The sequence below is a fragment of the Clostridium sp. DL1XJH146 genome (assembly GCF_054819755.1).
Map to the genome: position 1 here is coordinate 1 of NZ_JBTVVN010000026.1, position 50,267 is coordinate 50,267.

Annotated in this window: 38 protein-coding genes, 1 riboswitch and 1 other annotated feature; of the genes, 30 read left to right on the forward strand and 8 right to left on the reverse strand. The window is 29.1% G+C overall.

The features are described 5' to 3' along the window. The first annotated feature begins 258 nt into the window (after window positions 1-258). The 7 genes from ACVHXK_RS12560 to ACVHXK_RS12590 all read left to right on the forward strand — a co-directional run bounded on the left by ACVHXK_RS12560 (window position 259) and on the right by ACVHXK_RS12590 (window position 6,965). Window positions 259-1,107 (forward strand): DUF4097 family beta strand repeat-containing protein, encoded by an 849-nt coding sequence (locus tag ACVHXK_RS12560; protein WP_461206746.1) that lies wholly within the window; start codon window positions 259-261, stop codon window positions 1,105-1,107. Window positions 1,108-1,223: 116 nt separating this feature from the next. Further along, complete coding sequence (locus ACVHXK_RS12565; RefSeq protein ID WP_461206747.1) at window positions 1,224-2,054, forward strand: transporter substrate-binding domain-containing protein; 831 nt, start codon at window positions 1,224-1,226, stop codon at window positions 2,052-2,054. Window positions 2,055-2,175: 121 nt separating this feature from the next. Continuing rightward, the gene (locus tag ACVHXK_RS12570) at window positions 2,176-2,850 is read left to right on the forward strand and encodes an amino acid ABC transporter permease (RefSeq protein WP_461206748.1); all 675 of its coding nucleotides are present in this window, start codon (window positions 2,176-2,178) and stop codon (window positions 2,848-2,850) included. Then, window positions 2,843-3,565 (forward strand): amino acid ABC transporter ATP-binding protein, encoded by a 723-nt coding sequence (locus ACVHXK_RS12575; RefSeq protein WP_461206749.1) that lies wholly within the window; start codon window positions 2,843-2,845, stop codon window positions 3,563-3,565. The genes ACVHXK_RS12570 and ACVHXK_RS12575 overlap by 8 nt, the downstream gene beginning before the upstream one ends. A 756-nt stretch (window positions 3,566-4,321) precedes the next feature. Next, window positions 4,322-5,386, forward strand: coding sequence for an ABC transporter substrate-binding protein (locus ACVHXK_RS12580; protein ID WP_461206750.1), 1,065 nt, complete (start codon window positions 4,322-4,324; stop codon window positions 5,384-5,386). Then, a complete protein-coding gene (locus ACVHXK_RS12585; RefSeq protein ID WP_461206751.1) occupies window positions 5,361-6,101 on the forward strand; it encodes an ABC transporter permease in 741 nt (246 codons plus the stop codon). The genes ACVHXK_RS12580 and ACVHXK_RS12585 overlap by 26 nt, the downstream gene beginning before the upstream one ends. Window positions 6,102-6,239: 138 nt before the next feature. Further along, window positions 6,240-6,965 carry an ABC transporter ATP-binding protein gene (locus ACVHXK_RS12590; protein WP_461206752.1) on the forward strand — a complete coding sequence of 242 codons (726 nt, stop codon included), beginning with the start codon at window positions 6,240-6,242 and terminating at the stop codon, window positions 6,963-6,965. A gap of 12 nt (window positions 6,966-6,977) precedes the next feature. Here ACVHXK_RS12590 and ACVHXK_RS12595 read toward each other — a convergent pair whose 3' ends face one another. Next, window positions 6,978-8,165, reverse strand: coding sequence for an alanyl-tRNA editing protein (locus tag ACVHXK_RS12595; RefSeq protein ID WP_461206753.1), 1,188 nt, complete (start codon window positions 8,163-8,165; stop codon window positions 6,978-6,980). A 308-nt stretch (window positions 8,166-8,473) separates the two neighbouring features. Between ACVHXK_RS12595 and ACVHXK_RS12600 the strand changes: the two genes are divergently transcribed. The 5 genes from ACVHXK_RS12600 to ACVHXK_RS12620 all read left to right on the forward strand — a co-directional run bounded on the left by ACVHXK_RS12600 (window position 8,474) and on the right by ACVHXK_RS12620 (window position 14,885). Beyond that, window positions 8,474-9,634, forward strand: coding sequence for an MGDG synthase family glycosyltransferase (locus ACVHXK_RS12600; RefSeq protein WP_461206754.1), 1,161 nt, complete (start codon window positions 8,474-8,476; stop codon window positions 9,632-9,634). Between the two features lie 24 nt (window positions 9,635-9,658). Beyond that, window positions 9,659-10,777 (forward strand): MGDG synthase family glycosyltransferase, encoded by a 1,119-nt coding sequence (locus tag ACVHXK_RS12605; RefSeq protein WP_461206755.1) that lies wholly within the window; start codon window positions 9,659-9,661, stop codon window positions 10,775-10,777. A 42-nt stretch (window positions 10,778-10,819) separates the two neighbouring features. After that, window positions 10,820-11,698 carry a S66 peptidase family protein gene (locus ACVHXK_RS12610; RefSeq protein ID WP_461206756.1) on the forward strand — a complete coding sequence of 293 codons (879 nt, stop codon included), beginning with the start codon at window positions 10,820-10,822 and terminating at the stop codon, window positions 11,696-11,698. A 629-nt stretch (window positions 11,699-12,327) separates the two neighbouring features. Next, window positions 12,328-14,007: a glutamine--tRNA ligase/YqeY domain fusion protein gene (locus ACVHXK_RS12615; RefSeq protein WP_461206757.1), complete on the forward strand. Its 1,680-nt coding sequence runs from the start codon at window positions 12,328-12,330 to the stop codon at window positions 14,005-14,007. Window positions 14,008-14,243: 236 nt separating this feature from the next. Then, window positions 14,244-14,885 carry a CBS and ACT domain-containing protein gene (locus ACVHXK_RS12620; protein ID WP_461206758.1) on the forward strand — a complete coding sequence of 214 codons (642 nt, stop codon included), beginning with the start codon at window positions 14,244-14,246 and terminating at the stop codon, window positions 14,883-14,885. A gap of 91 nt (window positions 14,886-14,976) precedes the next feature. On the opposite strand, the gene ACVHXK_RS12625 is transcribed toward ACVHXK_RS12620, so the two are convergent. Both ACVHXK_RS12625 and ACVHXK_RS12630 read right to left on the reverse strand, forming a co-directional pair. Beyond that, window positions 14,977-15,192, reverse strand: a complete 216-nt coding sequence (locus ACVHXK_RS12625; protein WP_461206759.1) for a hypothetical protein — start codon at window positions 15,190-15,192, stop codon at window positions 14,977-14,979. A gap of 148 nt (window positions 15,193-15,340) precedes the next feature. After that, complete coding sequence (locus ACVHXK_RS12630; RefSeq protein WP_461206760.1) at window positions 15,341-15,817, reverse strand: ferritin family protein; 477 nt, start codon at window positions 15,815-15,817, stop codon at window positions 15,341-15,343. 230 nt (window positions 15,818-16,047) lie between these two features. Between ACVHXK_RS12630 and ACVHXK_RS12635 the strand changes: the two genes are divergently transcribed. Beyond that, a complete protein-coding gene (locus ACVHXK_RS12635; protein WP_461206761.1) occupies window positions 16,048-17,916 on the forward strand; it encodes a DUF3298 and DUF4163 domain-containing protein in 1,869 nt (622 codons plus the stop codon). A 74-nt stretch (window positions 17,917-17,990) separates the two neighbouring features. Here the strand turns inward: ACVHXK_RS12635 and ACVHXK_RS12640 are convergent, their stop codons facing one another. Then, window positions 17,991-18,431, reverse strand: coding sequence for a CBS domain-containing protein (locus ACVHXK_RS12640; protein ID WP_461206762.1), 441 nt, complete (start codon window positions 18,429-18,431; stop codon window positions 17,991-17,993). 278 nt (window positions 18,432-18,709) lie between these two features. On the opposite strand from ACVHXK_RS12640, the gene ACVHXK_RS12645 reads away from it, so the two are divergent. Beyond that, complete coding sequence (locus ACVHXK_RS12645; RefSeq protein WP_461206763.1) at window positions 18,710-19,150, forward strand: LURP-one-related/scramblase family protein; 441 nt, start codon at window positions 18,710-18,712, stop codon at window positions 19,148-19,150. A gap of 117 nt (window positions 19,151-19,267) precedes the next feature. Then, the gene (locus ACVHXK_RS12650) at window positions 19,268-21,487 is read left to right on the forward strand and encodes an EAL domain-containing protein (protein WP_461206764.1); all 2,220 of its coding nucleotides are present in this window, start codon (window positions 19,268-19,270) and stop codon (window positions 21,485-21,487) included. Window positions 21,488-21,504: 17 nt separating this feature from the next. Here ACVHXK_RS12650 and ACVHXK_RS12655 read toward each other — a convergent pair whose 3' ends face one another. Further along, window positions 21,505-21,975, reverse strand: a complete 471-nt coding sequence (locus ACVHXK_RS12655; RefSeq protein ID WP_461206765.1) for a 4Fe-4S binding protein — start codon at window positions 21,973-21,975, stop codon at window positions 21,505-21,507. Window positions 21,976-22,206: 231 nt separating this feature from the next. On the opposite strand from ACVHXK_RS12655, the gene ACVHXK_RS12660 reads away from it, so the two are divergent. The 4 genes from ACVHXK_RS12660 (at window position 22,207) to ACVHXK_RS12675 (ending at window position 26,636) form a co-directional block, all read left to right on the forward strand. Further along, complete coding sequence (locus tag ACVHXK_RS12660) at window positions 22,207-23,136, forward strand: DMT family transporter (protein ID WP_461206766.1); 930 nt, start codon at window positions 22,207-22,209, stop codon at window positions 23,134-23,136. 71 nt (window positions 23,137-23,207) lie between these two features. Further along, window positions 23,208-23,936: a lysoplasmalogenase family protein gene (locus tag ACVHXK_RS12665; RefSeq protein ID WP_461206767.1), complete on the forward strand. Its 729-nt coding sequence runs from the start codon at window positions 23,208-23,210 to the stop codon at window positions 23,934-23,936. Between the two features lie 16 nt (window positions 23,937-23,952). Beyond that, window positions 23,953-25,314 carry an MATE family efflux transporter gene (locus ACVHXK_RS12670; protein ID WP_461206768.1) on the forward strand — a complete coding sequence of 454 codons (1,362 nt, stop codon included), beginning with the start codon at window positions 23,953-23,955 and terminating at the stop codon, window positions 25,312-25,314. Window positions 25,315-25,334: 20 nt separating this feature from the next. After that, complete coding sequence (locus tag ACVHXK_RS12675; protein ID WP_461206769.1) at window positions 25,335-26,636, forward strand: M18 family aminopeptidase; 1,302 nt, start codon at window positions 25,335-25,337, stop codon at window positions 26,634-26,636. A gap of 608 nt (window positions 26,637-27,244) precedes the next feature. Here the strand turns inward: ACVHXK_RS12675 and ACVHXK_RS12680 are convergent. Beyond that, the gene (locus ACVHXK_RS12680) at window positions 27,245-27,817 is read right to left on the reverse strand and encodes a GNAT family N-acetyltransferase (RefSeq protein ID WP_461206770.1); all 573 of its coding nucleotides are present in this window, start codon (window positions 27,815-27,817) and stop codon (window positions 27,245-27,247) included. 423 nt (window positions 27,818-28,240) lie between these two features. Between ACVHXK_RS12680 and ACVHXK_RS12685 the strand changes: the two genes are divergently transcribed. The 9 genes from ACVHXK_RS12685 (at window position 28,241) to ACVHXK_RS12725 (ending at window position 45,748) form a co-directional block, all read left to right on the forward strand. Next, window positions 28,241-36,934 carry a GH36-type glycosyl hydrolase domain-containing protein gene (locus tag ACVHXK_RS12685; RefSeq protein ID WP_461206771.1) on the forward strand — a complete coding sequence of 2,898 codons (8,694 nt, stop codon included), beginning with the start codon at window positions 28,241-28,243 and terminating at the stop codon, window positions 36,932-36,934. Window positions 36,935-37,211: 277 nt separating this feature from the next. Beyond that, on the forward strand, window positions 37,212-38,504 hold the full coding sequence (locus ACVHXK_RS12690) for an alpha-amylase family glycosyl hydrolase (RefSeq protein ID WP_461206772.1): 1,293 nt from the start codon (window positions 37,212-37,214) through the stop codon (window positions 38,502-38,504). 212 nt (window positions 38,505-38,716) lie between these two features. Then, the gene (locus ACVHXK_RS12695) at window positions 38,717-38,941 is read left to right on the forward strand and encodes a MoaD/ThiS family protein (protein ID WP_461206773.1); all 225 of its coding nucleotides are present in this window, start codon (window positions 38,717-38,719) and stop codon (window positions 38,939-38,941) included. A 3-nt stretch (window positions 38,942-38,944) separates the two neighbouring features. Continuing rightward, window positions 38,945-39,634, forward strand: coding sequence for a HesA/MoeB/ThiF family protein (locus ACVHXK_RS12700; protein WP_461206774.1), 690 nt, complete (start codon window positions 38,945-38,947; stop codon window positions 39,632-39,634). A 331-nt stretch (window positions 39,635-39,965) separates the two neighbouring features. Then, window positions 39,966-40,076: riboswitch (molybdenum cofactor riboswitch) on the forward strand. Between the two features lie 35 nt (window positions 40,077-40,111). Next, window positions 40,112-40,624, forward strand: coding sequence for a 4Fe-4S dicluster domain-containing protein (locus tag ACVHXK_RS12705; RefSeq protein ID WP_461206775.1), 513 nt, complete (start codon window positions 40,112-40,114; stop codon window positions 40,622-40,624). Next, window positions 40,624-42,435 (forward strand): aldehyde ferredoxin oxidoreductase family protein, encoded by a 1,812-nt coding sequence (locus ACVHXK_RS12710; RefSeq protein ID WP_461206776.1) that lies wholly within the window; start codon window positions 40,624-40,626, stop codon window positions 42,433-42,435. The genes ACVHXK_RS12705 and ACVHXK_RS12710 overlap by 1 nt, the downstream gene beginning before the upstream one ends. 248 nt (window positions 42,436-42,683) lie before the next feature. Further along, complete coding sequence (gene nuoE, locus ACVHXK_RS12715; protein WP_461206777.1) at window positions 42,684-43,172, forward strand: NADH-quinone oxidoreductase subunit NuoE; 489 nt, start codon at window positions 42,684-42,686, stop codon at window positions 43,170-43,172. Beyond that, a complete protein-coding gene (locus ACVHXK_RS12720) occupies window positions 43,165-44,970 on the forward strand; it encodes an NADH-ubiquinone oxidoreductase-F iron-sulfur binding region domain-containing protein (RefSeq protein ID WP_461206778.1) in 1,806 nt (601 codons plus the stop codon). The genes nuoE and ACVHXK_RS12720 overlap by 8 nt, the downstream gene beginning before the upstream one ends. Before the next feature lie 10 nt (window positions 44,971-44,980). Next, window positions 44,981-45,748 carry a 2Fe-2S iron-sulfur cluster-binding protein gene (locus tag ACVHXK_RS12725; RefSeq protein ID WP_461206779.1) on the forward strand — a complete coding sequence of 256 codons (768 nt, stop codon included), beginning with the start codon at window positions 44,981-44,983 and terminating at the stop codon, window positions 45,746-45,748. Window positions 45,749-45,997: 249 nt separating this feature from the next. On the opposite strand, the gene ACVHXK_RS12730 is transcribed toward ACVHXK_RS12725, so the two are convergent. Further along, window positions 45,998-46,270 (reverse strand): hypothetical protein, encoded by a 273-nt coding sequence (locus tag ACVHXK_RS12730; protein ID WP_461206780.1) that lies wholly within the window; start codon window positions 46,268-46,270, stop codon window positions 45,998-46,000. A 154-nt stretch (window positions 46,271-46,424) separates the two neighbouring features. Continuing rightward, window positions 46,425-46,651 (forward strand) — a binding site (T-box leader). A 326-nt stretch (window positions 46,652-46,977) separates the two neighbouring features. Here ACVHXK_RS12730 and trpS point away from each other — a divergent pair. Next, window positions 46,978-47,988 (forward strand): tryptophan--tRNA ligase, encoded by a 1,011-nt coding sequence (gene trpS, locus ACVHXK_RS12735; protein ID WP_461206781.1) that lies wholly within the window; start codon window positions 46,978-46,980, stop codon window positions 47,986-47,988. A 326-nt stretch (window positions 47,989-48,314) separates the two neighbouring features. Here the strand turns inward: trpS and yidA are convergent, their stop codons facing one another. After that, a complete protein-coding gene (gene yidA, locus ACVHXK_RS12740; RefSeq protein WP_461206782.1) occupies window positions 48,315-49,121 on the reverse strand; it encodes a sugar-phosphatase in 807 nt (268 codons plus the stop codon). Between the two features lie 277 nt (window positions 49,122-49,398). Between yidA and ACVHXK_RS12745 the strand changes: the two genes are divergently transcribed. After that, a complete protein-coding gene (locus tag ACVHXK_RS12745) occupies window positions 49,399-50,151 on the forward strand; it encodes an IclR family transcriptional regulator (protein ID WP_461206783.1) in 753 nt (250 codons plus the stop codon). Window positions 50,152-50,267: the final 116 nt, after the last annotated feature.

A 50,267-nucleotide genomic window follows, 5' to 3' on the forward strand; every position in this document is an offset into this window, starting at 1 on the left:
GATACTCCGTATTTTAACAGGAGGATATTTATTTTTCAACACTTAAAAAGTCTTAATATAGGAATGCTGTGCATTGTGCATTGTGCATTATCTTTTTACTATAATTATACGATTGTATCATATAATTAAAAAAAGTGTAACTATTTATTTACTTATTTTTATTGATTAAGTATTAATATTTATTTATAATACAAAATTTTAGTTGAATGTGTAAATGATTTTTTAAAATAAGATTGAGTGCGAGGAGGCAGATAGAATTTGGATTCATTTGAAAACAAAAGATTTATAAGAATACTTATTATTGCGTTAGCACTTGTTTTGGGATGTATTTGGTTTTTTTTCATAGTATATAAGAGTATTATTAATGATCAGATATGGAAAGGTTCAGAAGAATATGATGAAGCTATTGATATAGATAATGATGATAATTATAAATTAGATTTAAATGATAAAGGTATACTTGATATTGGTGAAATAGAGACTATAGAAATTAATTGTGTTAGTACAGATATCAAAATTGAAACTGTGCCTGAAGAAAAATTAAAAGTCCAATTTAAAGGAACTTATTTTGGAAATGAAAAAGAAAAACCAACTCTAGAAGTTAGTAAAAGAGGTAAAACTGCGGTAATTCAAGTTAAATATTTAAATAGCACAAAATTTGATTCTATTACTTTAGCAACTGTTCTTGAAATTGAATTGCCAGAAAATTACAACGGGAAAATTGAAATAAATACAGTGTCATCAGATTTGGATATTGGAGAAATTAAAGTTGAAGAACTTAAAATAGGGGCTGTATCAGGTGATATTACAATTGAGTCTTTACAGGGAGAACTTTACGCTCAAACAATTTCTGGAGATGTGAAAGTAAATTTCGAAGAATTACTCAATGATATTAGTTTTAATACTACATCAGGAGAATTAAGTATTAAAGTTCCTGATGACAGCAATTTTACATTTAATTTAAATACTGTGTCTGGAGAAGTAGACTCTGATTTACCCATATCATTTAATAGTAATTCTAAAACTAACATACAAGGAAAGGTTGGTAATGGCCAGTATAATATAAAATGTAGTTCTGTTTCAGGGAATATCAATATAGATAATTAGTAGTTTATGTTTCAGTGTGTTTATTTCAAAGAATAATTCTAAAAAGCATTGCATAAATATACAATATAATGTATAATAGCAACGAGATGTAGATTGAAAATTAAGGGGGAAGTATAATGAAAAAGATAAAAGGATTAGTAGCAGTTTTGCTAGCTACTACAGTATTAGTTGGGTTAACAGCGTGTGGAACAAATTCAAATGCAAATTCAAATGCAAATGCTGAAGAAAATACTGCAGAAGAAAATACTGCAGAGGTAGAGAAAACTCTTTTAGAAGTAATACAAGAAAAAGGAGTTATGACAGTTGGTAATTCTCCAGATTATCCACCATTTGAAACAATTGACGATGATGGTGAAATAGTTGGTTTTGATATTGATTTAATAAAGGCTGTTGGTGAGAAATTAGGAGTAGAAATTGAAATTAAGGAAATGGCTTTTGACACTATAGTTGATGCAGTTAAAAGTGAGCAAGTTAATGTAGGATGTTCAGGATTTTCAATTACAGAAGAAAGATTAGAAAGTGTTGACTTCTCTGAACCTTATTTAGAAGGTGGTCAGGTAGTAGTAACTTATAAAGGCTCTGGAATTGAAACTATTGAAGATTTAAATGGAGAACAGGTTGCAGTTGGTATAGGTTCTACTTGTGAAGCAGCAGCTGAAACTATAGACGGCGCAAAAGTTACTAGTCTTGATGATTTTAATATAGGTTTTGTAATGCTTAAAAACCAAGCAATAAAAGCTACTGTTGCTGATATAACTGTAGCAGAAGAATATATTTCAAAAAATGATGAGTTTGTAATAGTTGGAGAACCTTTAACGGTAGAAAAAACAGCTGTAGCTATAAAAAAAGGAAATGATGATTTAACGGCTGCAATTAGTAAAGCTATAGTAGAATTAAAAGAAGATGGAACCATTGATGAGTTAAAACAAACATGGGGCATTGAATAATATAGTAATTGAAAATGAAGAATAAATAGTATATTATTTAAAGTGAAATACAAAATAATAAAATGTTTAAAATGGGGCAAATTTATTGCCCTATTTTTGAGGTTAAGAGGAGTTGTCATATTTGGAAGGATTAATTAAAGTATGGGAATATAGAAACTTTTTATTAAAAGGTGCAGTAGTAACAGTTGAAATGACAGCCGGAGCTTTGATATTAGGGTTAGTGTTAGGTGTCATTGTTGGTCTTTCAAGAATTTCAAAAAATAAAATTTTAAATATTTTCTCGGGTTTTTATCTAACTATTATTAGAGGAACACCTATGCTATTACAAATTTTATTTATTTTCTTAGGGGTACCACAATTATTCAGAATGATTTTTGGAATACCTTTATCTATGAATCCAATAATTGCAGGTACTGTTGGTATTGGAATTAATAGTGGTGCTTATGTTGCAGAAATAATTAGGTCTGGTATTCAATCTATTGAAAAAGGGCAAATGGAAGCAGCAAGGTCACTAGGCCTTACGCACAATCAAGCTATGAGATATATTATATTACCACAGGCTTTTAGAAATGTAATTCCACCACTTGGAAATGAAGCTATTGTTCTTTTGAAGGATACTTCTTTAGTAGCAGCAATTGGCGGAGGAGAACTTATGAATGCATCTAGAAAAATGGGAGCAAAATTTTATTATTATGCCGAGTTTTTAATAGGTGCTGCAATAATTTATTTGATTTTGACATTTATAATATCTAAACTAGTACAACTTCTAGAAAGGAGGTTGAGTAGAGTTGATTAAAGTTACTAATTTACATAAAAAATTTGATAAATTACATGTATTAAAAGGAATCGATGCGCATATTAAAAAAGGTGAAGTGGTTGTTGTTATTGGACCGTCAGGATCTGGGAAGAGTACTTTTTTAAGATGTCTTAATTTGCTTGAAGAACCCACAGAAGGTGAAATCATTTTTGAAGGAATTTCTATTACAAATAAAGATATAAATATTAATGATATAAGACAAAAAATGGGGATGGTTTTTCAGCAATTTAATCTTTTTCCTCATATGTCCGTATTAGATAATATTACTTTATCTCCTATGAAAGCTAAAAATTACAGCAAAGAAGATGCTATAAAAAAAGCTAATGAATTGTTAGAAAGAGTAAATTTAGCTGATAAAATAGATGGTTTTCCAAGACAACTCTCAGGTGGACAAAAACAAAGGATTGCAATAGTTAGAGCACTTGCTATGGAGCCAGATGTAATGCTTTTTGATGAGCCTACATCAGCACTAGATCCTGAAATGGTTGGAGAAGTTTTAGCTGTAATGAAGGAACTTGCAAAAGAGGGTATGACTATGGTAGTTGTAACCCATGAGATGGGTTTTGCTAAAGAAGTTGCGGATAGAGTTATTTTTATGGATGATGGAATGATTGCAGAGCAAGGAACTCCAGAGCAAATTTTTAATAATCCTCAGAATAGTAGAACAAAGGAGTTTTTGAGTAAAGTACTTTAATTTCAATGCACAATGCACAATGCATTTAAGAGATAATTTGCAATTTGCAATTTGCAATTTGCAATGCATTTAAGGGATAATTTGCAATGTGCAATTTGCAATGCATTTAAGAGATAATTTGCAATTTGCAATTTGCAATTAAGGTTAGGATTTTTTAGTGGAGCTAAAAAATCCTTTTTATTTTAATTAAAGATTTTCTGACGAAGGAAGAAAATTATCCATAACTATGAACTGTGCACTATACTTTTACATGTTGACAATAAAGGATAGTTTTGATAAAATTTAGAAGTATTCAGATGGAAATACAGTATTGTTTTTCCGTTTGTTAATAAAAAAACATTTACCTAACAGAGAAGTTGATCTGATCTGAAAGGAAGTTGGAAATAGCATTTTGGATATTAAGATATATTATAATACTAAACTAGTGACTATATTAGTCTAGTTATTACTATAGTTTGTATCTTAGTATTTAGCATATTTATGTACACTAACTTCCTATTTAAAAGGGAAGTTTTTTTATTGCCTATGTTTTAGTAAGTGCCGGGAGTGTCAATAATAAATGAAGTATAATTTTTATTATATAACATGAGAGTATATGCAAAGATAGAGTTGATATTTTCAATATCAAGTAGTAAAATCTTAAGGGATTTAAGGGTTTAAATCCCTTAAGATTTTAACTCCACTCTGCACTCTGCAAATTGCACTTTATGTTTTACAAAGCACTCTAGTTTCACAAAAAAAGAGGGGGAAATTTAAATGAAAAAGATAACATCAATATTATTATCAGTATTATTAATAATGGCAATTGTAGCTGGATGTGGTACAAATGCTAGTAATGAAGAAAACGCACAAAATAATACCCAAAACAATACCCAAAACAATACAGCAGTTAACGAGGAAGATTCAAAAGTTGAAGACGAAACAAGTGAGTCATTAGAAATAAAAGTGGTAACTCCAGCTGGAAGTCCTACATTAAGTATGTTAAAATTAATGAAAGAAGAACCAACAATTGGAGAGAATGTAACAACTGAATATGAGATGGTTTTAACAACTGATAATTTAGTTGAAAAGTTAACTTCAGGTGAAGCGGATATTGCTGTTGTTCCCACTAATTTAGCAGCTAAGCTATACAATAAAGATTTAGAATATAAATTAGCTTCAACAGTTATAGGTGGTAATTTATATATAGTTTCTGATGAAGAAGTAAATGGATGGGAAGATTTAAAAGGAAAAGAGATTACTACAATAGGGCAAGGGCTTACACCTGATATTTTACTTAGATATTTGATGAAAGAAAATGGAGTTAATCCAGACGAAGATGTTACAATAAATTATATGGCTGGGTCTACAGAATTAGCACCTGCGTATATTTCAGGAAGTATTAAAACTAGTATGATGCCAGAACCAATGCTTTCTACAGTGAAAATTAAAAAAGAAGATACAAAAGTAGTAATTGATCTTCAAGAAGAGTGGAATAAGATAAAAGGAACTGACAATGGATATCCACAAGCGTCAATATTAATAAAAAATGAACTTATTGAAAATAATCCAGAAGCTGTTGATAATTTCTTAAATGAATTAGAAAATAGTATTGCTTGGTTAAATGAGAATCCTGAAAAAGCAGGAGAATACGCAGAAGAATTAGAAATTGGGACTCCAAAAGCTGTAGTAGCTATGTCATTAATAGGCTCTAATATTTCATATACTAGTGCAGAAGATGCAGAAGAAGCTATAAATGAGTATCTACAAGTTTTAATGGATTTTTCAGCTGATTCAATAGGGGGAAAACTACCAGATGAAAACTTCTATTATAAAAAATAAGAAGCTTTTCAGTATTTACGTATTAATTGTAATCTTAATTTTATGGCAAATAACTGCTTTAGGGGTGGATAAGGAAATTCTTATCCCTACCCCTAGAGCTACTTTTGGTTCACTTATAAAAATAATTCAAAGTAAAAATTTTATTATTATTGTATTTTCAACACTTAAAAGAACTTTTATTAGTTTTTTTCTTTCTCTTTTTTTTGCTCTTATATTTGGAACTTTATCAGGTTTATTTAAAAACCTTTTTCATATAATAGAACCTATTATATCTATTATAAGGTCAACACCAACTATGGCAATTATAATACTTGCTTTAATATGGTTAGGTGGGGAGAGAGCTCCTGTTCTAATTGGTTTTATAGTTGTATTTCCTATTTTGTATAGTTCTGTATACAGAGGAATAGTCCAAACAGATGAAAAGTTAATACAAATGGCTGAAAGTTATGATGTTAAAAAAATTGTTATTTTAAAGGATATATATATTCCATCTATAAAAAGTTATCTACTTGCAGGAATAAATGCTGCTCTAGGTTTATGCTTTAAAGTAATGATTTCAGCAGAAGTACTAGGACAGCCTAAATATGCTATGGGTACAAGTCTTTATATGCAAAAGATAAATCTAGATATGGCAGGAGTTTTTGCATGGAGCATTATTCTTATTGTTATAGCTGTTATTTTTGATAAGTTAGTTTCATTGTTTTTCAAACAGTAAGATAGTAAAAAAAAGATAATGCACAATTCACAATGAACAATGCATAATTGTGCATTGTTCATTAATAATTTTAAATTGATTATTCAGTTAGTAATAAAATAGGAGTTAACAATAAATTACCAGGTAAGGGGATAAACTATGTTTTCAATAAATAATTTAGGGAAAAAATATGATGACGAGTGGATTTTACGGAATTTGAATTTGAATATTAGCAAAAATGAGATAGTATCTATACTTGGACCGTCAGGGTGTGGTAAAACTACATTGTTAAATATTATATCGGGATTGATCGAATATGATGAGGGCAAAGTTATAGTAGATAAAAGTAAAAAGATTTCTTATCTTTTTCAGGAGCCTAGATTATTAGAATGGAAAACAGTTTTTGAAAATGTTGAGTTTGTAGTTAAAAATAAGATTGAAAATTCTAAAGAGAGAAGAGAAAAAGTAGAAGAATACTTAGAAAGCGTAGGTATGATAGAATATAAAAATTATTATCCTAATAAAATAAGTGGTGGAATGAAACAAAGAACAGCACTTGCAAGGGCGTTTGTATTTCCTTCACAAATATTATTAATGGATGAACCATTTAAATCACTAGACCTACAATTACGATTTAATTTAATTAAATACTTTAAGAAACTTTGGCAGAAAGAGAATAGGACTGTAATGTTTGTAACTCATGATATTCAATCCTCTATACAAATAGGAGATAGGATAGTAATAATGTCTTCGAAACCATCAAAAGAAGAGGTGATTATTAATAATAATACACCTCTTAATAGTAGAAGATTAGATAATGATAGTATTGTAAATATTGAAAAACGCATATATAAGATAATGTTAAGTGATAACACAATTAGTTAAATAGCTAATATACTATCCAAAATTAATATTTTCAAAAAAATTGTTTAAATCTTCGTTGTTTTTAAAAATTCCTTGAGCTATTTTATCACCACCGCCACCTTTACCATTATAAGTGGACAAGTCATTTTTAAATATTTTACCACAATGTATTTTTATAGTGCCGTCATGCATCATGATAACTCTGTTATCCTTATTAGATGCAAAAAATACAACGCATGAAAATTTATTTAGTATTGTTTGTGCTAAGTCTTGAAGATCATCAAAAGATTTATCAGAATATATTTTCTTAATAATAGGTATTTCTGAACCATCAACAATAATATTGCTAGATGAACTTATTAAAGCATCTCCTTCGTATTGAAAGGCTTGAAATTTATATAATTTAATTTCTTTATTAAGAGTTTTAATTTTATCTTCATTCTTTATAATTTTTTCTAATATTGAGTTATCATCAGTAGAGAAAATTCTATTAATATTTGTCACTATTTCATGCTTACTTTGATAATCTTTAAGAGCTCTCATTCCACAATTGAAATATACTCTTGTTAAATCTTTATATTTTTCTGTTTTTAAGATTTTGATAATTCCTATTTCACCAGTTCGTTTTGGATGAGTTCCACAGCAAGCGACTATATCTACATCTTTAATTTGAACAATTCGAATATCTTCCTCTACTTTAAGTTCTTTTCTTAAAGGTAGTTTATCTGCTTTATCCTTATCAACTTTAAAAATATCAATATCGATATTATCAAATATTACATTATTTGAGTAATTTTCCACTTCAAAAATCATTTCTTTAGAAACATTTTCAAGATTTATGTCTATAGTTACATAATCTTCTCCCATATGAAAACCTAAATTAGGAGCATTAAAAAGTTTTAAAAAAGCAGCTGATAGGATATGTTCACCACAATGCTGTTGCATATGGTCTAATCTTTTAATCCAATTTAACTTACATGTAACTTCGCTATGTAGAGGTTCCTTTTCTAATTCATGTAAAATCCGACTACCTTCTATTGATACGTTAATAACTCTAATATCGTCTATATAACCATTATCGGATAGTTGACCTCCTTCTTCTGGGAAGAAAATAGTTTTATCCAAAGTAACGTATATTTTGTTTTCTCGATGGATTATTTCTTCAATTAAACTAACACACTCTTTTTTATAGGGGTTAGATTCATAAAGTTTTATAGTCATAAACATACCTCCAAAACCTTTTCATATACAGATTATTAATATTATAACATTATTATTCTACCGTATTTTAGATTTAAATACAAATTTTTTTAAGATATGACAGAAAACATTTATAGGTATTATAACATAAAAATTGGTAAAAATATAATAGATGCAATAATGTTTACCAGAATATACTAACTAAAAAAGAATAATTCAAGTAATTTGTTATTAAAATTTAACAATTTTAATTAACAAAATACAGTATAATAGTTAATATGGGAGTATTTTAAGACATATCAACCTATAAATGGTGGAGGTAATTTTATATGAAGACAGTACTAGTTTTAACTGCATCTACAGGAGAAGGGCATAACCAAGCTGCCGATAGTTTAAAGAAAAAATATGAGAAAATAGGATACAATGCGGTTAAGTATGATTTTTTAAAAAATACTACAATGATTATGAATTCATTTATTGTGGATGGATATGAAATACTTGCTAAGTATTATCCTAAAATCTATGGAAATATCTATAAAATGAGCGATAAAAAATCTATTAATGATATACTTTTTAAACGACTTTTTATTATAGTGCAAAAAAAGATAATGAGAGAAATATTTTTAACACAGCCTGACTTAATAGTTGGCACACATCCATTATCAGTTTCCGTTATAAGTAGATTAAAGCAGAAAGAAATTATAAGGATACCTTTTATTTCTGTGGTAACAGATTTTAAAGCTCACTATACTTATGTGGATCATAATGTTGATGCATATATTACAGGTAGCGTTTATACAAAAGAAACATTAATTAATAAAGGAATTCCTGCAGAAAAAATTTACCCATTTGGAATACCTGTAAGAGAAGAATTTTTATGTGAAAATGAAATAAAAGAAAGTGAAGAAGACAAGTTTTCTATACTTTTAATGGGTGGCAGTATGGGTTTGAAAGCAATGGAAGATATATTAGAAGACATAATGAGTAATATTAATCATCCCAAAGTAACAGTGGTATGTGGAAGAAATGAAAAATTAGAACGTAAATTACATGAAAAATATAAAGGACGGAATATTATTATTTTAGGATTTACAAAAAGTATACCTGAGCTTATGGGGAAACATAGTTTAATAGTTACAAAACCGGGTGGTTTAACAGTATCTGAAGCTATAAACAAAGAAATTCCGATGATAATACCATTTGCCATACCAGGTCAAGAAGAGGAAAATACTCAATTTTTGGTTGAAAGTGGAGCAGCATTAGAATTGAAACATACAAATAATATCAATGAAATGATAGATTTATTAGTAAATAACGAGCAAATGTATGATGATATGAAAGACAGTATTAAGAAAATAAGAAAAAACTATTCTCTAGATAATTTTGTGGAAGTATCAGAAAAATTAATAGCGAATTATAGTGGGAAAATAAAGATTAATGCATCTAGAACTAAAAAAGTAAAGGAATTATTTAAAAAAGTAAATATATAAATTGTAGCAAGTGAGGATAATATAATGAAAAAAGTAGACGTGCTAATATTATCAGCTTCTTTTGGAGAAGGACATAATAGTACTGCAAAAGCTATAAGAAAAAGCTTAATTTCTGATGAAAAGAATTTAGAAGTTGAAATAGTAGATTATTTTAATATAATAACCCCAAATATAGCAGAGTATTATTATAAGGGATATGAGGTAATAACAGATCATTTCCCAGCTATATACAATATGTACTATTACGCACAAAAGAAGATAGAAAAAAATCCTATAACTAATATAATTTTTGAAACTCAATGCACAAAGATTTTAGAATTGATTGAGGAGTATACACCTAAAGTAATCGTATCTACTTTCCCAGTATGTTCAGCTGTAATATCAAAACTAAAAGAAAAGGATTTAACACAATCATTTTTAGTTACATGTGTTACAGACGTTGTTTTTAGTTATGAGTGGGTTCATCCAAAAACGGATTTATATCTTTTGCCATCAGGTACTATAAAGGATGAGTTTATTGCAAATAATATAAGTGAAAAAAATATTATAGTTACAGGTATACCAATAAGAGAAGAATTTATATACGACAATGAGAATAACCTATATGAAAAAAGAAGGCATGCAGATGAAAACTATAAAACAAGAATATTGTTAATGGGTGGAGCTAGAGGACTTTTTGATCTTAGTGATAGTTTTTTTAGTTGGTTGGATAATTTAGAGGCGGCAAATGTTACAGTTATAACTGGGCATAACAAGGAATTATATGAAAACTTAAAACAAAACAATCAAAATATAAATGTACATGGATATGTTAATGATATATGGGAAGTTATGGATCAAAATGATTTATTAATAACAAAACCAGGTGGAATAACGTTGTTTGAAGCTATTAGTAGGCAATTACCGCTTATAGTAAAAAAACCTAAAATAGGGCAAGAAAGATACAACTCTAATTTTATAGAATCAAAAGAAATTGGATTTGTAGAAAAACGAGAAAAAGTTTTAAAAGATAAAATAAAAGATTTGCTAGAGCATCCTGAAAAAATTGACTTAATGAAAAAAAATATACAGATGATAAAAGATGATTTAAATTGTGATAATATAGGTGAGCCAATAATTCAATTAATAATGCACAATTATTGAAGAATTAAAGTGTATAAATATTAATTATGGGGGTGATACGGATTGATTCTACCAGAAAAACTAAAAAAGGGTGATATTGTAAAGGTAATTACACCGGCTTCACCAGCCGATAAGGAAAAGGTTTATAAAGGGAAGGAAATAATTGAACAATGGGGATTGAAGGTTGAATTAGGGGAAAGCTGTTTTTATAGAAATGGCTATTTAGCTGGAGATGATTCTGAAAGAGTTAGTGACATTAATGAGGCGTTTGCAGATAAAAGAATTAAAGGTATAATTTGCTCAAGAGGAGGATATGGTACATTAAGATTACTTGATAAAATAGATTATAAAAATATTAGAGAGAATCCAAAGGTATTCGTAGGGTTTAGCGATATTACTGCCATGCATATAGCAATCAATCAAAAATCAAAATTAATAACTTATCATGGACCTATGGTAGCTTCTAATATGTTTGATATAGAGGATGAGACTAAAAATAGTTTTATAGATAATGTGATTATGACTTGTAATAAAAAAATAGAATATATAAATAATCTTAAAATTCTTTGTAGTGGCAATGCAACGGGAATTCTAACTGGTGGTAATTTATCATTGATAGTATCTACATTAGGTACGGATTTTGAAATTGACACAAAAGGAAAAGTATTGTTCATTGAGGATGTTGGAGAAGAAGTGTATAGAATAGATAGAATGTTAACACAGCTACGATTAGCAGGTAAACTAAGAGATGCTGCTGCAATAATTTTAGGAGACTTTAAAGATTGTGGAGAAGTACAAGAATTAACAAATATATTCAGTGAATTTTTTTGCCGTCTTAAAAAACCGGTTTTATATAATCTCAAATCAGGACATTGCAAGCCTATTATTACTATTCCATTAGGCATGCAAGTAAAAATTGTAAATAGTAGGTTGATTTATTAATAATAAAAATAATCAACACTAAAAACAATTAATATTAATTAAAAATAATTATTAGTTAGCTGGATTTTTTCTTTGATTTAGTTTATAATGTATTTAATAGAATAAAACTAAGTTGATAAAGGAGCGAGCTATGAGAATAGAAATTTCAGAGAAAGTAAAAAAGTTTTTAGATAAAAAAAATTCTAATGTAATTACTGTAGATAAGATAGGCACTAAAGTATGTTGAGGTGGCACTTCGTTACCGGAGGTAACAATAAAAGAACCAAATGAAATAGACTTAAAAAAATTTGATTTATATGAAATTGATGGAATTAATATCTATATTAGGAAGACAATAGATTTAAAAGAAGTTGTTCGATTTTCCCTTTCAAACCTTGGTTTTTTCAATAGTATTTCAGTTAATGGTGTTGAATGGTTTTAGGTAAATAACATTATACTATATTTAGTAAAAAGCTGTATATTTTGAATTCCTGTGGGAAGACTTTATATACAGTTTTTCTATTATATTAAAAAAAACACATATATATTCCTTAAGTATAGACCTTTATGTTGAAATTTATTTGTCTGTGGTATATCATAGGTTATATATTATATATAGATTGCTATGATTTGAAAAGGGAGGAAGTCTAATGACAGAAAATAAGGTAGAAGTTGATATTAATAGTTCGTCAAATTTTATCCATAATATTATAGATAAAAAAATTGAAGCAGACCCTACAGTGAAAGTACACACTCGTTTTCCACCAGAGCCAAATGGTTATTTGCATATAGGTCACGCTAAAGCTATTGCAATAAATTTTGGTACAGCTAATAAATATAATGGATTATGCAATTTAAGAATGGATGATACAAATCCTGCAAAGGAAGATATGGAATATGTTGAGTCTATAAAAGAAGACATTAAATGGCTTGGATATGATTGGGAAGATAGAATGTTTTTTGCATCTGATTATTATGAAACATTTTATGAATGTGCTATAAAATTGATTAATAAAGGGAAAGCATTTGTTTGTGATTTATCTCATGAAGAAATGAGAGAATATAGAGGAACATTAACTCAGCCTGGAAAAGAAAGTCCTTATAGGAATAGAACTATAGAGGAAAATTTAGATTTGTTTAAGAGAATGAGAAATGGTGAATTTGAAGATGGTTCTAAAGTTCTTAGAGCTAAGATTGATATGTCTTCTCCAAATATAAATTTGAGAGATCCAATTATATATAGAATACAAAGAGCTACTCACTTTAGGACGGGTGATGATTGGTGTATTTATCCTATGTATGATTTTGCACATCCACTTGAAGATGCTACAGAAGGAATTACTTATTCTTTATGTTCCTTGGAATTTGAAGACCATAGACCATTGTATGATTGGTTTTTAAGAGAATTAGAATATGAAAATCCACCAAGGCAAATAGAATTTGCGAGATTAAATCTTACAAACACAGTAATGAGTAAGAGACATTTAAAAAAATTGGTAGATGAAAAATATGTTTCAGGGTGGGATGACCCAAGAATGCCTACTGTTTCAGGGTTTAGAAGAAGAGGATATACCCCTGAAGCAATTAGAGATTTTTGTGATAGAATTGGAGTAGCAAAAGGGTATAGTTTAGTTGATATTGCTATGTTAGAGCATTGTATTAGAGAAGATTTAAAAATGAAAGCAGCAAGAGTAATGGCGGTATTAGATCCTATAAAACTTATTATTACAAATTATCCAGAAGATAAGGTTGAAATGCTTGAGATTGAAAATAATCCTGAGAATGAAGAGATGGGAAGTAGAATGGTTCCTTTTTCAAGAGAATTATACATTGAAAGAGAAGATTTTATGGAAAACCCACCTAAAAAATATTTTAGGTTAAGTAAAGGAAAAGAAGTTAGATTAAAGGGAGCTTATTTTGTTTTTTGTGAAGATATCATTAAAGATGAAGATGGGAATGTAACTGAAATCCACTGTACTTACGATCCAGAAACAAAAAGTGGAAGTGGTTTTACTGGAAGAAAAGTAAAAGGAACAATTCATTGGGTATCTAAGGAACATGCAATAGAGGCTGAAGTAAGGCTTTTAGATCATTTAATGATTGAGAATGAAGAAAAACAAGATGAAGAGAAAGAATTAGTTATGAATCCTAATTCATTAGAGATACTAAGGAATGTTAAAATAGAACCTTATGTAAAAGAAGTAGTAAAAGGTGACAAATTTCAATTTGTTAGAAAAGGTTTCTTTTGTGTAGATTATGATAGTGAAGCCAATCTTTTAGTATTTAACAGAACGGTTTCACTTAGAAGCTCCTTTAAGATAAAAAAATAGGATTATTAAATATTTTGTTTAATAGAAAAGTAGCATTTATGCTACTTTTTTGTATATATTTAAATAACAATTAATAGTTAAAAGCATAAATTTATTATTATAATATTAATTATTTACAATTTATATCGAGTATATATTAAAATATATATGTAAAATTTAGAATATTGACAATAGTAATTCAAAGTATTATAATAATATATATATATGAAAAAAATGGAAAAGAAGGGGGTCTTTTAATGTATATAAAAAATGAAATGAAAAAAGAAATCATTACCGTAAGTCCTGACACATCTATTTTCATAGTTTTAGATTTATTTCAAAAGCATGGTTATTCTCAGATACCAGTAGTTGATAGTGGAAAATTAGTAGGTCTTATAACAGAAAAAATCCTTAGAGATGTAACACCTTCAAAAGCTACAAGCTTGAGTATTTTCGAAATAAACTATTTATTGAACAAAACTAGTGCAAAAGACGTTATGGAGAAAGATGTTATTACAGGAGACAAAGAAGCTTTGCTTGAAGAAGCGGCTAAAATCATGAGGGATAAAGATATAGGATCATTACCAATAATAGATAAAGATGGATTTTTGATTGGCATACTTACAAGAACAGATATTGCTAATGCATTTATAAAAATAATGGGATTTGATGAGCCAGGAACAAGAATCACTATTGAAGCAGAGGATCATCCAGGAACTTTAAATTCAATAACTACTATTATAAAAGATTTTAACATTAATATAAATAGTATTAGTATATATGATGGAAACGAGTCAAAAAGTGAAATAATACTTAGATTTGTTTCTGAAGATAGTGATGAATTAATTTCTAAAATTAAAGATGAAGGGTTTAATGTTACTAGTGTAATGAACTACTAGTAGTTTAAGCTTATTAAAATAATTAAAAAAGCTCAATGACGACAGATCATTGAGCTTTAATTAATTTATTTATTTATTTTCACGAAATAAATTAAACTTTTCGTTCATCACCTTTAAGCACATTCTTAACGTAAGAACCTATTTGTTGACCTTTTAAATAAGAGTTTAGATATTTATCAGGTACAGTATCTTTATACTCTTCTTCACCAAGCATATTGTCGATTATACCTTTTTTAGCAGAGGGTATGTCTCCAACATGAATTTCTTTTAAATCTTCAAATTTAAAATTTCTATCAAATTTATCCATTATATTCCTCCTTTATATGCAGTAAAACTTTTTGAGCATATATATATTTTGTGCAGAGAAGATTTTTATAAACAAAATCTTTATAGAATATAATGAAAATATTACAAAACATTTTAGTTATAGGTAAGATGATTGGTATATATATGGATTATAATGTTAAAGCAAAGATAAAAGAATTTTTTTGTGCTTCAAGAACATATTTCAAATGTTTTTTCTCTTCTGCAATTATTTGAGAAAATTCTTTAGAAGCTCTATCTTTTAAAAGTCTACTCAATTCTGAATAGAATAGTATGCCGTCTTTCTCAACTTTTTCGGCAATAGTGAGAGCATCATTCTTTTTGTGCCGTTCTTTTACAATATCATTAATAAAAATATTTAAATCCATTAATGTTTGCAGGTATTCAGCATCTTCATCAGATACTTCTAATACTTCATTGCCTGGAAGGTTATTTGTTATAGCTGCATAGATAGCACTATGCTTTTTTTCATCCTCTGACATTTTTATGAATAATTTTTTAGCTTCGATATCCTTTACTTCTTCAGAAAAAAAATGGTACATTTCTGATACTTTATTTTCAGTATTAATTATTGAAGCATAAATATTACTTAATTGTATAGTTGCCAATAGAATCACCCCTACTTTAAATATTTTTTATAACTAGTAATTTTATTAGTTATACTTTATTATAATATATAATGATAAATAATAATAGTTAAATAATAATAATTAAATAAAAAAATGAATAATAGTATTTGTTACTAATATGTTATCCATATAGAAAAATAATATTATATACTTTATTTGTAAAAAATGATTTAGGAATGTTAAATTATACCCTTTGGAGGTTTATAGATATGCATAAAAATAATACTAGTGCATTTATTTTTATATTAATATTAGCAATCATAATATTTATAAACGGATGCAGTGGTAAAATAATCAAGGATAACGATAAAGTTGAAGTTGGAAATGAAGTTGAAAATTTCAGTGATAATATAATTAAAATAGATGAAGATATAATACCAGATATGGAGGATGGATTTTTATTATCAATTAGAAAAGACACAAAAAGTGTTTTTTATGAAGATGAAGGTGCAGATTATAGAACTTTTTGGGTTTATGAAAAAGATGGTAAAATAAATAGTTTGCAAATTAAAGATAAAGTTTTAGTGCCAATAGATGGTGAATTTTACGTAATAAAAAATGATAATATGAAATTAGAAAAACTTTTAGATAATAGTTTAAAAAATAAAACTCAATATACTAATTTTGATTATAGTTATAAAAAAAGGTTTAATAATTTAATTATAGATAATCTAGAGGAAGAAGAAAAGCATCTGTATACTAAAGAAGAAGCAGATAAAATGGTAACGGACTCAAAATGGCCTATTGAAAATGTAAATGAAAAAATATTGTATGTCGATGAAAATTATATTGGCATTGAAGGAAACCGGTATAGAAGTGATAATTCACAGAATATTAAAGATTATTATGTAAAGATATTTAGTACAATTGACCTTAATAAAAGGGAAGAAATATTAATAAGTGATGAAATAAAAATAGATAAACAATACAAATTGACAAAGAAAGAATTGGAAAAACAATATAACAATAAAATTACACAAGAAGAGAATAATGGCAAAATAGTTTTTAGTAATTTAGACAAAGTAGATAATAATGTTATAGCGCTTATTAGAAAAGAGGGTAAAGGTACCCTTGCTATACCTATAATCAATGAGAAAATTAATTATAATAATGACACTTATACAGTAACTTCAAAAGAGTATATTCCATTTACAGTAGATGAAAGTTATGGTATAGAGTTTAATGATAATGAAAACTATATTTTTGATAAAATAAAAAATATTTTTCCAAATGCAAAAGATGCTCTAATATCTTCTACAGGTAAAATAAATGTTATTGTAGAGGAAAATAATATCTATTTTTTTGAAGATGATAAATTGGAAGAAAAAAAAGCTTTTTTTTCTATAGACTTAGCTCAAAATGAACAGGTCATTATGACCATGTCAATTTCAGGTGATGGGAAAAAGAAATGGAATGAAATCTTAAATAGATACGTAAAAATGGAAGTGGAAACTTTAGACGTTAGAGTTACGCCACAGAATATTAACAATAAAGAAGATGGAGTATATAATGTAGATATTAAAATGCCGCATATTGAATTAAATGATAAAGGTATCGAGAAAAAAATAAATAATTATTTAAGGGATGATTTCCAATCTATTGAGGACGGTCTTATAAAAATTGCAAAAATTGATAAAAATAATATGGGGTTAGATTTTAAAGGGTATTATTTATATTTAGATTACAAGGCAAATGTAGTTAATGATAATATTCTTAGTTTGCAGGTACCAATAAAAGAATACGCGGGGACAGATTATGAACTACAGTATCTAAATTCATATAATATAGATTTAAGCACAGGAGAAAGAATTGAATTAGAAGACCTTTTTAATGAAGGATATATATATTCAGAAATTATTAAGAAGGAAATATTAGAACAAATTTCTAATAGTATTGATGAAAAATTATATTCTAAAGATATAATACAAAATACAGAAGTGTTTGAAAGATACTATTTTACTGATGATAATCAATTAGTAATATATTTTGGACAGAATGAAGTAGCTCCTTTAAAAGAAGGAATATGTAAATTTTTTATTCCAATAGATGTTTTTGGTGATAATATAAAAATAAAATAAAAGAAATTATAAGGGTAGGCCTTACGATTTCTTATAAAAAAATCGCCCTATGTTTATACAACATAGGGCGATTTTTAATTGGCTGGTTCAAATAAATTACTATAGGATGATTTACTAAACATCATGTTATAGCAATAATTTATGATGTCGCTTCTTTTTATTATACCGATAAATATGTTGTTGTCATCAACAACTGGCACAAAATTTTGAGCTTTAGCAAGTTCAATTAGGCTTTCAATATCAGAATTGATTTTAACTGGCTTTACGTTCATTTTTCTTTTGATTTCTTTTATTAGTATTTTTTCAGTATCTCTAAAATCAGTTATTCCTAAGTTTTTTAAAGTCCATAACAAATCACCTTCAGTTAATGTTCCAGCGTAATGGCCCTTTTCATCTATTAGTGGAATTGCAGAGTAACGATGGTATTCCATTTTTTCTAATACTTGTCTCATTGTTGAGGTAGCTTTTTCATATACAACTTCATTTTTTGGTGTTAAGAAAAAAGCAATATTCATTTAGCATCCATCCTTTGAAATAATATTTTGAATATCACACTATCATTATAACATTTTTTATGTAAAATTTCTTTAACAATTGCGAATTATATTTAAAATTTTAGTAAATATTTGTACACATATTACTATAACATAGAAATAAAACAAATCTATTTCAAAAATATGAATAGGTTTTAAATATTTATTCAGTGATCATTTAGTAAGCCAATATTGTATTAAAATATATATTCAATTATAATATAATACAATGATGATTAGAGAAACTACGGAGGTGTAAAATGAATTTTAAGTTGAAAAGAGATTTTATAAAAAGCGATGAGGAGAAATTTAATATAGGTGATGGTGGGATTTTAGCTCAATATACTATTTTAAAAGGAAAGGAAAATGAGGTTTTCAAAATTAATGGAATTAATTCTGAAGAAGTGGCCAAAGTAGCAGATTTAGATAAGTATTTTTTGCTATTAATCTATAATAAACCAGCATTAAAAGTGAAAAAAATAGATGGTGAAGTAATTATAGAGAGTTTTTATGGATATCCCTATGAGTTAAAAGGTGATTTAAATAAGTATGGGTATACTATATTCAAAAATGGTATGAAAGCGGCACAAGTATATAAGGAAAATATGGAAGACAAAGTACATTTTTGGGTTGATGTTAATGACAGAGAAAATCAAGCAGTATATATTGCTCTTGTAGAAATATTAGATTATATTAAATAACCGTAACTTGTAATATATAAATTAATTTTTAAGTCTGCCGATAATAATATAGTGGTCTAACATTAATACAAGAAATTTCTTAAAAAATACAATATATTAAAGTAGGTGTCACTTGAAATGAAAAAATTTAATGAGCTTATAGATTTAGCATCCCTACAAAAATTAATAGATAGTATTAATAAAGCTACAGGTATCTCTGTGAAAATTTTAAATCCAGATGGCGATATAATTATTAATTCTGTGATGGAAGAAGTTTGTTATGAATTTTTCAGGAAAAACACATATTCTGCTGAAAAATGTAAAAAAAGTGAATGTGAAATAATAAGAAAGAATGAGATTCAATCTTATGCATTAAGTAAATGTCTAAATGGATTATATTTTGCCTCAATACCATTTATTGTAGAAGGCGAAAAAATTGCTAATATTTTTTTTGGACAGTTTTTCATGGAAGAACCTAATGAAGAATTTTTTAGGGATAAAGGAAATGAATTAAATTTTGATAATAATACCTTTATGGAAGCAATTAAAAAGGTTCCTGTTAAAAGTGAAGAACAAATTTTGGCTGATTTGGATATGGTAATGAATCTTAGAGATTTGCTAGTAGAAACAGTTGATAGATATATAAAACAGCAGAATGATAAAAGAAGATATAGGATGGTATTGCAAGCAACTAATGAGGGTGTGTATGATTGGAATATTAAAAAGGATAAGATTTATTACTCTACTACATGGAAAAGTATGATGAAATATGATAATGATAGTATAGAAGATAATACTTGTTATTTGTTTGATAGAATTCATCCTGAAAACATAGATTTGGTAAAAGATAATTTAAAAGAATGTTTTGAAAACGATAGAGATAAATATAATATTGAGTATAGAATTAGAAAAAAAACTGGTGAATATTTTTGGGTGCAAGATAATGGAACAATAGTTAAGGATGAAAATAAAAATCCAATTAGAGTTGTAGCAGCTTTAAAGGATATTTCAGAGAGAAAAAAATGGGAAAGAACTCTTTTTAATATAGCTTATTATGATGAATTAACTGGGTTGCCTAATAGAACTTTTTTTAAAAAACAATTAGCTTTGAATTTGGAAGGTAGCATTGATATAAATAGAAAAGGAGCTATGTACTTTGTAGATATAGACGATTTTAAAAAAGTAAACGATATACTTGGACATGAATATGGTGATGAACTACTTATTCAAATTGCCGAGAAACTAAAGAATTGTGTTGGTAAAGAGAGCGTAATTTCTAGATTTGGTGGAGATGAATTTTTAGTATTGAAGGATAATTTGAAATCAAAAGATGAAGCTATTCAAGTTGCTGAAAAAATTCAGTCCATATTTAGTTATAGTATTATAATAAAAGATTTTCGTTTTTATGTAACAGCTAGTATTGGAATTGCTTTATTCCCTGAAAATGGGAATGAGGTTAATGAAATAATAAAAAATGCGGATACTGCTGTTAATATTGCAAAAAGAAAAGGCAAGAATACATATGTTTTTTATGAAAAGGAAATGTTTACTGATATTTTAAAAAGAACAGAAATGGAAAAATATCTAAGGGAAGCTCTAGAAAATAAGCAGTTTTATTTAAATTATCAGCCTATAATAGATACCAAAACGGGTAAAATTATAAGTTTTGAAGCTCTGCTAAGGTGGAAACATCCTAAACTAGGATTAATCCCGCCAGATAAATTCATTTCTCTTGCAGAAGAGACTGGCTTGATTATATACATAGGAGAATGGGTGATAAGAGAAGCCTGCAAACAAAATAAGAAATGGATTGAAAAAGGATTTAAGTATAGATATATTTCGGTAAATGTTTCAGAGATTCAATTTCAGCAAAGTAATTTTCTTGAAATAGTTGAAAAGATAATTCATGAATTGGATATACCTCCTGAGTATTTAGCAATAGAAATTACTGAAAGTATTTTGATGAAGTCATTGGAGAGAAATATAATAATTTTAAAAGAATTAAAAAAAATGGGGATACATATTTTATTAGATGATTTTGGAACGGGATATTCTTCGTTAAATTATTTAACGAAGATTCCAATAAATAGTTTAAAAATTGACAAATCTTTTATTGATAATATTTGTGTGGATTTAAAACAAAAGGCTATTACTGCAGGGATTATTCATCTAGCACATCAAATAAACTTAGATGTTATTGCTGAAGGGGTAGAATTACAAAATCAATTGGAAGTATTAGACAATGAGAAGTGTGATAAAATTCAAGGATATTTCTTCAGCAAACCTGTTATGGCAAAAGAAGCAGAGGGTATGCTTGAAAATGACAATGTTTTTTTAAAGACAATGAAATATAAATAAGATTAATAAAAAGAGCATTAAGCTCTTTTTATGTTTTTTGAAACTAATTCGGCAGCATATCCCATTGGACATATTTGACACCAAGATCTTGGTTTGAAAAATACTCCTGTAACCATACCAATAGCTAATGAAGCTGTCATGAACCTAAATATAGCAAAAGAAATACGGTTTATATTAGGACCAGCATGTATTAGGGATATTGTAAATAATATAATCATTACAGTTAATAATACTTTTTTACCATGTTTTCTAATAATTATAGGTAAATTATTATTTATACTGATGTTTTTTAAGAATTTTTGAAGTATGGAACCTCTAGGGCAGTAATGTGAACAGTGAACTTTGCCTTTACCTGAAAATGCATGAAATATAGGTGCAGCTATACATAGTAGTCCAAGTAATCCGAATTTAACATTAAGAATAGATAATAGTATAAACATAATCATAATAATCCAAGACCAATGTTGATGTGATTTTCTTTTTTTCAAGTTGTAAATCCTCCTAAGTAGTATCTTTTATTTACAAATTTCTATGGGTATATAGCAAATCTGACAAGAGTAATTATACCTATATGGGGTATATAAAGTCAAGAGTTATATATTAACAATATTAGTAATGTGAGTTGCTTTTTAATTCTATATTATCCTTGATTAATTTTATAATAAAAGATAAAATTAACTAGGATTAGACAATATAAATGATTATACGGAGGGATTAAATTGAATATTAAATATTTAACAGATAAAAAATATGTTATTATTTTAGCTTTATTTGCTTGTATATTATGGGGAACGGCTTTTCCTGTCTTGAAGATAAGTTATGTAGAGCTTGGAATTGAGACAAGCGATATGATGGCTAAAATAGTTTTTGCAGGGATAAGATTTTTTTTAGCTTCCATATTGTTGTTTTTGTTTTCAATTTTTATTATTAAGAAAAGTCTAAAAGTTAATAAAACTTTGATTCCAAAATTAATAGTATTGGGTCTGTTTCAAACTACATTACAATACATATTTTTTTACTTAGGGCTTGCAAATACAAAAGGAAGTAAAGCATCTATAATTACATCTTTAGCTTCATTTATTGTTGTATTAGTAGCACATTTTATTTATAAAGATGATAAAGTTTCTGTTAGAAAAATTTTAGGATTAATGTCGGGTTTTCTTGGAGTTATTGCAGTAAATTGGAGTGGAGATTTTTCTTTTGAATTTAAGTTTATTGGAGAAGGATTTATGGTTGTAGCCACTCTTTTTGCAGCTTTAGGAACTATAATGGCAAAGTATGTAGCTAAAGAAGCAAATGCCGTTGTGATTACAGCATGGCAAATGCTTATAGGTTCTTTGATTATGTTATTAGTGGGCTTACCAAATTTAGAAGGGGGAGCTATTGTTTTTACTCCTTTTGGATTTGGATTACTCATGTATGCAGCTTTTTTATCAGCAACAGCATTTGCTCTTTGGAATTCACTACTTAAATACAATAAAGCAGGAGAAATTACTTTGTATAAATTTATGATTCCTGTTTCAGGTACAATTCTTTCTCTAATATTTTTAAGAGAGGAATCAATGACTATAGGTATTGGGTTAGGTTTAATTTTAGTTTCTTTGGGTATAATTATTATCAATTTGCAAAAAACTAATAAGAGTATATAAATGAACAATGCACAATTTAGGGGAATTATCATTTATCTGTGAACTATGCACTAAATCAATAGGGTGATTTAATGAGAAGTATATGTAAACAAGTTAATATTTTTCAAAAATTATTACTTTTTATTCTAATAAGTATATACATATTATTTTTAATTATGGATCTAGAACATAGACACAATACTAATATGATGAAATTTATTAGTATTGTAATATGCTTTATATTGACATTGTCATTTTTAAATAATAATGTTAGTAAAGAAGATTACTATATACTGCTAGTAGCGAGGCTTCTTACAATTATTTCGGACTATTTTTTGTTGTTAAGGGGAAGTGGCTTTATTTATGGAGTTAGTGTGTTTTGTATAGTACAAAGTCTATATTTATATAGACATTCAGTAGGATATAAAAAGCAAATTAAGATTTACGATACTATAGTTATAATATTTGCTATGTTTATAATGATATTTTACTATTCTTTTAAAATAGAATATTTGATCAATATAATAATTGCTTTATACGCTTTTACTATTATAATGGGTACTTATATTTCTTTTTTTTCTTATAAAAAAAGCAGTTATACAAAATTAAATTATAATTTAGTTAGATTTGGTATGATATTGTTTTTGTTATGTGATATAAATGTAGGGATTTTTAATTATTTTAATGGAAAAGAAGTATTGATCTTTGGTTTGATGAATATTAGATTACTATCAAATTATTTCATTTGGTTTTTTTATCTACCTTCTCAAGTGTTTTTATCATTAAGTTCTATTAGAGAAAAAAGAACAATATTTTATTAATTGGAACGAGGTAAATATGAGTTTAAATATATTTGAAGATAAGCAGTTTTATAAAAAATTAGTAGTGATTGCAATACCTATTATAGTGCAGCAATTAATCGGGTCTTCCTTAAATTTAGTGGATAACGTTATGATTGGAAGATTAGGTGAAACTAGTATAGCCTCTGTTGGACTTGCAAATCAGTTCTACTTCATTTTTATGGTAGTACTATTTGGGATTAATAGTGGGAACTCTATTTTCACTTCCCAATACTGGGGAAAAAAAGATGTCAAAAACATAAGAAGAGTAATTGGGCTTAATTTGTTTTCAAGTGTGGCTATTGGTTTAGGATTTACATTAGTAGCTATAATTTGGCCAAAACAAATATTGGGTCTGTTTTCAAATGATATAGAGGTTATTGAACTTGGAAGTAGATATTTAAAAATAACTGCTTTTGGATATCTATTTAATGCAGTTAGTCTTGTTTATGGGTACTCAACTAGATGCATTGGACAAGCAAAACTTCCTATGTATATTAGTGCGGTATCTTTAGGGATAAATACAATTCTAAATTATGCATTAATTTTTGGAAAGTTTGGATTTCCTATGCTTGGGGTTGAAGGAGCTGCTCTAGCTACTTTGGTAGCTAGATTTATAGAAATGATATTATTGGTAGCTATAATTTATTATAGCAAAAATGTACTTGCGGCAAAGATAAGCGAACTCTATGATTTTTCATTCCAGTTTATGATTAAGATCTTTAAAACTTCTATACCTGTTATAATCAATGAATTATTTTGGGTTTTAGGAACTACTGCATATTCAGCAGCTTATGCTAGAATTAACACAGAAGCTATTGCTTCAGTCCAAATCGCAAATACAATACAAAATATTTTCTTTATTATATCAATTGGAATTGGAAACGCTAGTGGTGTTATGATTGGAAATGAAATTGGCAAAAACAATGAGCATAAGGTAATTGAGTATACTAAAAAATTCTTTGCTATAGCAATCCCTTTTACGGCTCTCCTTGGATTAATAATGTATATAGCGGCACCGTCCTTTTTACAACTGTATAACGTAGGCGATAAAGTTGGCGCGGATTCAATAACTATTCTCAGAATTTTTTCAGCTGTATTGTGGTTAAAAACTATAAATATGTTAATCATAGTTGGTATGCTTAGAAGTGGTGGAGATACAAAATATGCTATGTATACTGAAATGGGGGCAGTATGGTTAGTTGGTGTACCCTTTGCATTTATTGGAGCACTTGTTCTAAAATTACCTGTATATATAGTAGTATTGATGACTTTAAGTGAAGAGGTAGTCAAATCTATATTTGGCATTAAAAGAATTATTTCTAGAAAGTGGATTAATAATTTAGTACATGATGACTAGAGTATTGGAGGAGAGTATATATGACTAAAAGTTTAGAGTTTGCAAATGAGTTAATTGATTTTATTTATGAGAGTCCAACAGCTTTTCATGCTGTTGAATCAACAAAAAAAATATTAAAAGTGGCTGGTTTTTCTGAAATTACACCAATGGAAACTTGGAATTTAAAAAAAGGAGGAAAGTATTTTACTACCAAGAATGATTCGGCGATTATAGCATTTGTAGTAGGAAATGGTGAATTGAATGAAAATGGATTTAAAATAGTAGGAGCTCATACAGATACTCCATGTTTTAGAATAAAACCTAATAGTGAAATGATAACAGGCGGAAGTTATCTTAAATTGAATACTGAAGTTTATGGGGGACCTATTTTAAATACATGGTTTGATAGACCTCTTTCAATAGCTGGAAGAATAACAACTATAAGTGATGATATTTTTAATCCAGATGTAAACTTAATAAATATAAATAAACCTATTATGATAATTCCCAATTTAGCTATTCATATGAATAGAGAAGTTAATAATGGAATAAAACTCAATCCTCAAGAGGATACATTGCCTATCATTGGCCTTGTAAATGAAGAATTAGAAAAAAATGATTTGATACTAAATTTGATTAAAGATGAATTGAATATAGAGAAAGAAGAGATTTTAGATTTTGATTTATTTTTATATGAATTTGAAAAAGGCAAAATAGTAGGTTTGAATAATGAATTTATATCTTCAGGAAGATTAGACGATTTAGAATCAGCTCATTCAGCAATAGAAGCTATTAAAGATTTAAAAGAAGTTAATGCTACTAATGTTTTAGTACTGTTTGATAACGAAGAAATTGGTAGTTCTACAAAACAAGGTGCGGACTCAAATATGTTATCAGATACTTTGGAAAGAATAGTATTTTCTTTAGGAGGAAACAGAGAAGATTTTTTCAGAGCTTTATCAAGATCATTTATGATTTCAGCAGATTCAGCTCATGCAGTACATCCTAATAGAAAAGAGAAGTGTGACCCAACAAATAAACCTGAAATAAATAAAGGACCAGCTATTAAAATAAGTGCAAATCAAAAATACACTTCTGCTAGTTTTTCTTCAGCTGTATTTTCGAGTATTTGTGAAAAAGCAGGAGTTCCTATGCAAAAATTTGTTAATAGATCAGATGAGAGGGGTGGTTCAACCATAGGACCAATTAATTCAACTCATTTGGGTATAAATTCAGTTGATATAGGAATCCCATTGCTAGCAATGCATTCTATTAGGGAATTGTGTGGAGTTGAAGATCATTATTACTTGTATAAATGTTTTAGGGAATTTTATAAGAAATAGTTATAAAGAAAATGCATAATACATAATACATAATACATAATGCACAATGTACAATGCACAATGCACAATTAAGGTGGAAATTTTTTAGCGGAGCTAAAAAATTTCTTCATTTTATTAAAAGATTAAAAGATTAAAAGATTAAAAGATTTCATATGCTTAATGACCTTTGGACGTTGAGCTTTTTTGTATGTGCGCCTAGCAGGGGAATATGCTAACACACGAAAAGGTTACTAGAGAGTATCCAAAAGTCCAATAATACATAAAACCATAACTAATTAAAGATTGATTAACCATGGTTTTATAAGTTTATCTTCACAGTATAAGAAAGTCAGATTGTCATAATGAAACGCCGTATACCGAACGGTTTTAGGATATTGTTGATATTTAAATTTTTGCTATGTAAATTAGTTTATTAAAAATAATAATGTACAATGTGCCATTTATAATATGCAGTTTGTAATGAATGATGTCTTTCTCGTTTTTTTAAAGTCTTTTAATTAATTAAAGATTCTCCGAGGAACAAGGAGAATCATCCACAATTGTGCATTGTAAATTGTGCATTGTGAATTGGTTTAAGGTTGTGCATTGGTTTAAGGTTGTGCATTGGTTTAATTTTGTGTTTTGATTTGAAATTCTTCCTTTAAAATAGAATAATACTTACAATCTACCAAGATTCCTTTGCTATTTTTAATGATTTTTCTTAAAGTGCCCTCGTATTTTAAACCACATTTTTGCATAACAATTCCTGAAGCAGGGTTGTCTATGTCGTGACGTCCAGTTATTCTTTGAAATCCAATGTCATTAAATAAAAAGTCTATAAGTGCTGAAAAAGCTTCAGTTACAATACCTTTATTCCAAAAAACTTTTCCTATACAATAACCAATTTCACAGTTTTCATTATTATTGTCTATTGAAACAAGACTTATAGAACCAATGACTTCACTTGTTTCTTTTAGTTCAATGGCCCACTGGTAGAATTCTATATTATTGTAGTTACTAATCCATTCTGAAAGAATTTTTTCGGTTATAGTTATATTATCATGCGCAGGCCATGTTAGATATTTAGTAACATTATCATCAGAAGCCCAATTTTTATACATATCTTTTGCGTCTGAAGGAGTAAACTTACGAAGAATTAATCTTTCTGTTTCTATTTTTTTAGTACCAATATGAATTATCATATTCAATCACCCCCGTTATAAATAATGGCTTTTTTAATTGAAATTTGCAATTTGCGATTTGCAATGTTCAATTTGCAATTTGCAATTTGCAATTAAGGATGATTTTGTTACGCAAAATCTTTAATTAATTTAAAGATTCTCCGAGGAACGAGGAGAATCATCCATAATTGTGCATTGTGCATTGTGCATTGTGCATTATGCATTGTGCATTATGCATTATGTATTATGTATTATGTATTATACATTATTAGGAAGGTATTATCAATGTGTGTGTTTTAAAATGCCACACTGATAGCTAATAACTGTGCGTTGTGAACTGTAAACTGTAAAAAAATACTCCAATTAAAAAATGGGTTAATATAAAAGAAATTGGGAATAATACATTGAGTAAACCCTTAAATAAATTTTATGGAGGCGGATACTATGTATTATATGGTTGCGATTTTTTCAATATTGATTTTAATTTTATCCTTAGTAGTGTACATATTTGCTAATAGAAATAGAAGCGAAGTAAATTTGTTTGAGGATATCCCAGTTATAGATGTGGGAAATGAAGATTTAGAAAAACATGCAATAAAGATTGCAAAGGATTATTCAACAGCAAGACAAACTAATTCAAAAAGAAAAATTATGATGAGTCTTGATAGAAGCTATAATAATATATTAAAGGGTTACGAATATATTGATAGGGAAGTTAGAAATAAAAAAGATGTGGTACCAGCAGGGGAATGGTTACTTGATAATTTGTACTTAATCGAAAAGGAATATAAACATATAAAACAAAGTATGCCGGAAGAGTATTATAAAAAACTTCCCGTTATTGACAAAGGACTTATGAAAGGGTATCCAAGAATATATCACATAGCTGTTGAAATGGTTACTCATACAGATGGAAAATTAGATGAAAATACTATTATTAGATTTATTAACTCCTATCAGAGAAATACTATTTTATCAAGTGGTGAGTTGTGGGCCCTTCCGATTATGCTGAGAGTAGCATTGATACAGAATATTGGTAAACTTACAGCAAACATACTCCATTCTCAAAAGGAAAAAGCAAGAGCAGATGGAATATCAGATAGAATTATTAACTCTATACAAAATAAAAATTTTGAGGATGAATTTGAAGAAATTAAACAATTAGATATAATATTCACTTCACATTTTTCAGAGAGATTACTTAAAGTTTTAAGAGATAATGGAATAGATAATTCAGAAATATATGTATGGATTGATGAAAAGCTTGAACTTATAGAAACAAATTCAGAAAAAATAATTTCGCTAGAACATCAAAAACAAGCAAATTATCAACTATCAATGGGGAATTGTATTGATTCAATAAGGCAAGTTGAAGGATTGAATTGGAGAGATAGCTTTGAAAATTTAAGTTATGTTGAAAATATTTTAAGGGAAGATCCATCCAATATATATGAAAAAATGGATTTTGAAACTAGGGATTACTATAGACATAGTGTTGAAAAAATAGCTAAAAAGATTAAAAGACCAGAATCTTTTGTAGCAAAAAAAGCAATTCAATGTGCAAATGAAATAGAGTATTTAGAAGATGAAGACTATAAAAAACATGTAGGGTACTATTTAATAGATGATGGTATTGCTGATTTGAAAGAAAGACTAGGGGAGAATAAAGACAATATAAAAGTTAATACTAGTTTTTCAAGAAAATACCGATTTCAATTATATATAGGTAGTATTATTATAGGGACATTACTTACTATGAGTGCCTTTATTTTTGCAAGCTATGTAAATGACATAGAGAGAAATTTATTACGATATACTATTGCTTCTTTGCTACTGATAATACCTTGTAGTCAAATAGTAATTTCTATATTAAATTGGAGCATAAACCATTTAACTAAGCCAGCTTTTATTCCTAAAATAGAATTGAAAGATGGTATAGGAGAAAATTTGAAAACAATAGTTGCGATTCCTACTATAATTAATTCTGTTGATAAGGTAGAGGAAATGATATCTAATATGGAAGTTTACTATTTAGCTAATTGTGATGAAAATATATTTTTTGCCTTGTTAGCTGATTTTAAAGATTGGGACAAAAAAGAAAATCCTGAAGATAGAAAAATTGCAAAGACAGCGTTAGAAGCTATAAAAAATTTGAATAAGAAATATTGTGACAAAGGGGAAGAAGTTTTTTATTTTTTGTGTAGATATAGGCAATTTAATGACAAAGAAGAAAAATGGATTGCATGGGAAAGAAAAAGAGGTAAATTAGATGAATTCAATAGGTTAATAAAAGGGGATAAAAACACGTCCTATGACATTATTAGTGGAAATATTAATAAGTTGGTAGGATCAAAATATATTATTACTTTAGATGCAGATACAAAGTTGCCTAGAGATACTGCTAAAGGGTTAATCGGCGCCATGAGTCATATCTTAAATAAACCTCATTTATATCAAGGAAAGAAAATGATAAGAAGAGGGTATGGGATAATGCAACCAAAGATAAGCATTAGTAATATTAGCGCCAATAAGACGCTGTATTCAAAGATATTTTCTGGTGAAACTGGAATAGATACTTACACTACGGCGGTTTCAGATGTATATCAAGATTTATTTGGTGAGGGGATTTATACAGGAAAAGGTATATATGATATAGATGTATTCAATTATATGTTGAAAGATGAAATTCCTGAAAACACTGTGCTTAGTCACGATTTGTTAGAGGGCTCTTATGCTAGATGTGCTCTAGTTACTGATATTGAGCTTGTGGATGGATATCCAGCATATTATAATTCAAGTTCGAAAAGACTTCATAGGTGGGTAAGAGGAGATTGGCAAATAATAGATTGGCTTAAAAATAAAGAATCAATTAATAGACTTTCTAAATGGAAGATAATTGATAATTTAAGAAGAAGTTTACTTACTCCATCTATTGTTTTGTTAACTGCATTTTCTTTTAATGTACTGCCAGATGGTACAGATAAATGGCTTGTTGCAGCTTTCTTAGCTTTGATTACACCACTTTTGTTTGATGTTTCGGAAGTAGTAGCATCCCCTTTGAAAGGAATTAGTTTATCAGGTAAGCTTGAAGGCTGGAAAATGATAGCTGAACAAGTATTTTTGATTTTTTGTTTTATACCATACAATGCATATCTAATGTTGGATGCTATTGTAAGGACAATATATAGAAAAAATATTAGTAAAAAACATTTACTAGAATGGGCAACAGCAGCAGATGTAGAAGAAAAATCTAAAAAGGACATGATGGATTATATAAAAAATATGCTATCAGGTAGTTTAATTGGTGTTGCAATTTTGATTTTAGCTTTTGCTAGCTCCGTAAATGCTGGATTAGTCATGTTACCGACTTGCGTTTTGTGGATAGTTAGTCCAGCAATAGCTTATTATATAAGTAAGGATTTAGAAAAGTATAATTATATTCTTTCAAAAAATGAAGAAGAATTACTTAAGAAACTTAGTAGAAAAACTTGGGCTTATTTTGAGGACTTTCTTAATGAAGAAAGTAATTGGTTAGCCCCTGACAATTATCAAGAGAATCCTGCTAATGGAGTTGCACAAAGGACTTCTCCAACTAATATGGGTATGGGGTTAATAACAAATACAACTGCTTATGATATGGGATATATAGATATTTTAGAATGTATTGATAGAATAGATAAAACTATGACTAGTATGGAAAGCTTAAGTAGATATAAAGGCCATTTTTATAATTGGTATGATACTGAAACCAAAGAAATTTTGAGACCAGAATATATATCTACAGTGGATAGTGGTAATTTAGTTGGTTATCTTTGGGTAACAGCTAGAGCTTTAGAAGAATATTTAAATAAACCTGTTTGGAATAGAAGTTTCAGCTGGGGGTTGTTAGATACTATAATATTAGCAAGAAAAGAATTGGAAAATACACTAGGAGTCAAAGGTTATTATAGTTCAATTGAGAATGAATTAAAAGATGAAGAAAATGATTTATTGAAAAATAAAAGGATTTTGTTAGATGTATGGGATAAATGTATAAAGATAAGTAAAAAAGAAAAAGAAAAAGCAAATGAACTATATTGGAATGGAAAAGTTAAGGATATGCTTAGCAAGCATTTGATTCAAATGCAAAAAGTGTTTCCTTGGGTAGATTTGCTCTTTGAAAGTTCAGGGAAATTAGGGCTTTATTCAGAGAGATTACAAGAGATTATATCTTCTTGCAATTTATCAGATATTAATAATGAGATTGATAAAGTAATAAGAGACGTCAATAGGACTAAATTTAAAGATAAAAACGAAATTTATGTATCTAAAGAACTGGTAAAATTGCTTAAGAAGAGTAAAGAAGAAATAGACAAAATAATATCTAAAATAGAGAATCTAAAAAATAGATTAAATAATATGGCTGAAGCTACTGATTTTAAAGTTTTATATGAAGAGAAGAGAGGGCTTTTTTCAATTGGATATGATATAGAAAAAGATACTCTTGGAAGAAGTTACTATGATTTGTTAGCATCTGAATCAAGGCAAGCTAGTTTTGTAGCCATCGCAAAAGGCGATATAGACCAAAAACATTGGTTTAAATTGGGAAGATCTATGGCAGTGATGAATAGAGATAAAGGATTAGTATCATGGAGTGGTACTATGTTTGAATATTTTATGCCTTTATTGATTATGAAAACTTATCCAAAAACTCTGTTGCATGAGACTTATAGAGCTGTAATCGAAGGACAAAAGAGATATTGTAAAAATAGAAGGGTTCCATGGGGAATTTCTGAATCAGCTTTTAGAAGTTTTGATGTAAGTTTAAATTATCAATACAAAGCCTTTGGTATTCCAGGTATTGGACTTAAGAGAGGACTAGTAAATGAATTAGTAATTTCTCCATATTCAACTATTATGGCTATGCAACTAGATTTAAAAGGAGCTATTAGCAATGTTTACAAACTTATTAGTGAGGGAATGGAAGGAAAATATGGGCTATATGAATCTATAGATTATACAAAAGATAGACTACCAAAAGGTAAAAGAAAGGCTATTGTTAAGTGCTTTATGGTACATCACCAGGGAATGAGTATGCTTGCCCTTGATAATGTATTGAATAATAATGTTCTACAAAATAGATTCCATTCTGTACCACAAGTAAAGGCAACAGAGTTATTGCTACAAGAAAAGGTTCCAAAGAGGATTGTTTATGAAAGAGAGCAAAAATTTGAAGCATATGATTTTGTACCTGAGAAGCAGAATATTGTTGTCAGGAAATATAATGATGAAGATACAAGTATTCCTGAAACTCATTTGCTTTCCAATGGTTCTTATTCAGTTATGATTTCTAATAGTGGAAGTGGATTTAGTAAGTTAGATGATATGTCCGTTTATAGATGGCGAGAAGATGTTACTTTAGATAACTACGGTATGTATTTTTATGTAAAAGACTTAGAAAAGGAGAATATTTTTAGCGCTACATATCAACCATTAAAGATTATAGGTGATAAATATGAAGCTATTTTTTCTCTAGATAAGGCTGAATTTAGGAGAGTAGATGGAGAATTATCTACACATACTGAAATTGCGGTATCAAATGAAGATAACTTAGAAGTTAGAATGATTTCTATTACAAATCATGGTGAAAATTCGAAATTTGTGGAAGTAACAAGTTATTCTGAAATTACTTTAGCTCCTTTTAATGCAGATTTAGTTCATCCTGCATTTGGAAATTTATTTATTAGGACAGAATATGAAGCCACTTTAAATTGTATTTTAGCAAATAGGAGACCAAGAGAAAAAGATGGAAAGAATCCATGGATAATGCAGTGTGTAACAGTTGAAGGAGAGGAAATAGGAAATATTCAATATGAAACAAGTAGAAGAAATTTTATAGGGAGAGGACGAGATTTATATAATCCTAATGTAATGGATGGAGATACACCTCTCACAAATACTGTTGGGGCGGTAATTGACCCAATAATAAGTATAAGAAGAAGGGTTAGGATTAAACAGGGAGAAACCTGCAAGATTGCTTTTGCAACAGCTGTAGGAGAGTCAAAGGAAGGCATTATAGAATTAGCAAGAAAATATAAAGAAATGAATAATATTAGGAGAGTATTCGAATTAGCTTGGACACAAAGCCAAGTGGAAATGAATTACTTGGGTATAAAATCGCCACAAGCAAATATGTACCAAGTTATGGCTTCTAGGATTATTTTTCAAAATGAAATGTTTAAAGAAAGAAGTAATATAATTAAAGATGTAAAAAGAAGCCAACAATCTCTATGGCAATATGGTATATCAGGAGATGTTCCTATTGTTTTAGTAGTTGTAAAAGAAGATAAGGATAGGGACTTAGTAAGACAAATGCTGAGTGCACATGAGTTTTGGAGCATAAAAGGATTGAAAGTAGATTTAGTCATTTTAAATCTTCAAAATACTGCATATTATCAACCACTTCAAGAATCGTTGCGAGATTTGATTAATACATCACATGCAAGAGATAAAGTAAATATTTCAGGTGGGGTATTTATAAGAAGCAAATCTACAATGGATGAAGAAGATATTATTCTTATAAGAGCAATCGCTAGACTTGTAATTGAAGGAGATAAAGGTTTTGTATTTAATCAAATTAAGCCTAATCTAAAAGAAGAAAATAATGAGCAAATAATTGAAAAATTAGTTAGAACTAAAATTAAATGTAATACTAAACCACATATATTTGAAAAAGATAAATTGAAGTATTTTAATGGTATAGGTGGTTTTAATCTAAAAGATAATGAATACGAAATAAGACTTAAAGGTAATAATAATACTCCTGCACCTTGGATAAATGTTATTGCCAATGGCGATTTTGGATTTCATGTGTCAGAGAGTGGGTCATCTTATACTTGGTTTGGAAATAGCAGAGAAAATAAAATAACTACGTGGTCTAATGATCCTATAAGAGATACAACTTCTGAGGCTCTATTTATTAGAGATGAAGAAATGGGTATGTTTTGGAGTATAACACCAAAACCTATTAGAGATGAACAAGAATATATTATAGAACATGGCTTTGGTTATTCAAACTTTAAGCATGCAGCTTATGGAATAGTTGGGGAAGTTAAGTTTTTTGTTCCTATGAAGGATAATGTAAAGATTCAGATAGTTAAATTAAAGAATGATAGTGATGAAGATAGAAAACTATCTCTTTCATATTATGCTCAGACTGTAATTGGTGTTGTTCCACAGCAAACAGCAACTCATATAGCATCTTATCTAGATAAAGACAAAAAATATATTTATGCTCAAAATCCTTACAGTGGGCATTTTAATGAAACCTTAGCATATTTATCTACTATTGGAGCGGGAAGTCAGAGCTTTACAGGTGATAGGGGTGAATTTATTGGTAGGTTAGGATCTATAGAAAAACCTCAGTTTATGGGAAAAAGTAGATTAAGCAATCAGGTAGGTGGAGGCTATGATCCGTGTATAGCAAATAATAGTAAATTCACATTAAAAAAAGGAGAAGAAAAAACTTTTCTTGTGCTTTTAGGTGCAGCTCAGTCAAGAGAAGAAATCGATTCTGTTGTTAAAAAGTATTCCAATATAAATGTAGCTTATACAGAATTGGAAAATAGTAAAAAATATTGGAAGGATATGCTCCAAACAATAAAAGTAAGTACACCAGATAAAACTATGGATATTATGCTCAATGGTTGGTTTTTGTATCAGACTATTGCATGCAGGCTATGGTCTAGGACTGCTTTCTACCAATCAGGGGGAGCTTATGGATTTAGAGACCAGCTTCAAGATGTAATGTCCTTGAGCTATATTCAACCTGATATAACAAGAAAGCAGATACTATATGCAGCTTCAAGGCAATTTATAGAAGGCGATGTTCAACATTGGTGGCATCCTGTTGTGGATAGTGGAATAAGAACTAGATTTTCAGATGATTTATTATGGCTTCCATATGTAACTATTGATTATATTAAGAACACAGGTGACTATTCGGTATTAGATGAAGAGGCCTATTATCTTGAAGATGAACCATTAAAAGAAGATGAAGATGAAAAATATACAGTTTCAAGAACATCAGACCAAAAGGGTACTATTTATGAGCATTGTATTAAGGCTATTGAGAGAGGTCTTAAGTTTGGAGAACATAATATACCACTTATGGGCTGTGGCGATTGGAATGATGGAATGAATACCATCGGAAACAAAGGAAAAGGAGAAAGTGTTTGGGTAGGATGGTTCTTGTATACAATACTCGATGATTTCAAGGAACTATGTAAATATAAAGAAGATAATTATCGATCAGAAAGATACCATGAAATGCAGGAATTTATCAAGGAAAATCTAAATAAAAATGCATGGGATGGAAGCTGGTATAGAAGAGCTTATTTTGATGATGGAACTCCACTTGGTTCTATTGAAAATGAAGAATGTCAAATAGATTCACTTTCTCAATCTTGGTCTGTTATTTCTGAGGCAGGAGAAGAGAAGAAAAAAGAAGAGGCTATGCATGCATTAGAGAAATATCTTGTTAAATATGATAAAGGAATGGTATTGCTTTTGACACCAGCTTTCGATAAGACAAAACTAGAGCCAGGATATATTAAAGGTTATGTACCCGGAGTAAGAGAAAATGGTGGTCAATACACTCATGCAGCTACTTGGGTAGTATTAGCACTTACTAAGCTAGGGCAAGGGGATAAAGCTTGGAAGATTTATAATATGATAAATCCTATAAATCATACAAAATCCTTTTACGAATGTCAAAGATATAAGGTTGAACCTTATGTAATGGCAGCAGATGTGTACGAAAGAGAACCTCATACAGGAAGAGGTGGCTGGACATGGTATACAGGTGCTGCAGGTTGGATGTATAGAGTAGGAATTGAAGGTATATTAGGATTAAAATTAAAAGGCAAAGAAGGATTTACTATAGAGCCTGCAATCCCAGAAGAGTGGGAAGAATACAAAATAGAGTACAAAAGAGGGGAAGCAACTTATAATATAATTGTAAAAAAAGCAGAAGAAAATAAGATAATCATGAATGGAAAAGAGATCGAAAATGGGATAATACCATATCAAGAAAAAGGAAACTTTACTGTAGAAGTGAGTTACAGTAAAGTGAGAAACTTAGTAGGACAGTATTGTTGATTTTGAAAGAAGATTGCTAAATAAGCAGTCTTCTTTTGTTTGGCTATAATCAAATGATTAAATATTCTATATTGTAGAAAGGGAAATATCCTTAGAATAAATTTGTGCAAACGTGTGTACAAAATAGTAGAAATATATTATAGTAGTTATTAGTAAGGTTTAATAATAGTGTGAAATCTGGAATGTGAAGAGTGAAGGCAGGGATGAGGAAATCATTTATCACTGCACACTCCACTCTGCACATTTTACACTAGTTATAAAAAAGGGGGGAATAACTTTGGCAAAAAATACTGATATTAGTTTAAGGAATAGTACAATTTATTCTGTATATGTAAGAAATCATACTGATGAAGGTACATTTAATGGAGTTGTTAAGGATTTAGATAGAATAAAAGATTTAGGAATAGATATACTTTGGCTTTTACCTATCCATCCAATTGGACAAGTTAATAAAAAAGGACAATTAGGGTGTCCATATTCTATTGAAGATTATAGGAAGGTTAATGATGAATATGGTACTCTTGAAGATTTTAAAAAGTTAATAAAGGAAGCACATAATAGAGGTATGAGATTAATAATAGATGTAGTTTATAATCATACTTCCCATAATTCAAGATTACAGAAAGAAAAACCAAATTTGTTTTATAAAAAAGAAAATGGTGAATTTGGCAACAAAGTGGGTGAATGGACAGATATTATAGACCTTGACTATAAAAATAAAGAACTATGGAGATATCAAATTGAGACATTAAAGTACTGGGTAAATATTGGAGTTGATGGTTTTAGATGTGACGTAGCACCACTTATACCAAAAGAATTTTGGTTAGAGGCAAGGGAAGAAGTTAGTAAAATTAACGAAGATGTAATTTGGCTAGCTGAAACTTCGGGATTGGATTTTATTGAAGAGTTGAGAAAAGCTAATGTTCTTATTCATAATGATAATGAAATGTTTCAAGCTTTTGATATTTGCTATGATTATGATACATATGGCTATTTTCAGAAGTATAAAAAGGGTGAAATTTCATTAGAACAGTTATTAGATAAAAAGAGAATTCAAGATTATATTTATCCAGAGAATTATGTAAAACTTAGATTTATTGAAAATCATGACCAACCAAGAGCAGCGTATTTAGTTAAAGATGAAATAGAACTTAAAAATTGGACTGCATTTATGTTTTTTGAAAAAGGGACTTCATTAGTATATGCAGGTCAGGAGGTAAAAGATATTAATCAACCAAGTCTTTTTGATAAAGATTTAGTGAATTGGAAGGATGAAAAAGAATTCACAAATTTTATGAAGAAACTTATTGAAATAAAAAGAAACCAAATTTTAAAAGAAGGTTTTTATGGATTGGAACATGAGAAAAAAATTGGAGTTATTGAGGCTAGCTACACTTTAAAAGAAAATAGATTAATTGGTGTATTTAATATTGAATCTAAGGTAGGTAGCTATCAAGTAGATTTAAAGGATGGATTGCATAAAAATCTAATTAATGACTCTGATATAGAAGTAATAGATGGAAAATTTGAATTAATAATGGATCCTATAATTATTAAAACAGAAAACTAATGAAAAAATGTTGAGTTGAATATAGGAAACTCAACATTTTTGATTCTAATGGATTGATTTAATGTGCATTATTTTTTCTATTTATGATATAATAAATTAAAATTATCCAATTATTCAGATAATTATAGAGTGTCCATTAATAATGAATATATGAATATAAGTAAGTGAATTTATAGGTATTTCATAGAAAAACAAGCACAGGAGGTGATAAATTGGAAGTTGAAGTAAGGCTTTTTGCAACTTTTAGACAGGGAAGAGAGAAAAAGCAGAAAATGGAATTGGAAGAAGGAACAACTGTAAGAGATATTGTATTAAAATTAGAAATTGATGTAGAAGAAGTAGCAATACTTTTAATAAATGGGTTTGATGGAGAACTTGATAGAGAACTTACAGATGGAGATGTGGTAGCTCTATTTCCACCAGTAGGAGGAGGATAGAAAATGCAGAAAAGATATGAAAAGAATATGAGTATGCTAAGTGAAGAAGAAAATAATAAGTTAAAGGATTTTAAGGTATGTGTAATAGGATGCGGTGGACTAGGTGGATATATAATAGAGATGCTAGGAAGGCTTGGCATAGGCCATATTACAGTTGTTGATGGAGACACATTTGATGAAACAAATTTAAATAGACAATTGTTATCAGATGAAAAAGCATTAGGAATGAATAAAGCTAAAAAAGCAGAAGAGAGAATGAAAACTGTGAATTCATCTATAAAACTGATGCCAATTGATAAAATGTTTAATGTTGAAAATGGAGAGGAAATTCTAAAGGGACATGATGTTATTGTAGATGCACTGGATTCCATTGATGCAAGATTATTATTACAAGAACTTTGTGAAAAGCTAGAAATACCTATGGTACATGGAGCTATATCAGGTTGGTATGGACAAGTTACAACTATTCTTCCAGGAGATAGAACATTAAATTTTTTATACAATGGTGAAAAAAATAAGCAAGGAAACAAAGAAAAAGTAGATTTAGGTAATCCATCATTTACTCCTGCACAAATTGCATCAATTCAAGTAAGTGAAGCCTTAAAATTACTTTTAAAAAGAGGCAAATTGCTTAGTAAAAGAATTCTATTTGTAGATTTGCTTGAGCAAGAATTTGACATAATAGATTTATAAATAGGTTGTGAATACTATAACATATTTAAAAACCACAATAAATTTTCTTAATATTAGGAAAATATATTGTGGTTTTTTATTATATTATCAAGATTTATTTCTCTTTTCTAAGAAAATTGGCTCAGAAGAGTTATTATTATACTAAAAATTATAAATAGTTTAATTTTTATCAATAATAGTAAATATTATCAAATGATGATATAATATACCTATAATAAAAGTTAAAAAAACTGAATAAATAAATAAATCAATTTACTAATCATATCTAATTATTTTCAATAATAATATATATTAATCACATATTTTAAATACATATTTATAAAACTTTAGCTAATTGAAATGACTCCGATCTCCATTGACCAAAATTGGCCTTAGAGACGATAGGGTATAAGAAGTAATTTTTATGCCTGCCATTGCGCAAAGGAGCAGTTCGAATAAAAAAAGGAGGTGGAAGCTGGCATCAATAGAGTATCCAAGGTGAAACTCTATAAGTATGGTGACCAGTTGAAAATGGCTAAAGTATTAATGATTTCACCCGAAAAATGTATTAGCTGCAGAACATGTGAGATGGCATGTTCATTTTCAAAAACACAATCGTTTAATCCTCAAAATGCTGCAATAACTGTATATCAGTATGAAAAAGCAGCTATATCAGTACCTATTACGTGTTTGCAATGTGAAGACCCTGCATGTATGAAAGTATGTACATCAGGAGCAATTTACAAAAATGAAGATGGGGTAGTGCTCATTGATGAAAAGAAATGCATAGGTTGTAAACTATGTATAAATGCGTGTCCTTTTGGAAACATGAGTTATAATTTTGAGCTTAAGAAAGTAGTCAAATGCGACTTGTGTGGCGGAGATCCTTATTGCGTTAAATTATGTCCGGCAAATGCGTTAGAATTTAAAGAACCAACTCCTTCAGAGTTAGACAAAAAGAAACTTGTAGCTGATAAGTTTAAAGAATTATTTGAGGAGGGGGATAAATAATGTTTGGATGGTGTGGAAAATTAATTCGTGTAAATTTGGATAATGGTGAAATAAAAACAGAACCGCTAAACATGGAAGATGCAAAATTATATCTTGGAGCTAGAGGACTTGGAACGAAAATAATGGTAAATGAAGTAGACCCAAAAGTAGATGCTTTAGGACATGATAATAAACTAATCTTTTTAACAGGACCACTTACAGGAACATTAGCTTCCTCAGCAGGCAGATACGAAGTAATTGCAAAGGCTCCACTGACAGGAACAATAGGTGCTTCAAATTCAGGCGGATACTTTGGACCTGAATTAAAATTTGCAGGATATGATGGAATTATTTTTGAGGGAATAGCTGAAAAACCTATGTACCTTTATGTAAAGGATAACATTATTGAACTTAGGGGTGCAGAGCATTTATGGGGTAAAACAGTGTATGATACAACGGATGAGTTACTAAAGGAAACAGATAGTAATGCAAAGGTTGCATGTATAGGACCAGCGGGAGAGAAATTGGTATTATATGCAACAGTAATGAATGATAAGCATAGAGCGGCAGGAAGATCGGGTTTAGGTGCCGTAATGGGTTCTAAAAATTTAAAAGCTGTTGTAGTTAAGGGCTCTAAATCAATTAATGTTGCAAATCCTAAAGAATTTATGGAAAAATTCGAGGATGCTAGACAAAAATTAAAAGAAAACCCTGTAACAGGACAAGGACTTAGAACTTATGGAACACAAATACTTGTTAATATTTTAAATGAATCAGGTGCACTTCCAACTAGGAACTGGAGAGATGGAGGAATTTTTGAATTTGCAGATGAGACAGGCGGAGAAGCGATGAACGAAAAACTTCAAGTTAAACCAAAAGGTTGCTTTGCTTGTTCAATAGGATGTGGAAGAATTACTAAAATACCTTCAGGTAAATATAAAGGAATAATGGGAGAAGGACCAGAATATGAAGCTGGTTGGTCACTAGGGGCAGACTGTGGAATAAAAGAAATTGATGCAATATGCGTTGCCAATTTTATATGTAATGAATATGGTATGGACCCTATCACATTAGGTTCAACAATAGCTTGTGCTATGGAATTAGTTGATATGGGATTGATTTCTAGAGAGAAAATTGAACTGGACTTGAAATTTGGAAATCCAGATGTAATTGTAGAAGTGGCAAAAATGACAGCATTAAGAGAAGGCTTTGGGGATGAAATTGCACTAGGTTCCTATAGATTAGCAGAAAAATATGGACATCCTGAATTATCAATGTCTGTTAAAAAACAAGAAATGCCTGCATATGATGGTAGAAGAATTCAAGGTATTGGTCTTGAATATGCTACTTCTAATAGAGGGGCCTGTCACGTGCGTGGATATATGATTTCACCAGAAATACTAGGATTACCTCAAAAACTTGATCCTTCAGTAACAACAGATAAAGCAACGTGGCTTAAAATATTCCAAGACTTAACTGCTGTTGTCGATTCTTCAGGAATGTGTTTATTTACAACCTTTGCACTTGGATTACCAGAGGTTTCCTCTCAAATAAGAGCAGGAGTAGGTTGGGATTGTAGTGATGAAGAAATTCTTAAACTAGGTGAGAGAATATGGAATTTAGAGAAAATGTGGAACTTAAAGGCAGGATTTACTAGAGATGATGATAACCTTCCTTACAGATTACTCCATGAACCTCTTCCTGAAGGACCTGGTAAAGGAATGGTAAGTCAATTAGATGTAATGCTAGAAGAATACTATGCAGGTAGAGGATGGGGAACAGACAGTGTACCGACTAAAAAGAAGCTAGAAGAACTATCTATTAACTACTAGTTCCTATTAAAGTAAATTTGCAATGTGCAATTTGCAATTTGCAATTATGGATGATTTTCTTCTATTCTTTCAGAAAATCTTTAATGGATTAATTAAAGATTCTCCGAAGAATGAGGAGAATCATCCTCAATTGTGCATTGTGCATTGTGAATTGTGCATTGCTTTAAAAGTGCATTGCTTTAAAAGTGCATTGCTTTAAAAGTGCATTGTGCATTGAATTAATATTTTTAGTAAAGGGGTGAATAACTATGCCTTCAGGAGAAAATGAAATTCAGTTATCTGATATAAATAATATAATTAAAAAATATCCAAAGGAAAAAAGACATTCATTAGCAATATTACAGGATATTCAGAAAGAATATAATTATATACCGGAGTTAGCACTTAATGCTGTGGCTGACTATTTAGATATGCCTTTGAGCAAGCTTTATAGTATGGCTACATTTTATAAAGCTTTAAGTCTAAAGGCTAAAGGCAAAAATATAGTAACTATTTGCGATGGTACAGCCTGTCATGTAAGAGGGTCTTCTCCGATAATGAATGAATTAGAGAAGGTTTTAAATATTAAAATCGGGGAAACTACAGAAGATGGATTGTTTACACTTCAGACTGTGGGTTGTTTAGGTGCCTGTGCATTGGCACCGGTTATGATGATAAATGATAAATATTATGGCAAAATGACGCCTAAAAAGGTTAGTGAAATTATCGACCAATACAGAGGTGATAAAATTGAATAATGATATTAAAAAAAATAGAATAGTTTATATATGTTGTGGTACAGGCTGTTTAGCCAATGGTAGTAGAGAAGTTTATGATGAATTTGTTGAAAAATTAAGTAGCTTAAAATCTGAAATAAGCGTTAAAACAGAAGCAAAATCTACTGGCTGCAATGGTATTTGTGAAAAAGGACCAGTTGTTAAAATTCAACCGGATGATATATCATATTTTAAAGTGAAAAAATCAGATGTTGATGATATTATCAAAAAAACACTGATAAACGGGGAAGTCATAGATAAACTTTTATATTCTGAGAAAGATAAAAAAAGATTAAAATCATATAAAAATAGTGAATTCTATAAAAGACAACAAAAAATTTCCCTCAGAAATATTGGGGAAGTAGACCCAGCTAGTATTGATGATTATGTAGAGAGGGACGGTTATAAAGCTCTAGAAAAAGTGTTTTTTAAAATGAAACGGGAAGATATAATTCCTGAAATACTTAAAGCAGGTCTTAGAGGTAGAGGAGGAGCAGGCTTCCCTACAGGCCGTAAATGGAATACCTGTGCAGAGATTGACAGTTATCCTAAATATGTAATATGCAATGGTGATGAAGGGGACCCAGGTGCATTTATGGACAGAAGTATTTTAGAAGGAGACCCTAATAGTATAATAGAAGGTATGATTATATGTGCATATGCAGTAGGTAGTCATAAAGGCTTTGCGTATATTAGGGATGAATATTCACTGGCAGTTAACAATATGAGAAATGCAATAAAGCAAGCTAGAGAAAGAGGGTATTTAGGAAAAAACATATTAGGTAGTGGTTTTGATTTTGATATGGAAGTAGTTAGAGGCGGAGGGGCTTTTGTTTGCGGCGAATCTACTGCACTTATGGAATCAATTGAAGGTAAAGTAGGAGAACCAAGACCTAAATATATACATTCTGTTGAAAAAGGCTTATGGGGGCAACCTACAGTATTGAATAATGTGGAAACTTGGTCTAATGTACCTATAATAATATGTAAGGGCGGAGATTGGTATAGTTCTATAGGTACTGAAAATAGTAAAGGGACAAAAGTATTTTCATTAGTTGGTAAGGTTAGAAATACAGGCCTAGTGGAAGTACCTATGGGAACTACATTAAGGGAAATTATTTATGAGATCGGTGGAGGAGTAATAGGAAATAAAAAATTTAAAGCTGTACAAATTGGTGGACCTTCAGGTGGATGCTTACCAGAAGAACTTTTAGACCTTCAAGTTGATTATAAAACACTAAGTGATGCAGATTCAATGATGGGTTCTGGCGGAATGATAGTAATGGATGAGAGAACTTGTATGGTTGATATTGCTAGATACTATTTAGAATTTTTATCTCAAGAATCTTGTGGGAAATGTGTTCCTTGTAGAGAAGGCATAAAGGAAATGCTCAGGATAATAAATGGAATCTGTGAGGGAAAAGGTAGACTTGAGGATATAGATGAACTAATAAATATTGGAGAAACTGTGGGGGAAGCATCATTATGTGGACTTGGGAAAAGTGCACCAAATCCTGTTCTTTCAACTATTAGATATTTTAAAGATGAGTATATTGAACATATTGTAGATAAAAGATGTAGGGCTGGAGTATGTAAAAACTTAACTACTTTTTATATTGATGCGAATAAATGTATAGGTTGTGATTTGTGCAGAAAAAATTGTCCTACAAGTGCTATTAGTGGGGAAATTAAAAAGAAACATATTATTGATGAAACAAAATGCTCTAAGTGTGGTAATTGTATAAATATTTGTAAATTTGATGCGATTAAAGTGAAGTAAGGAGGATAGCATGAAAATTATAATTGATGGAAAGCAATATGAAGCACAAGCTGGAGAAACAATTCTTCAAGTGGCAAGGCGTGAAGGCGTAAAAATTCCAACATTATGCCATAATGATGCCCTTCCTGGCTTAGGGACTTGTAGACTTTGTATAGTAGAAGTTATTCAGAATAACAGAGCTAAAGTGGTTACTTCTTGTGTATATCCAATAACAAGAGAAATTGAGGTTTTAACTAAGAGTGAAAAAATAATAAAAATGAGAAAAAGAATTATAAAATTTCTTTATGATAGAACACCTCGAAATGAAGAGATTAACAAGCTTAGAATCGAATATGGTATTCCCAATATAACCATAAATGTTGATAACCCAGAGCAGTGTATACTCTGTGGACTATGTGTTAGAGCTTGTGAAAAATTGGGGACAAGTGCAATAGCAACTGTTAATAGAGGAATAGATAAAAAGATTTCAACTCCATATGATGAGCCTTCAAAAGTATGTATAGGTTGTGGGTCGTGTGCATATGTATGTCCAACAAATGCTATAAAAATAAAAGAAGAAGCAGGAGTAAGAACTATATGGGGCAAAGAATTCAAAATGATGAAGTGTTCTGAATGTGGTGAATTTTTTGCAACTAAAGAAGAGTACTATTATGCTGAAAACAAACTTTCAGAAGAAAAAAAATCAAAAGATATCTTATGTGAGAAATGTAGAAAAAAACAAAATGCAAATAAACTCAAAGATATTTTTGAAAATGTGGAGTATCAATATTTAAAATAAACAACTTAATACCAAATACTAAATACCAAATACTAAATACCAAATACTGATTTGCAATGTGCAATTTGCAATTTGCAATTTGCAATGAGCAATTAGCAATTAGCAATTAAGGATGATTTTGCTATGCAAAATCTTTAAATTAATTTAATTAATGGACTTAAAGATTTTAGGCGATAGGAGAGAATTATCCACAATTGCAAATTGAACACTGCAAATTGATATTTATCATTTAAAAAATATTTTTAAAGGTTATTCATCTTCATATTCATCTTCGTCATAAATATCTTGACCACCATTATAGGTGTAATCAAATTCAGACTGTGAAATATTGTTTGCAACTATATCATCAGTTACTGGATCGGGTAAATCGGTAAATCCATTTCTATTGCCAGAACGTATTATTTGCTCCTTTTGTTCCATAAAACCCCTATCATTAGGACCATAGGTGTTAGAAAAAGTTGGATTTATGTTGTTAGTAAGTTTTTTTCCTAAATTCTTTTTATTTTTAATTTTTTTTGCCATAAAAACCCTCCTAATTATGATGTTTCAATCAAGATTATTATTCCATAGTAAGATTATTTATATACCTTTGATTTTTAGAAAATATAGAAAGTTAATTTAATCCTTTTTCTTGACATAATATCTATATAAATGTATTATTGTGTTAGTAAAACATAATGATTCTGTGAAGAGAATAGTAAGTTAAATAAAAAGCTTAAAGAGAGTTGCAGATGGTGAAATTGCAACAGTTATGATTTAGCTGAATGGGACTCGGAGAACTATGGTAAAATAACCAAAGCGTTTATTCTGCGTTAAAGAATAGGATTTGAAATCTCTAATGAGGCAAGATTTCCAAAGGAAGTTTTGTAAAGATAGGTGGCACCGCGTTAAGACGCCCTATTGCTTTTGTGGTTTTTTTTTATTTTTTGTAAATTAATTTGCATTTTGAACAATAGTTAAACGATAGTTAAACAATAGTTAAACAATAGTTAAACAATAGTTAAACGATAGTTAAACCATAGTTAAACGATAGTTAAACAATCGAATATAGGTGTAGTTTATGTACTGGTTCAAATAAAATAAAGATTCTCGACCAAAGGGAGAGAATCCTCATTAATTGTGCATTGTGCATTGTGAATTGTGCATTATCAATTATGCATTGTGCATTGTGAATTATCAATTATGCATTATCAATTATAAATTGTGTATTGAAAAAAGGAGGAATATCAATGGAAAATAACGAGTCAAAAAAAGTAATATTTAGTGGAATACAACCATCAGGACAATTAACAATAGGAAACTATCTGGGTGCTTTAAAAAATTGGGTTAAACTTCAAGATGAATATGATTGTTACTATTGTATTGTTGATTTACATGCAATTACAGTAAAACAAGAACCAGCAGAATTAAGAAAGAGAACACTGCAAACCCTTGCAATATATTTAGCATGTGGATTAGACCCAGAGAAAAATACATTATTTATACAATCACATGTGCCAGCTCATTCTGAATGTGCATGGTTATTAAATTGCTATACATATATGGGTGAATTATCAAGGATGACTCAATTTAAAGATAAATCAGCAAGATATGGAGAAAATATATCAGCTGGTTTATTTGATTATCCAGCACTTATGGCTGCAGATATATTATTATATCAAACAGATTTAGTTCCTGTGGGAGCAGACCAAAAACAGCATCTTGAGCTTACAAGAGATATTGCAAAGAGATTTAATAATACATATAGTCCTACATTTAAAGTTCCGGAGCCTTTTATAGCAAAGGTTGGAGCTAAAATTATGGATTTACAAGAACCAGACAAAAAAATGTCCAAATCAGCTGATAATCCAAATTCATTTATTTTAATCATGGATCCTCCTGAGGTAATAAGGAAAAAAATTAGTAGAGCAGTTACAGATTCATTAGGTGTTGTTAAGTATAGCGATGAACAACCTGGAATACAAAATCTTATAAGTATTTTAAGTACAATTACTGGAAAGACAATTGAAGAGATTGAGAATGAATATGAAGGACTCGGATATGGACAGTTCAAGAAAGATGTAGGAGAAGCTATAGTTAATGAATTAGAGCCTATTCAAAATAAAGTTAATGAACTATTACAAGACAAAAAACACTTAGAAAGTATTTATAAAGCAGGAGCAGAAAAAGCTCAATATGCAGCAAGTAAAACACTTAGAAAAATGATGAAAAAAATAGGATTTATTCCTCAAGCTAGATAAAGAAAAATTAGCAATTCTTATAAACAAATTGCAATTCTTATAAACAATTAGCAATTTGCAATTATTATAAACAATTTGCAATTAGCAATTAGCAATTTGCAATTCTTATAAACAATTAGCAATTTGCAATTTGCAATTTGCAATTAAGGATGATTTTGCTACGCAAAATCTTTTAATATATTAAATTATTAAAGCTTCTCGACGACAGGAGAGAAGCATCCACAATTGCACATTGCAAATTATCTTTAAAAAAGCATTGCAAATTATCTTTAAAAAAGCATTGCAAATTATCTTTAAAAAAGCATTGCAAATTATCTTTAAAAAAGCTATTTATTCAGCACAAATTTATTAATAACGTGGGCAACTCCACTTTCGGTATGTGATTTAGTTATATAATCAGCAACTTTTTTCACTTCATCAAAAGCATTTTCCATAGCAACTCCAAGTCCGGCATATTCAATCATTTGTAGGTCATTGCCAGCATCACCAATACAGATAACTTCTTTTTGTTTAATTCCTAAAAGTTCAGCGATTTTTTGTACACCAAGTCCTTTTGTTGCTTCAGTATTTAAGAATTCAAAGAAGAAAGGGGCACTTTTACAAGTGTGATATTTTGTATGTAAATTCTTAGGAAGTTTTTCAATTAAATCATCAATAATTTCAGGATCTTGTACCATTAGAACTTTAATAATTTCTTCATTAGGGGAAACTTCTCTGAAATCAATTTCTTTAATAGGGATTTTATTTATATCAGCCTCTATTTGTGTGTATTTATTCATCTTTGGAGTTATTACTCCATTAGGTGTTAAGGCATGTATATAGAAGCCAATTTCTTTGCTAATGTCACCAAGTGAAATTAAATCATCGAAAGTGATAGTTTTTTCATAAATAATATCACCAGTATGATTATTTCTAACTACGGAACCGTTATATACAACAGAATAACAGTCTTCATCAAATAAATTTAGCTCTTTAAGATAATCAAGTATTCCATTTAAAGGTCTTCCAGTAGAGAGTACAATTTTAACTCCCATTTCTTTAGCTTTCATAATTGCTTCATAATTTTCTTTAGTAATCTTTTTTTCTTCATTCAAAAGAGTACCGTCCATATCAATAGCTATTAATTTATACATAAAAACCTCCTGTTTTTTTGAAAAGAATAGTGGGTAATTTGAAGTTAAAACATTTAAAAATAAAATAAAGTTTAAAATGTATTTATAGTAAGTAAATATCCATATTATAATAACATTATAAAAACAAAAATTCTACAAAAGATACATATTATAAAGTAATATAAAAAAACGAATATTAAGAATTTATATTAAGAGTAACTAGAATATTATTGATATTTGCATTTACGTAATTGATACGGTATAATAAAACTAATATTCATATATGGGGTGAAACTTAATGAAAAAAAGTAGGGCGGCAACTAGGACGATAGATATTTTAGAACTTATTTCTAATGAAACAAAAGGTTTATCTCTTACAGAAATAGCATCAACTCTTGATATACCAATAACAAGTGTTAGTGACATAGTAAGAGCACTTTTGGATAAAGAAATGATAGAGGTCATTGATGAACGAAGTAAATTATATGGGATAGGGGTAAAAGCATATTATATTGGGAATGCTTTTATTAGTAATACTACTTTAGTGGACAAGGCTAGAGATACTATTGAAGCTTTGGGAACTAGGATGAATAAAACAGTGTTTTTAGGAAAGGAAGTAAACAAAAAAATAACGTATATTTATAAGTTTGAGCCAAAAGATTCCATTATTACAACATGTCCAATTGGAAGTAGAACTAATTTGCATTGTACATCTCTTGGTAAATGTTTTCTTGCATCCAATGATGAATTAATGTCAAAATTAGATTCTAAAGATTTAATTAAAAAGACAGATTACACAATTGTTGAGATGGATGAATTGAAAAAAGAAGTTGAAAAGGTAAGAAAGCAAGGGTATGGAGTTGATTGTAGAGAGCAATCAGACCATTTGCTGTGTATTGGTGCGCCTGTTTTTAATGATAAAAATGAAATTATAGCAGCAGTAAGTATAAGTGGTTTATATAGAGATGATGTTAATATTGAAAAAGAGGCCGAAATAGTTAAAGAAAGTGCATTAATTATTTCACGTAAGATGGGTTATAAAGGGCTTTAACGATATAAAATTTTTTTAAAAATGGCTTGTGAATAATTTAATCAGCTTTAACGAGTAAAAATATTTCGAGATAAATTAATCCAAAAATGTAATAAAATATTATATAATTATTAGTA

What these genes read in the sequence shown, in the direction of transcription:
- ACVHXK_RS12590 (WP_461206752.1), top strand. Translation starts at nt 6,240, where the DNA reads ATGTTTTCAATAAATAATTTAGGGAAAAAATATGATGACGAGTGGATT.
- ACVHXK_RS12615 (WP_461206757.1), top strand. Translation starts at nt 12,328, where the DNA reads ATGACAGAAAATAAGGTAGAAGTTGATATTAATAGTTCGTCAAATTTT.
- nuoE (WP_461206777.1), top strand. Translation starts at nt 42,684, where the DNA reads ATGCCTTCAGGAGAAAATGAAATTCAGTTATCTGATATAAATAATATA.
- ACVHXK_RS12670 (WP_461206768.1), top strand. Translation starts at nt 23,953, where the DNA reads ATGAGTTTAAATATATTTGAAGATAAGCAGTTTTATAAAAAATTAGTA.
- ACVHXK_RS12710 (WP_461206776.1), top strand. Translation starts at nt 40,624, where the DNA reads ATGTTTGGATGGTGTGGAAAATTAATTCGTGTAAATTTGGATAATGGT.
- ACVHXK_RS12585 (WP_461206751.1), top strand. Translation starts at nt 5,361, where the DNA reads ATGAAAACTTCTATTATAAAAAATAAGAAGCTTTTCAGTATTTACGTA.
- ACVHXK_RS12635 (WP_461206761.1), top strand. Translation starts at nt 16,048, where the DNA reads ATGCATAAAAATAATACTAGTGCATTTATTTTTATATTAATATTAGCA.
- ACVHXK_RS12625 (WP_461206759.1), bottom strand. Translation starts at nt 15,192, where the DNA reads ATGGATAAATTTGATAGAAATTTTAAATTTGAAGATTTAAAAGAAATT.
- yidA (WP_461206782.1), bottom strand. Translation starts at nt 49,121, where the DNA reads ATGTATAAATTAATAGCTATTGATATGGACGGTACTCTTTTGAATGAA.
- ACVHXK_RS12620 (WP_461206758.1), top strand. Translation starts at nt 14,244, where the DNA reads ATGTATATAAAAAATGAAATGAAAAAAGAAATCATTACCGTAAGTCCT.
- ACVHXK_RS12580 (WP_461206750.1), top strand. Translation starts at nt 4,322, where the DNA reads ATGAAAAAGATAACATCAATATTATTATCAGTATTATTAATAATGGCA.
- ACVHXK_RS12595 (WP_461206753.1), bottom strand. Translation starts at nt 8,165, where the DNA reads ATGACTATAAAACTTTATGAATCTAACCCCTATAAAAAAGAGTGTGTT.
- ACVHXK_RS12685 (WP_461206771.1), top strand. Translation starts at nt 28,241, where the DNA reads ATGTATTATATGGTTGCGATTTTTTCAATATTGATTTTAATTTTATCC.
- ACVHXK_RS12645 (WP_461206763.1), top strand. Translation starts at nt 18,710, where the DNA reads ATGAATTTTAAGTTGAAAAGAGATTTTATAAAAAGCGATGAGGAGAAA.
- trpS (WP_461206781.1), top strand. Translation starts at nt 46,978, where the DNA reads ATGGAAAATAACGAGTCAAAAAAAGTAATATTTAGTGGAATACAACCA.
- ACVHXK_RS12725 (WP_461206779.1), top strand. Translation starts at nt 44,981, where the DNA reads ATGAAAATTATAATTGATGGAAAGCAATATGAAGCACAAGCTGGAGAA.
- ACVHXK_RS12675 (WP_461206769.1), top strand. Translation starts at nt 25,335, where the DNA reads ATGACTAAAAGTTTAGAGTTTGCAAATGAGTTAATTGATTTTATTTAT.
- ACVHXK_RS12600 (WP_461206754.1), top strand. Translation starts at nt 8,474, where the DNA reads ATGAAGACAGTACTAGTTTTAACTGCATCTACAGGAGAAGGGCATAAC.
- ACVHXK_RS12680 (WP_461206770.1), bottom strand. Translation starts at nt 27,817, where the DNA reads ATGATAATTCATATTGGTACTAAAAAAATAGAAACAGAAAGATTAATT.
- ACVHXK_RS12730 (WP_461206780.1), bottom strand. Translation starts at nt 46,270, where the DNA reads ATGGCAAAAAAAATTAAAAATAAAAAGAATTTAGGAAAAAAACTTACT.
- ACVHXK_RS12640 (WP_461206762.1), bottom strand. Translation starts at nt 18,431, where the DNA reads ATGAATATTGCTTTTTTCTTAACACCAAAAAATGAAGTTGTATATGAA.
- ACVHXK_RS12605 (WP_461206755.1), top strand. Translation starts at nt 9,659, where the DNA reads ATGAAAAAAGTAGACGTGCTAATATTATCAGCTTCTTTTGGAGAAGGA.
- ACVHXK_RS12565 (WP_461206747.1), top strand. Translation starts at nt 1,224, where the DNA reads ATGAAAAAGATAAAAGGATTAGTAGCAGTTTTGCTAGCTACTACAGTA.
- ACVHXK_RS12700 (WP_461206774.1), top strand. Translation starts at nt 38,945, where the DNA reads ATGCAGAAAAGATATGAAAAGAATATGAGTATGCTAAGTGAAGAAGAA.
- ACVHXK_RS12745 (WP_461206783.1), top strand. Translation starts at nt 49,399, where the DNA reads ATGAAAAAAAGTAGGGCGGCAACTAGGACGATAGATATTTTAGAACTT.
- ACVHXK_RS12650 (WP_461206764.1), top strand. Translation starts at nt 19,268, where the DNA reads ATGAAAAAATTTAATGAGCTTATAGATTTAGCATCCCTACAAAAATTA.
- ACVHXK_RS12665 (WP_461206767.1), top strand. Translation starts at nt 23,208, where the DNA reads ATGAGAAGTATATGTAAACAAGTTAATATTTTTCAAAAATTATTACTT.